Genomic DNA, 57671 nt, shown 5'->3' on the forward strand with positions numbered 1-57671 from the left:
TCAACAACAATAGTCCAATGACCCCAATAATGATCTTTTTTCTGTGTTTTTTCATCTTTCTTTCCCTTTTGCCTACAAGATCGGTGATAACAATCTTGAAAAGTATTGTTTAAATTTACGCCAACGTGATTGACGTTCAAAGTATTCTGGTGTTAATTTTGTACACTTAGCTAAATCAGCTTCAAAGAGCTCCTTGAGTTTAAGTGCCAATTTACGATCATATCCAAAAGCATTAGCCTCAAAGTTCAATTTAAAACTTCTAAAATCAAGGTTAGCTGAACCAACAGAAGTGATCTGGGAATCGACGACAAATGTCTTAGCATGTAAGAAACCATCGTCATACGTGTAAACTTCGACGCCACTATCGACCAAAACTTTAGCGTAATATTCAGTTGCCCGATAAACAAAAGCGTGGTCTGGCATACAAGGGATCATGATCTTGACTTTGACCCCAGATAAGGCCGCTACGACTAACGCTTCTAACACCGAATCGTCTGGTATCAAATACGGAGTTTGGATGTAAATGTAGTCATTTGCTCCGCTGATCAGTTTGAGATAGCCCTTCTTGATCGCTTCAACTTCACTATCCGGACCTGAGGAGATGATCTGAAGACCAACATTGCCTTTTTGTCGTTGCAATGGAAACAAACTCTCTTCATATTTTACTGGTTCTTTGCCCCGAACATTTTTGATCGTTGCATTCCAATCCATCAAAAAGCGCGATTGCATGGCAATAACAGCATTACCGACAACGCGGAGATGCGTATCGCGCCAGTGACCAAATTTCTTGGAACGACTGAGATATTGATCACCGATGTTAAAACCACCGATATAGCCGATCTTACCATCAATGATCGCTAATTTACGGTGCTCACGGTAATTGATCCGGGGACTGTGGATCCAAGCTTTTTTATAAGCAAAGAATGGTTCTGCCTCGCCACCAAGTTTTTCCAATTCATCAAAGAAATGCCGTTCTTGGCCCCGTGACCCCATGCTATCATAGATCACACGGACTTTAACACCACGTTTAGCGGCTGCTTCAAGACTGGCTAAGATCTTATTACCGATCCGATCACTGAAAAAGGAATAATATTCCAAGTGCACGTGATGTTTTGCAGCATCGATATCGGCTAGTAATTTAGCAAACTTATCGTGCCCGTCATCGTAAATATCGACTTGATTATTTTTGGTCAAGATAGCTTGATCAGTCTCCAGTAACAAGCGCACCGTTTGGCGGGCTTCAGGCGTACGCAAGCCTTCTGGCAAGAGCTCTTCTTCTTGCCATTGTTCCTTTTGCAACTCAACGAGCTGATCGATCCCGAGTCGTTCTTGCATCTTGAGATCAAACATCTTTTCTTTGGAGATATTTTTACCAACTAGTAAATAGATCCCAAAACCGATCACTGGCAATAGATTGAGCACCAAGAGCCAAGCCCAAGTTGCCGTAATATCACGTTTTTCTTTAAAAACAGTGATGATTGCTGCAATAACGTTCAATAGTAAGATCACTGTCAGCACACTAACTAATGTGTCCATTATTAAATTCTACCCCTCCATTATATGATCATTAACCTAGTATACACCTTAGTTTTAAGGCTGTCAGGGTCAGTTTACATTTTCCCCGAACCATTTACGGTTCAAACGTTCTAACGTCCCATTCTCCTTTAAAACTTTAAACGCTTCATTGATCTTCTTTTGTAGGGTCTTGTCACCCTTTCGCATTCCAACTACAAAATCTTCAGACGCAAACCCTGCGTTTTCTTTCCGATAACTAGCCGGATCTTTTTTATGCGCAATATAGTAGTTGGCATAAACGCTGTCGATCAATAGTCCTTGGATGCGATCAGCATCTAGATCCATGAAAGCATTGTTGAAGGTGTCGTATTGGATCGCTTCTTTGACATATTGTTTTAAAACTTTTGGTTCATCCAAGTAGGCTTGATAGCCCGAAGATCCACTTTGTAAACCTAAGATCTTGCCTTTCATGGAACTGTCATTTACGATCTGTTGGCTTTTTTTACTTACTAAGTATTGTTCATTCTTTAGGTATGGCTGACTGAAAGCCACATTTTTAGCACGTTCATCCGTCTTGGTATAGCCATTCCAGATCAGATCGATCGTTTGGTTGCGCAATTCAGTTTCTTTCATTGACCAATCGATCGTCTGAAAATCAGGCGTGATCCCGTATAGTTTAAAGACTTCCTTAGCTAGATCGATATCATATCCAACGAGCTTACCATCTTTTTGGCGAAAACCCATCGGTACAAAACTATCATCTAGTCCGATCACGACCCGCTTTTTTTGCTCGATCTGTTGCCAAGTATCGACCGTATCGGCTCTTTTTTTGACATCATTGCAGCCCGAAACGACTAATAAGAGACTTAGACCTAAACCAAGCGCTAGTAATTTTAAATATCGTTTCATCTATCTCAATTCCTTTAATTAGCCAGTGGTTTCACACGTAAAATATCATCAGCGATCTCTTCAGCAAAATCAATATCGTGCGTAACGATGATCTGCGTCATTTTATCTTTTTTCAGATCCAAAATGATCTCTTTGACAGTATCGCGCAGACCTGGATCTAAGGCTGAAGTGGGTTCATCATAGCACAAGATCCGTGGTTTCATCGCTAGAGCGCGGGCAATCGCGACCCGTTGCTTTTGTCCCCCTGATAGTTGCCAAGGATAAAGTTCACCTTTATCACCAAGCGCTAACTTTTGTAAAAGCTCTTGGGCTTCTGCTTGCGCTTCTTTCTTATCTTTTTTTAAGACCATCGTTGGAGCTAGCATCACATTTTGTAACACGGTCAAATGCGGGAAGAGATTGTATTCTTGGAAAACCACCCCGATCACAGCATCATTGGTACTATTGACGTATGGATCAAAGGCGACCCCATCTACCAAGATCTGCCCGCTGTCGATCCGTTCTAAACCACTGATACACCGTAAAAGTGTGGTCTTACCACCACCAGATTGCCCTACGATACACAAGATCTTGCCATCTTCTACAGTCAGATCAACATGATCCAAGATCGTTCTATCGCCAAATTTTTTAGTTACTTCTTTTAGTTCTAACATGTTGATCACTCCTTATTTCCAATAACTATAGTGCTGCTCGATCTTTTTCAAAACATAAGTGAAAAAGGCCGTCATCATCAAATACATCGCGCCCACTAGCAATAGTGGCACTAAAGTCACATCCCGACTTGTCGCAACATTACCTGCGCGCAAGAGATCACCTAGACCGATCACATAAACTAAACTTGAGTCCTTGACTAAGTTGATCACTTCATTACCGATCGAAGGGATCACGATCTTGATCACCTGTGGAGCTACGACTTTGCGGATCGTTTGCCAGTAGCTCAAGCGTAAGACCTTAGCACTTTCATATTGCCCTTTATCGATCGATTGCAAGCCCCCACGAAAGATCTCAGCAAAATATGCTGTGTAGTTCAAAATAAATGCCACCAACGCAGCTTCATACCGTGGTAACACGATCCCTGTTCCTAACAGCGGAAGTCCATAAAAGACAAAGATCAATTGCAATAACAGCGGTGTTCCTCGCATCAGCCAAACATAGATACCTAATATTTTTTGAAGTATCTTAAATCGTGACATCATCCCTAAAGAAACGATCAAACCTAAAGGCAAAGAACCAACTAAGGTCCAAAAAAATACTGATAAGGTCACTCCCATCCCTGAAATCAACGAGGGCATGACTTCCATGATATAATCCATCCCAAATTCCTCCATTTTTTAACTTACTGGTAAAAGAAAAACACCCTCTTGGAAAAAATCCAAGAGGGCGTTTTACGCGGTTCCACCTCATATTTACTCCTTTCTCACAAAAGGAGTCTCAGTGAGTTAACTTAACTCAAGTGTAACGGACTTCTGACCGGATACACCTACTACTTTAGGTTCAGTGTACCAATTCACGGATGTGGTTCAAAAATGCCACCTCTATCCTTTTCAGCTCCCGGATAGTCTCTTTTTCAGGTAAACATCTTCTACTCTTCCGCTCGATATCGTTAAATAATTTTTCATAAAGATTAACATTTATCGGTAAAACTGTCAACAACAAATCTGGCTTATTTGCGTTTGAACCAAGAACTCATCTTCTTGAAAAAGCCACCTTGTTCGTCTTCTTTAAGTGTCATCAACGGGATCGTTTCACCCTCTAAACGCCGTGCGATATTACGATATCCCTTAGATGCTTCACTCTTTTCATCTAAAATAACAGGTTCGCCCTTGTTCGAAAAACCAATTACATTATCATCATCAAAGACGATCCCGATCAATTTGATCGATAAATGCCGCGTGATCTCATCAACATCCATCATTTGACCATCATGCATCATCTTCTTTTTGATCCGATTGATGATAAGCATCGGTGGTTCTTCTAAATTCTGTTGTTCAAGCAACCCGACTACCCGATCAGCATCTCGAACGGCTGAGATCTCAGGTGTCGAGACTACGATTGCTTCATCCGCACCAGCTACTGCATTAGCAAAACCTTGTTCGATCCCAGCTGGGCAATCGAGCAACACATAGTCAAACTCAGATCGTAACTCATCAACGATCTGTTTAGCTTCTTCCGGTTCAAGGGCCGATTTATCCGTATTTTGCGCTGCAGGTAACAGGAATAAATTGTCGCCAAAACGCTTGTCTTTGATCAAGGCTTGGGGTAACTTAGCTCTACCTTGCGCCACATCAATGATATCGTAAATGATACGATTATCTAAGCCCAAAATAACATCTAGGTTTCTTAAACCGATATCTAGATCGACCAGACAGACTTTTTTGCCCATCAAAGCCAAGGCTGTTCCGAGATTAGCAGTCGTAGTTGTCTTACCAACGCCGCCTTTTCCCGATGTAATAACGATCGATTTTCCCATTTAAAACCCTCCTATTTGTGTAAAAATTTTAGGCCTAAGTGTTTTTAATTCAGCAAGCGTCGTATAGCTTAAAGCATGCAGGTCATTGACATAAGCAACGACTTTATCGGCTTGCATATCTGGCTCGATGATGTCTACTAGATCACTGATCCGAACTTGTTGTGCCCGTTTAAAATTCCCAGCGATCACTGAGATCACATTATCACTATAGCCAGCATGTAAGATCCCTTCGACATTTCCTAAAACAAAGATACTCCCGGTCGCTTGCAAAATGCCACCCTTATGGATATTGCCTAAAAACAAGACGTCACCCTTGATCAACTTGACTTGACCGTTACGGATCGTATCACTATTGACATGGACGGTATGTTCTTCCATAAATTCAAGTGCATCTTTAGTATCTACCACATCAGAAACAAACTTATAGATCGAAAAACGAGGATAATTTCCAACTAATTCTTCGATCTTTTGCTTTTGTTTTGCACTCAACAAGCGTCTTTCGGTATTGACCGTAAACGAGATCTGTTTTTCTTCACCGACAGTATCAAGTTGTAGTTTTCGAAATAGGTCTTTTAATTCGGACAGCGCCTGATCAAAATCTGCATTATCACGTATGATCAGTTCATATCCGTCTTTGTAGCCCTTTAACACAGCTGCCTGCATCAGCTTGCACCTTCCTTATTTATCGAGAAGAATACTTCTCAAAGAAATTTTTGACTGGGATAAATAATAGCGAAAATACCGCCAAGTTATACGCCAGTGACGGCCCTAAAGTTTGCACCACAAAATCAGCTGAACCAGTTGTCGTCAGTCCGATCAGGGAGTTGGCCCAATATGCCAAAGCCGTAACGAGCGTAACATCTATCAGATATATTAATAGTACCACAATAAAGTTAGAAGTGAAAAAACGATACACTTCTCGGTTCAAATAAACGATCAAAGGAAAAATGATCATAAAGATCCCTAAGATCCCCGTATAGTACATATCAAAAATCAATCCAGCAATAAATGCCCATAGCATCAAACGGTCAACTTCACCATAGAAAATCGCCATCACTAGCCATAACAAGGTCAAGCGACTCTCGATCGAAATTGAACTTGTAAAAAAATACTGAGCATATAAGCTACTAAGTGTCCCATCCAAAACGATGCAGATGATCAACCCTAGAGGAAAATAATATTTTAGCTTGGAATTTGCCATCATTCTGCCCCCTAGTCTGCGCGTTTAGCCACAGTCACAACACTAAGATCTGTCATATCAGCAGCTGGCTCGATATAAACTTTTGTCGCTAACCCATCATCATCATCCGTTGTTTTGACGACTTTTCCGATCAATAAGCCCTTAGGGGTATTACCACCCATCCCAGAGGTAATGACCTCAGTATTCTTCTTGATCTTCTTCTTAGAAGTGATCTGTCCCATGATCAACTGATTTTTTTGTCGGTCATAGCCCGTGATCAAACCGTTGATCACTTCGCCATCACTTTCCAATTGGACTGCAAAACGGTTAGCCGAATCATTTTGCGTCGTGAGCAATTCAACTTTACTGTTGGTCTTATTGACTTCCACGACCCGTCCGACTAAGCCCTTACGTGATAAAACGGCAGCATTTTTAGTCACACCTGCAAATGATCCCTTTGAGATCACGATCTGATTTTGCCAAGAAGATGGTGTCCGAGATAAAACATGGGCACTGATCTTTGAATAATCAGTCAAGCTTTCATCTAATTTCAACTGTTCTTTTAATTGTTTATTTTCCTTACGTAAGGTTTGGTTTTCAACTTTATCGGCTGCCAAACTATCGATCTGTTGCTTTAATTTCTGATTTTCCTCATACGTGTTGAGTAGATCAGAAACAGAGCCACCTACATGCGCGACTCCAGCAACTGGAAAACTGATGACCCGATCAACTAGACCAAAAGCTTCATTACCAAACTGTTGCACAAATGTTGGCATCGATCGATTATTACGCACTGTGATCGAAAATGCGATCAGTAAAAAACTGATGATCAAAGCGACCAGTGTAATAACAAGTTTTTTATTGAAAAAAAACTTTTGCATAAAAAACCTCCTGAACTCGATAAGATCCGCATTAAAAATTAAGAGGCTGGACGACTAAACCCCAACCTCCTAACTTTAGACTTTAACCGCCTATTTATCTTTTCTTCATTACATCAATGCTCTTAAGTGATTCGCCTGTCCCAACAGCCACACAGTCAAGTGGATCTTGAGCCACGAATACAGGCACTTTTGTTGCTTCAGAGATCACATCTGGTAAGTGGCGTAATAACGCACCACCACCAGTTAAAACGATCCCATGATCGATCACGTCAGCTGCGATCTCAGGAGATGTTTCTTCTAATGTTTCTTTGATAGCTGTGATGATCTCTTGCACTACTTCTTGGATCGCTTCAGCTACATCTTCGGGGCGGATCTCGATCGTCTTAGGTAGACCTGTCACTAGATCACGTCCACGGATCGTTTGACTATCCAATTCCTTAGCAGCTTCAACAGAAGCAGAGGCAACGTTGATCTTTAATTGTTCAGCTGTACGTTCACCGATCAACAAATTGTAATTTTTACGTACATAGTAGATGATCGAATCATCGATCTTGTCACCAGCCATCCGAATCGAACGGCTAGATACGATCCCACCCAAGGAGATCGTTGCAACGTCAGTCGTCCCACCACCGATATCAACGACCATGCTACCAGTTGGATCCATAACTGGTAGACCAGCACCAATCGCAGCTGCAAATGGTTCTTCGATCACGTAAGCATCTTTAGCCCCTGCAACTCGAGTAGCATCGATCACAGCACGCTTTTCAACTTCAGTTACACCACTAGGTACACAGACCATGACATATGGCTTAGCAGTCTTGCTACCAACAGCTTTTTCAATATAATATTTCATCATGGAGACAGTTGTATCATAATCAGCAATGACACCGTCTTTCATTGGACGGATCGCTACGATACTTGCTGGTGTGCGCCCGATCATATCACGCGCTTCTGAACCAACAGATACGACTTCGCCAGTTTTAGTATTTTTAGCTACGACAGAAGGTTCGCGTAATACAATTCCCTTATTTTCAGCATAAACGATCGTATTAGCAGTCCCTAAATCGATTCCGATATTTTTTGTTCCGATTCCGAACACGTTGTTTCATCCCTTCGCAAACTCTAAATGAGTACTTAATTCAAGATATTTTAATTGTAACATTGAATCGCCGTGTTTCCAACATATTTTCATGTTTTACCTTGGCAATGACAAATAAAAAGAAAAAATTTTGATCCTTTTTTGAAAAAATTTTCCTCTTACTCGAGCAGTTGCTCCAGCTAGCCAAAAATTTTATAAATTGTTGAAATTGATTCTCTTCAATTTCAGTATTATATCATAAATCAAAGCTTAATTTTTATTTAATCTAGATAAATTTTCATTTCAACTAATTTTTTTAAAATATCTTAACCTTTATAGGATCGTGACTAAAGCTGCTTGAAAGCCTTTTTTACCTTCAACTTCAACGAATTCAACTCTTTGACCTTCTTCTAAGATCTTATAACCTGATTTTTCGATCGCCGTATAGTGGACAAAAAGATCCTCTTTTGGCGCATTATCAGGGGTGATAAACCCGTAACCTTTATCCTTATTAAAACGACGTACTGTTCCTTTTAACATGTAATTCACCTATCTAATTAATATTTTTTCTTCACGCATACTCAAATATGTATGCTCACCAACAATAATGTGGTCCAATAACGCGATCCCTAAGAGCTCACCACACGCCTGTAAACGTCTAGTCAAGGCGATGTCATTTGGGGAAGGTGTCACCTGACCACTAGGGTGATTATGGACCACGATAAAGCGGGCTGCGCTATACTTCAGCGCTAATTTCAAGATCTCCCTTGGATGGACCGTGGCTTCATTTAGCGTTCCCACAAAGATCTCTTCTTGAGCCAAGATTTGATTTTTGGTATCTAAATAGACACCCCACAGGACTTCTTGCTTACGCAGGGCCAACTTCGCACTCATATACTCGCCGATCACCTTACTAGAACAGATCTGCCCCAATTCTAACGGTGGTTTTAAAGCATAGCGCTTAGCAAATTCGCATAAAAGCAATAAATAATCCTGGAGTTTGGTATCAATGGTCAGCTTAGTCCAATCAGTGACCCCAAAATACTGGAACTGCGCTAGCGAATCAGCTTGCGCAAAGTAGCGGTCGACCACTTGACCAGCTGCTTGCTTATCCAGCAAAAAGCCTAATAATTCACTTAAAACGATCTTATCTGTTAAATTTTTTAAATTCATTTTCAAGCCCCCTTACTTTATAAAATTCGCAAACGGGCCTAGAAATAATTTATTTTTTGATGAGATCTCGCACAGCTACTAGATCGGGCAAGATCGCTACCGTATGTTCTTTTTCATATGCGGTCGGTTGAATGATATCTGGCACCATAACGACTGGGATCTCAGCATTATTGGCTGCTTTGACGCCATTCAATGAATCCTCAATGATCAAAGTTTCATTTTTAGCTGGACAGCCAGCTTTTTGCCAAGCTTTTTCAAAGATCTCTGGGGATGGCTTAGCATGGGTCACATCGTCAGCTGAAACGATATGCGCAAAGCGACCTGAAATATTTGTCTTTTCCAAATAGTATTCGATATCTTTTCTAAAATTACTTGAAGCGATGACATAAGGGATATTTTGTTCATCCAAATAAGCGGTCAATTCTTTAAAACCTGGTTTTAATTCTAATTTTCCAGCTTCTACGATCGGATAAACATTATCCATACTCATCTGGTAAAAACGATCAACTAACTCACGGCTACCATAATCTTTAGCCATTTGAGCCAGCATAGGTTCTGTCCCTGCTCCGATAAATTGCTTGTAATATTCCAAAGTGTAGTTTGGCATTTGGAGTTTTTCAGCCGCTAGCCTGTTAGCTTCAAAGTATACTTTTTCAGAATCAAATACGACACCATCCATATCAAAGATCACTAATTTCAAATCCATCTCATATCCTCACGATCTAAATAAAATAATTTCTTACTTCCGACACAAAATACAACGAACCCGTAAATAATAGCATATCATCACTTGAGATCTCTTGCATGACCTCAGCCAAAGCTTCGGGCCACGCTTCATAGAAACGACCTTGTTCATGACTGAGTGCACGGGGCGCATCAAAACTGACCGTAAATAGTTCGACATTAGGTAACTGCTCTAATTTATTTACCATTGTCTTAGCCTGCTTATCAGCCAAGACCGACATGATAACATAGATCTGTTTATCGGCAAAATTTTGTTTTAATGTTTGGACCAATTGCTGGACCGCATCTGCATTGTGGGCTCCATCCAAGACGATCAGTGGCTCATCATTTATCTTTTCAAAGCGCCCCGCCCAGGTCGTCTGTTTTAAAGCGATTTTGATCTCGCTTAGCGTTGGCGAAAAACCCGCTCTTTTAGCCAAGACCAAAAATGCACTCACAGCTAAACTAGCATTGGCGACCTGATATTGACCTAACAATGAGATCGCTAGCTTATCCTTGAGCCCAAAGCCTTGATATGTAAAGCTTTCACCCCAAACACTAGCTCTTTTTTCAGGTAAGAACGTATAATCTACTCCCGCTTGATACAAAGGAGCATTTCTTTTTTCAGCCTGTGCTTGAATAACAGCCAAACATTCTGGTGCTAATTTTCCAACGACGACCGGCCGATCTTGTTTGATGATCCCTGCTTTTGCCGTGGCGATCTTAGCCAAAGTATCGCCTAAGATCTGAGTATGGTCTAACGCAACTTCAGTGATTACCGCTAACTCAGGGGTCAAAATATTAGTCGAATCATAGAGTCCGCCGATGCCCACTTCAACGACCGCATAATCAGGGGCCATTTTAGCAAAATATAAAAACATCAGCATTGTGACGACTTCAAATTCCTTAGGTCCCTCACCGGCATATTCTTCATCGAGCCGTGAAATGACCGGTAACAACTCGTTTAACAGCTCGACCAACATTTGATCACTGATCGGTTCGCCATTGAGTGCGATCCGTTCGTTAAAGCGCGTGATGTAAGGCGAAGTGAAGGTTCCCACCGTAAATCCTTGACTTTGCAAAAGTTCGCTCAAAAAAGCCACCGTTGACCCTTTGCCATTGGTTCCCGTGACATGGATGAACTTGGTCTTTTCTTGTGGATCACCCAGATAATGAGCAAACCGGCGCATCCGCTCTAAGTCGGGGGACTTTGTAAATTTGCGACGTCCATGAATAAATTCGACCGCCTCAGTATAGCTTTTGATCTGCATCTTTTCGCCTCATTTACCTAAAAATATCTTATTTCCAGTATAACACAAAGCACGTAAAAAAACGCTCACCCCGAAAGGCAAGCGTTGTTTAAAAATTAATCAACTTGAGCTTTTAGATCTTTGATCCGTTCGTTAGTTGCGCTTAATTTTTCACGGTAACCCGCTAATTTTTCTTTTTCTTTAGCAACAACTTCAGCTGGTGCATTAGCAACAAAGCGTTCATTGCCAAGTTTCTTTTCACCACGTGTTACTTCAGATTCTAATTTCTTAGCTTCTTTTTCTAAACGTGCGATCTCTTCGTTTAGATCGATCAAGTCAGCTAATGGCAAGTAAACTTCAGCGCCTGTGATCACAGAAGTCATTGCTAAAGCTGGAGCTGTCACGTCAGAGCCGATCTCAAGATGTTTTGGATGGCAGAAGCGTTCGATATATTCTTGGTTATTTTCAAAGACTGCTTTAGTCGTTTCAGAAGTCGTCTTGATCAAGATATCGATCGCTGAAGACATTGGTGCATTAACTTCAGCCCGGTTGTTACGCACAGCTTTGATCAATTCGATCAAGTTATCCATTTGTTCTTCGGCAGCTTGATCATCGAATTCTGGGTGTTCAACTGGGTAAGCAGCTGTTACCAAAGATTCGCCTTCATGTGGCATTTCTAACCAGATCTGTTCGGTCACAAATGGCATGATCGGATGTAAGAGACGTAATGTTTGATCCAAGACATAGCATAAAATGCTTTGCGTATTTTGCTTAGCCTTAGCATCGTCACCCGTCAAGTTTTCCTTAGCCATTTCGATGTACCAGTCACAGAAATCGTTCCAGATGAAGTTGTAAAGGGCACGACCAGCTTCACCAAATTCATAGTTATCAAAGAGACGCGTTACTTCTTTGACAGTATCATTCAAGCGGCTCAAGATCCACTTGTCAGCTAATTGCCATTCTGCTTTAGCTGGTAAAGTAGCAGTCGTATCTTCATCGAGGTTCATGATCACAAAGCGGCTAGCATTCCAGATCTTATTGATAAAGTTCCAAGCTGCATCCATCTTCGTATAGGAGAAACGAACGTCTTGGCCTGGTGCTGAACCGTTGGATAAGAACCAACGTAAAGCATCAGCACCATACTTGTCGATCACGTCCATTGGATCGATCCCGTTGCCAAGTGATTTACTCATCTTGCGTCCTTGTTCATCCCGGATCAAACCGTGGATCAAAACATCCTTAAATGGACGGCGACCAGTAAATTCGATACTTTGGAAGATCATCCGTGATACCCAGAAGAAGATGATATCATAACCTGTGACTAACGTATTAGTTGGGAAGTAACGCTTGAAATCAGGCGCATCTGTATCTGGCCAGCCCATCGTTGAAAATGGCCATAAAGCACTAGAGAACCAAGTATCTAAAACATCAGGATCTTGTTCCCAATTTTCGATATCAGCTGGAGCTTCTTCACCAACATAAGTTTCACCCGTATGCTTGTTATACCAAGCTGGGATCTGATGGCCCCACCATAATTGGCGTGAAATGACCCAATCATGAACGTTTTCCATCCATTGAGTAAAGGTCTTTTCAAAACGTTCTGGCACAAAGTCGACCCGATCATCCGAATCTTGGTTAGCCAAAGCTGCTTGAGCTAATGGTTTCATCTTAACGAACCATTGTGTTGAGAGACGAGCTTCAACTGGCACACCTGTCCGTTCAGAGTGACCCACACTGTGCGTGATCTTTTCGATGTTTAACATGTAGCCTTGATCTTCAAGGTCTTTAACGATCGCTTTACGAGCATCAAAACGGTCCATGCCGTTGTATTTACCAGCTCGTTCATTCATCGTACCATCATCGTTCATCGTGTTGATCCGTTCTAAGTCATGACGGTTACCGACTTCAAAGTCATTAGGGTCATGTGCTGGGGTAATCTTCACCATCCCAGTCCCAAATTCAGGATCAACATATTGATCGGCGATGATCGGGATATGACGCCCTTGGAGTGGCAAGAGCACTTCTTTACCGACCAAGTCTTTGTAGCGTTCATCTTTTGGATTAACTGCTACAGCCACGTCACCCATCATTGTTTCAGGACGTGTCGTTGCGATCTCAATGTAATCTTTCCCATTGAATGTTGTTCCATCAACAAATGGATATTTCACATGGTAAAAGGCACCTTCGTCATCTTGGTGGATAACTTCGATATCGGATAAAGCAGTCCGAGCCTTTGGATCCCAGTTGATGATGTATTCACCACGGTAGATCAAGCCTTTTTCATATAACTTTACAAAGACACGGCGAACAGCATGCGATAAGCCTTCATCCAAGGTAAAACGTTCACGATCATAATCCAAAGAAAGACCTAATTTAGCCCATTGCGCATGAATGATATCAGCATATTCGCCTTTCCATTCCCAAACCTTATCGATGAACTTTTCGCGTCCTAGATCGTAACGGGAGATCCCTTCTTCAGCTAAACGTGCTTCAACTTTAGCTTGTGTTGCGATCCCGGCATGGTCCATCCCAGGAAGCCATAAGGTATCAAAACCTTGCATCCGTTTTTGTCTGATCAACATATCTTGTAACGTTGTATCCCAAGCATGGCCCAAGTGTAACTTACCAGTTACGTTTGGTGGTGGGATCACGACCGAATATGGTTTAGCTTCTTTGTCGCCATTTGGCTTGAACAACCCAGCATCGACCCATTTTTGATAACGTCCTGGTTCAACTTGACTAGGATCGTATTTGGTTGACATTTCGATGTCACGTGCCATTATTATCTTCCTTTCTTATCTTGACCGGCTCTAAACAAAAAGGCACCGCCATCCGCTTAGGACGACAGTGCCGTGGTACCACCTAAATTGGGTTTTTACCCCTCTTTGATCTGCGTTAACGAATAGATATCCGGTCTTACTTACTTAGTTTCAGTAGGACAGCTCACAAGCTACTATCTGATCGTCTGTTAAAGCGTCGCACCCACCCGCCTCTCTCTGAAAACAGTTAGCGATCAAAACCTCTTGTTCAAAGCTTATAGATGTATTTTAGCCTTGAAACAAGCACGCGTCAAGCGCTTTTTATAGCAATTCAGCGAAATCTGCTTGTTTTTCGTTCATAAATTCATCACCGATCTTGATATCTGTGATCGTGATATTTTCCATTGCCCGAGCTAACAAGCCTTCAACATCAAGGCGTTCTTCGTAATAACGTGCCTTATCGATCTTTGGCTTAGTCTTTGGAGCTGGTGGTGCAAAGATCGTACAGCAATCTTCAAATGGTTGGATGGAAAGATCGAATGTATCGATATCTTGGGCTATCTTGATGATCTCATTTTTATCCATTGAAACTACTGGACGTAAAACAGGCATCGTCGTTACATCATTGATCGCAGCCATACTTTCCAGTGTTTGTGAAGCTACTTGCCCTAAAGCTTCCCCGTTGAAGATCGCTAGACCATTGCGCTTTTTAGCGATCATTTCACTTAAACGCAACATAAAGCGCCGTTGGATCGTCATCAAGTAACCAGATGGCACTTTTTCTTTGATCGTTTCTTGGATCTCAGTAAATGGCACAGCGATAAATTGGATCCGACCAACATATGGAGTCAACTTAGCCGTCAATTCCTTAGCCTTATTCAAAGCTTGTTCACTGGTGTATGGTGGGCTAAAGAAGTGGACCATTTCGATATCCACCCCACGTTTCATCGCTAAATAACCAGCAACTGGTGAGTCGATCCCACCAGAAAGCATCAACATCGCTTTACCTGCTGTCCCGACCGGCAGACCACCGGCACCATCGATCGTTTCAGAAGAAAGATAGATCCCGTTAACTCGAACTTCAACGCGTAAGATCATGTCCGGCTCTTTCATCTTGACTTTGATCCCTGGGACCGTCTTTAAGATGTGGCCCCCCAACATATCATTTAATTCGTTGGTATCATGTTGGAAGTTATGATCAGAGCGACGCGTGTTGATCTTAAACGTCATACCTTCGTGGAACTGTTCAGCCACCATTTGTGTTGCGACCTTTTTAACTTCTTCGACATCACGAGCGACCCGGATCGAAGGTGAGAAGTTTTGGATCCCAAAAACTTGTTTCAAACGTTCCATGACTTTAGTCGAGTCTTCACCGTTTAATTGGATGTGCATCCGATCACGATGAGCTTTGACCACTAATTTTGGAAAATCATGCATTGCTTGTCGAACATTGAAACCTAAGCGATCGATAAAGTTACGTCGGTTTTTACCCTTAGTTGAAAGTTCGCCATAACGAACCATAATTTCTGTATATTGCATCTTGCTCCCTTTCTGTTTTTACGAATTGATCTTTAAAAATTTTTGATAGATATCATCGAAGATCTGATTAAATTTATCTGCTTCAGACAGCGTATTATTTTCATCTAGACTGACACGGACAGCCGATGTGGCGATCTTATCATCGACTTGCATTGCGTGTAAGGTCGATGAAACTTGGCCTTTTTTAGATGAACAAGCACTCGTCGTTGAGATAAAGACGCCTTGATCTTCAAACGCATGGACGATCGTTTCGCCACGTACGCCTGCGATCGCAAAGCATAAGATATGTGGCGCAAACTTATCATCTAGCTGTGAAAAGAGCGTTACTTTATCAAACGCTTGTAAATGCTCAAAGATCTTTTGCCGGATCGCCTGCTCATGGGCGACATTTTTTGTTTCATTTTCCAGCAATAAGCGTAAGGCTTTAGCCATTGCAGCGATCGCCGGAAGATTCTCTGTACTACTGCGTAAATTCTTCTCTTGGCCACCACCAGATAAAAGTGGCGCTAATTTTCGTCCGGATTTCTTATACAAGAAACCAACGCCACGTGGAGCGTGGAATTTATGCCCTGAAAAAGTCACTAGATCGACTCTTTCATCCATGATCAGATCCGTTAAACCTTTACCTACCGCTTGAACTGCATCGACATGAAAATGAACTTTAGGATGATCAGCCAAGACTTGAGCGATCTCTTTTATCGGTTGGATCGTGCCGACTTCGTTGTTGACCGCCATAACTGATACTAAGATCGTATCCTTACGTAAAGCTTGTTTTAGCTCTTCAACCGATACTCTGCCATTTTCATCAACTGGTAGATATGTGACTTCAAAGCCTAACTTTTCAAGTTGCTTCATCGAATTGAGCACCGCTGGATGTTCAACTTGTGTCGTGATCAAATGTTTACCATAGATCCCTTTTTCGAGCGCTGTGCCTTTGATCGCCCAGTTGTCGCCTTCTGTGCCCCCACTAGTAAAAAAGATCTCTTCTTTTTGACATCCAAGGAGTTCTGCGATCTGCGCCCGAGATTGTTCAAGTAGATTATAGGCATTTTCACCCATCTTGTGTAACGAGGAAGGATTGCCCCAGATCGCTTCGCTGACTTTTGTATAGGTCGTTAAAACTTCTGGGTGAACTTTTGTCGTTGCACTGTTATCAAAATATATCATGCTGACCCCTCTTTAATAATTTAACTTACTTATTGTAATTTATAATCACAAAAAGTACAAATTAATTTGCCATTACAAATTATAAGGACTAAAGCTTAGTTGTGCAACTTAGCTTTAGTCCTTAGTAAATATTTAGATGACTTCGCGGCGATTATTTCCCGCCTTATAGTCATTTTCGATCCGTTTATAACATCCCGGTTCAACTGTCTCAAGTGCCTCAGAGATCACATCTAAAGCTCCCATATAGTCATAATTCTTGTTGAAAAGCTCGACTGCATGGGCATAGGCAGATGCAACTTCTGGATATCGTGTCCGATAGCGGTTGGAATATTGTAACATCGCTTCGGTCAAAGTTGAACTATCGATGATCTCTTGGGTCTTTTGTGCCAAAACATCAAGATCTGATTGCGTATTGATCAGATCACGCGCGATCTGTTCCATATCGATCTGGATCTTATTCAAGTCTTGATCCAAACTTTCGATCTCACGTCCGACTTTAAAGAAGTACTCAATGTAATCACTTGGCAAGCCGGGTAAATTCAAGATCTCTATCTCGCGCTTCAAACGGTGGATATCGTTATCAAAGCCTTGGACCGCTGCTTGGGCTTCTTTTTCTTCTTCAAAGAGATCAGCCACACTTTCACCGATCTCTTTTTGCTTGAGTTCGATCTTCTTTAAAGCTTCCAGATCAGCCGTTTGTTGTTCCAAAACTTCGGAATAAACGATCACATCTTTTGGCTTAGCTTGCATATAAACGGTAAAATTCTTGTCGATCTTCTTTAATTGTTCATTCAACGCATGCGCTTCTTCCATTTCATTATGGTTGAGCGTATAATTTTGGCTCAAGCGATCCAGTTCGATCAATAATTCTTTTTCTTGATGCTTGGCATGTTCGATAAAGTCAGCTAGATGTTTTTCTTGCCGTGTCACTTTAAGCTTAGCGTTATACTCATTTTCCATGATCTCATAGGCTTCATCGATCATATCGGCGATCTGTTGGTCAAGGGCTTCAGCTTTAGGTACATCAGCTTGTTTTAAGTTAGCTTCATTTTCTTTGCACTTTTGTTCGATCGCTTCCAAGTGCTTGGCTAGATCCTTTTTAAAGCCATATTTCTCAGCTTGCAATTTGGAATAGCCAGCTTTTAATTCCTGCAACTGTTCTGGGAAAATATTCTTTAAATTGCGATAGATCGGTGGCAATTTCTTTAGCGCGATCTTCAATAAACGTGTTTGTTGCTTGAGCTTTTCTAAAAGTTCACTTGATTTGGCATAGTCGCCTTCTTCAGTCACCTTAGAATACTCGTCAAAATCTTTTTCTAATGTCGCTAATTCTTTTTCTAACTCATCGATACTTGGCCCGTAAGAGAAATTCTTTGCCAATAAAGCCTTTCTGATCTTTTGGTACTCTTCTTTGAGTTCGCCGATCGCTTTTTTGTGGATCTCAGCCGTCTGTTTGATCTCAGCTAACTCAAGCTTTAATTGCTCATATTGTTGTTGGGCTTTAGCTACCTGAGCTTCATTTTGCTTGAGCTCTCCGTTGATCTTCCAAAAGCGGTACTGCTCTAATTCAGCTTGCAACTTGTTCAAATACTCTGAGATCTCAGGTAATTGTTGGTTCACCAAAGCATAATAGGAGTGTTCTACCGCTTCAAATTCACTTAGACTATCTCCTGATAAGGTCATTTTTTTAACTTCCTCGAGTTCCTTCTCAAGCGGTGAGTCGAGGATCTCTTCTATGCTACTTTTAGCTTTTGTGATCCGTTCTTCAAATGAACGTTGAAAGAAAAGTACGCTTGCATAGATTGCGACTGCAACTAATACAATTGTAACTAAAACTACTACCATCTGATGTCCCATCCTTTAAATTGCTAGCTTAAACTTTATCACTTGCCAGAATCGGCAATTACGTATAAAATCTAAAGCTAATTATATCATAGTTACTGATATTGATACACTATAAACGCTACAATCGACACGGAGGAAATAAAATGTCTATTTTAAGTGCACAAATCGATGCTTTATTGGAAAATGAAACGAACCGGACCGCAAATCTCGCCAACGCTTCAGCTTTGTTGAACGATACACTGGAAAATATCAACTGGGTCGGCTTTTATCTCTACGATGAAACGACTGACCAGCTTGATCTAGGACCTTTCCAAGGTAAAGTTGCTTGCATGCATATCAAAAACGGAGCAGGTGTCTGTAGTACTGCCTTTCAAGCAGGTAAAGTTTTACGCGTCGCTAATGTCCATGAATTTGCGGGTCATATCGCCTGTGATTCGGCTTCAAATTCAGAGATCGTCTTACCTTTGATCAAAGACGGGAAAAAAATCGGCGTTTTAGATATCGATTCGCCTGAATTAGATCGTTTCAGCGCTGAAGATGAAGCTTTGTTAAGTGAATTTGTCGAAACGCTATGTAAACATCTCTAAAATGGAGGAAAGTATGGAAAAACATCTAACTGGTTTTACCAATATCCAAAAACTCGACCCTGAGATCTTGGTCGATCTAAAGTACGCTACGCCTGATAACTTTACTGGGCAAGTCATCTATGATTTCACCACGGCAATCGCTCGCACTGGAACAGCTCATAAGTTGGCTAAAGCTAGTGAACTTGTCAAAGCACAAGGTTACCGCCTCAAAGTCTGGGATGCTTACCGCCCCGTCTCAGCCCAAAAGCGACTCTTTGAAGTCTACCCTGACCCCAATTTTGTGGCTGAACCTGATCCAAATTTCAGTCATCAAAAAGGCGTGACCTTTGATCTGACTTTAACCGATCTTGAAGGCAATGATATGCCGATGCAAACTGCCTTTGACGACTTTTCTGCAGCGGCTTTTCGTAACGCTAAACGGACCGCTAAACAAGAAAAATACTACACCATCCTAAACGATGCGATGACGCAAGCTGGCTTCGTGGGTTATGAAAATGAATGGTGGGATTATCGCGATAGTCAAATGGACGAATACGGCCCCTTGACTGCCGATCCAAACGACTATTAAATGATCATATAAAATAACGAAGGGTCCACCACGATATGATGTGGCGGACCCTTGTTGTTTATGGTTGCAATAATTTAGCAAAAACTTCTTGCGTCATATCTGGGACCACTCGTTGTCTGTGCAATTCATAAAGCCCCTGTTCTGCGTTAGCTAGGCCTGGCTTAGTCGTCAAATCCAGCTTGTAGCCACTTTCCTTAGCTACTTTTGGTGAAACTTCATTGTAACGTCCTACAGGATAGACCAATAGATCTGGTTTTTGATGTAGATCTTGTTTCAACCAAGTCCGTGAAGCTTGCATCTCTTCTCTTTGGCCAGCTTCATCGAGGCGATTCAATTCTTGGTGATTTTGAGTATGGCTAACAAAACTCACCCACTTGCTCTTCTTCATTTCCTTGACCTGTTTTAAGGTCAGCATCCCTTGGGTGTCGACTTTACTTGTGATCAAGCCGATCGTTGCATGGATATGATACTTCTTCAAAAGTGGATAAGCCGCGGTATAGTTATTTTCATACCCGTCATCAAAAGTCACCATGACCAGTTTCTTGTGCTTTTTGGGTACCTTATTTTGCGCCAAGATCTTATACGCTTCAGCTGGTGTGACTGTATAGTAGTCCTGCTCATGTAAATATTTCAACTATTGCTCTAACTGCTCAGGCGGTACACACAAACCATTACCCGGCTTATTTTCCACACTGTGATACATCAAGATCGGCAAATTGACCGGCGCACTGGCCTTCTCCCATTTAACGGTATGTTTTTTGCTGGCAAACTCGGTCTGAGTCAACAATGCTCCCCCTAATACGAGTGCTAAGCTCAATAAAATAAGACGTTTAAACATTTTTATCCCCCAATATATTAATAATATCGACTAATATTATACTCTATTTGCATAAAAATAACTGATTTATTTTTACTTGACACTAGTCTTGATAATTGCTACAATAGCGTTTGTGTAAAATAATGCAGCAGTGAGCGGTAAGCTCGTCAACATTTTATTGCCAGTTTGGTTCGCCAAGTACCCCTTCGGCTGCAAGGGTGAAAGTCGCAAAATAAAATGCACGAATACTAAACTCACACATTATTTTACTCCAAACAAAATATTGGAGGAATTTTTAATGTCTCGTTATACAGGTCCTTCCTGGAAAGTTTCCCGTCGTTTAGGGATCTCTCTTTCAGGTACAGGTAAAGAATTAGCTCGTCGTCCATACGCACCAGGCCAACATGGTCAAAACAACCGTCGTAAGTTGTCTGAATACGGTTTGCAATTGCGTGAAAAGCAAAAGCTTCGTATGACATACGGTTTATCTGAACGCCAATTTGCTAACCTTTTCTTAAAGGCTGGTAAGATCCGCGAAGGTAAGCACGGTGACAACTTCATGGTATTGTTGGAACGTCGTTTGGATAACGTTGTTTACCGTTTAGGTTTGGCTACAACTCGTCGCCAAGCTCGTCAATTGGTAAACCACGGTCACATCACAGTTGATGGCAAGCGCGTGGATATCCCTTCATACGAAGTAAAACCAGGCCAAGTTATCTCCTTGCGTGAACGTTCAAAAGACTTGAAAGTTGTTAAAGAAGCTTTGGAAGCAATCGTTGGTCGTGTACCATTTGTTTCCTTTGACGAAAACACAATGGAAGGTTCATTAGTTCGTTTACCAGAACGTGACGAACTCGATGCAAACATCGACGAATCACTCGTTGTTGAATACTACAACAAACTTTAATATCAATTTTGATATTATTTCAGAGCTCAGTTTTGACTGGGCTCTTTTTATTTTACTTAAAAATCTGCTATACTTTATCATAGAAAGGTGGTTAAAAGATGAGTGGATCAGATGAACTGCAAAATCACATGAATAAAGGGATGTATGGTACACCCCAACTCAAACCTGATGAAAAGCGCAAATATCTTGGGACCTTCCGTGAACGGGTCGAACTAACTTTGACCTTTGAACAGATCAAAGATCCCGAATATCTCGCTGATCTCAAGCAGGAATTGACCCTCCATCCCGAACTACACGTCATCATCAATGGTCAAGTAGAAAATCCACTTCTAAGTGAGTTGATGCAGCTCGCCCAAGAAGCAAATGTTACCTTCACATGTAACACTGATCAAACGTTGCATCATGGACCAAAAGATCTAGCGGTCGTTGTCTGTGATAAAAACACTGCACTACATGTTGAAGAAGTTGACGTCGCCAAGCGTTACCCTAAAACAACGAAAGCAGAAGAAAAGCCCGAACATAAAAAATCCCCACTTGAACGTCTGCATAAATTATTTGAATAAACAACAAAAGAGGCTGTGACAAAACATTATGTTGTCACAGCCTCTTTTGACTATTTAAATTGGGCGATCACTTTTTGTGCGATCGGTTGTTTTTCTGTCTGTAATAAGACATATTCATTCAAAGCTAATGCCGGATAAGCATGCGCATTTAAGAAGGTCAATTGCGCTTGTTCCGTGTATGGTTGATAGATGTTTGGAATGATGATGTCTAAAGCCCCATCGTGGAGTTGCAAAGCCTCAGCTAAACGCTTGATCTCAGTCAAATATGAACTATCGACTTCATCTAAGACCTCATAAGCCTGCAAACCAGTATTAAACGTCGCATCATAACGCAAGAGGACTTGGATCCCACGTGGAATGACACTTTCTAGTTTCAATCCTTGTGCTTTTAAGGTCTCACGTTCGACCTCACCTAGCGTGATCGTCTCAAATTCAGCTCGGGCCCGCGCATTTTTACGGTTGATCAATTCCTTTAAAGTTGAACGTCCATCCCCAACGACATTAGCTGGAATGCGCTCAACTAAACTTATGATCTCATCATTGACGACTAAGGCACGGTAGACTGAACCTTGAACAACTTGCTCGATCATAACTTGTGTGGTCTCTTTGGCTTGCTCTTCAAAAGCACGGGTCAATTCCGCTTGGGTTGGCGGTAACCTAAACAACTGTGTCTGCGCTTTGGAATCTCCGACCGCATTTTTGACGATCACAGCTTTCCCCTTCAGCGTTGGATACAGTTGCTTGAGTTCTTGGCGGTTATTGACGATCCAAGCTTGTGACGTATTGACTGCCTGTCCACTGAGATATTGCTTAGCCAACTGCTTTTGTTGCCAGAGTTCAGTCATGATCGCACTTTCTCTTGTCGTCTGGATCCCACGTTTGAGCATTTTGCCATTTACCTCGATGATTCCTTGACTTGGCATCACTTCTTGGTAACTAAGCCCTGAAATGATCGCTTCATCCAAGATCGTTTGCGTATTTTTATCTCGACTTGGTTCTTTTAATAAGGCGGCTTCTTGGTAATTTTGCGCTAAAAAGACACCATAGTCAGCTAACGTTTCGTGTTTGCCCTGTGTTCTTAACAAACGCGCACTTGGAGTCTCAGCCGGCGTTTCTAGACGTTTCTTTAAAACATCAAAGGTCCCTTGCCACTTAGCATAACCAAATTTTTGCGCAAATCGGTCTAATTGTTTCAAGAAAGTATTAGCTTGGACGAAGATCTGGCTCTTGGCAAATGGATTCTCACGCGCCACTTCCTTAGCTAAACTTTCAGCAGCTTGAAGATCACTTGGTGTCGTCGTGCTTTCATTCAATAAGAAATAACCTGCCATCACTTCAAGTAAGCGCAACTGGTGGGCAGTAACACCATTTTCGTGGAATGGATCAAAGTCTAAGAGGTCAAATTCCATATAGTGAACACCTTTAGTTTGCATCTCACTTGGTTCTTGATAAGTCCCACTGAGTTTGATCCCAGTATCAGCTAGCTTAGCTTGAGCAGCTACACTGCGCTTAGGTGATACTTGGCTCTCACTTGCTTTTGTCCCCCAGGCATAAGGAGTCGCGCCAAATAAATAGATCAAAAATGCTTTTTTTAGGCTAAATTCTTCCAATAATTTGTGGTAGACTTGATTTCTAAAAGTCACATACGAGATCTTTGATTTACTGAATTTAGCGGCATAGAGTTCAGTGAATAGCTGTTCGGGCAAAGCTAAGCGGATCTTGCTTCCGACACCCTTAGCTAAACTTGCATGTAGTTTTTCCGAAAATGGCCACAATACGACTTGGCTACCTAACCGTTTGCGTAAAGCTTGGCCTTGCAATTCCATGTCGGTCAAAGCACTCTCTAACGAAAGATTGGCTTTTGTTTTTAGTGTCAACTGTGCCTCTTGGACGGTGACATATTCATTTTTAGTTCCAACTAAGGGCAGTGCTTGCGTATTTAAATTTTTTTGTCTATCTAAGATCTGCCAGCGCCGGATCACTTGAAATGTGAAAGCATGCAACGCTTCTGTCAGATCTGAATCAATAATTTGATCACCAATTTCATCAAATTTCATCTTGTTCATCCTTTACAGTTCTCATTTTTACCATTATAACAAATCCCTTGCCGTCCTGCGATCGCTATTTGCTTGTCAGTTGGTGTCGGTTTGCTATAATACTACTATTAAGCAAACGAAAGGATGAGTGTTTTTGAAACCATTAGCCTATCGGATGCGTCCGAAAAAACTCGAAGATATCGTGGGACAACAACACCTTGTCGCCCCCGGGAAGATCTTAGCTCGGATGGTCTCAGCTAAATTATTGTCTTCGATGATCTTATATGGACCACCAGGGACCGGCAAAACTAGTATTGCTAGCGCGATCGCCGGTTCGACTAAATACGCATTTCGCATGCTAAATGCCGCTACCGACTCGAAAAAAGAACTCGAAATGGTTGCTGAAGAAGCCAAGATCAGTGGGACTGTGATCTTACTACTCGATGAGATCCACCGCTTAACTAAACCAAAACAAGATTTCCTCTTACCCCATTTGGAAAAAGGCAGTATCATCTTGATCGGCGCCACGACCGAAAATCCCTATATCACGATCAACCCGGCGATCCGCAGTCGCACTCAGATCTTTGAAGTCAAACCCTTGACCGAAGCTGATATTGGCCAAGCGATCGACCGGGCCCTCACCGATAAAGAAAATGGGCTGGGCGAGCAAAATGTCGTGCTGACCGGCGAAGCCCGCCTGCATTTGACCCGTGTTACCCATGGTGATCTGCGCAGTGCGTTAAATGGGCTGGAATTGGCGGTAATGTCAACAGAGCCCGATGATTCGGGAGTGCTCACGATCGATCTACCAACAATCGAAGAATGCGTCCAACGGAAAGCCTTGGTGCAAGATAAAGATGGCGATGCCCATTATGACGTGATCTCGGCGTTTCAAAAATCGATCCGTGGTTCAGATACGGATGCCGCTTTGCATTACATGGCACGCCTCCTTGAAGCGGGCGGTCTACCTTCAGTCATCCGACGCTTACTGACGATCGCTTATGAAGATATTGGCCTCGCCAATCCCAACGCCTGTGCCCATGCGGTCCAAGCGATCACAGCTGCCGAAAAGATCGGATTGCCCGAAGCCAGGATCCCCCTAGCCCAAGCCGTGATCGAACTTTGTCTTTCACCTAAATCAAACTCGGCGATCATGGCAATCGATGCCGCTTTAGCCGATGTTAGAGCCGGCAACTACGGGGATGTGCCCGATCATTTACGGGATGCGCATTACCAAGGTGCTAAAAAATTAGGTCGTGGAATTGGATATAAATATCCTCACGATTACCCGCACGGCTGGGTAAAACAACAATATCTCCCTGATAAGCTTAAAACTAAGCACTATTATGCACCTAAAGAAAACAGTCGTTATGAGAAAGCCTTGCAAGAACAGTATGAGCGTTTGAACAAATTTAAAAGCTAAAATTTTTGATAACGCTTCATTTGGTTTCATTGCATTCCTAAAAAAAATGTGCTACTATGATAATGAACTTCTGAGATGTACGCGTTATCCTATAAATGTAAGGTTGACCGAACAACTTTAATTTTTGTTATTCGCAATGTCTAATAGCTGGCAGACCTTTACTGGGAGTCAAAAGTTAGACTAGGGATACATTTTCCTGCTTACACGCGGGTTCAACTACAAGGATGATTAACGGCATTATCGGATATTCTAAAGTTAAAAGCTTTGGATAGCGGTTGGGATTTTATCTTGACCGCTATCTTTATTTAGAGAAAGGAATTTTTGTCACGTGAAAGAAATGCTAACTTTAGGTCTAACGCTCGTTTTAGGCTTGATCTTATTTTACATGGGCTTTTATCTCTTCACCCACCGCACTAAAACGCTCTTTGGTGTCTTTTCTCCAAAGGATGATCCGGCCCTAAAAAAAGCCATGACATTATGGGCATATATCTTAACGATCTTGGGTGTTTTAACGATCATCGCTGCTTTCTTAGGCATCCTCGCCTTTCAGATCACGATGCTCATTTTGGATGCGATCTTGGTCTTTATCATGTCGATCTTAATGCCGACATACTTACGCATGCCGTAGTTGTTCTTGCTTTCATTTTTCAAATAAATAAAGTAAAATAGAATTGATAAAGAAGAAAGGGTGATCCTGATGTTACAAAGATATAAAAACATTCTTGTGCCGGTCGATGGCTCACATGAATCTGAATTGGCGTTCAAGAAAGCTGTTGCGGTCGCTAAGCGTAACGGTGACGATACTAGTTTGTATTTGGTCCATGTAGTTGATACTCGTGCATTCCAAAATATCTCCAGTTTCGATACAGCAATGGTCGAACAAGTGACTGAAACTGCGAAGAAGACAATGGAAGGTTACGCAAATCAAGCTAAAGAACAAGGTCTTAAGAACATTTCTTATTCAGTAGAGTATGGTGCTCCAAAGGCAGTTATTGCTAAGGATCTTCCTGAAGAAAAAAATATCGATCTCATCATGATCGGGGCAACTGGTTTAAATGCCGTTGAACGTCTCTTGATCGGTTCGGTAACTGAATACGTGACCCGCACAGCTGATTGCGATGTTTTAGTAGTCAGAACAGACTTAGAAAACAAACCTGCGCTCAACAAAAAAGACAAGAAATAATAATATTTAAGCTTCGTTATCCCAAACCTGGGACAACGAAGCTTTTTTCTTTATGCCTGGCAGCCAACCAAATGATCATTGACCAACCCTGCTGCTTGCATCAGTGAATAGACTGTCGTTGGTCCTAAAAATCTAAACCCCTGCTTTTTTAATTTTTTAGCTAACTCAAGCGAAGTTTCCGTCTTAGCAGGAACCTGTTCTGGTTTGGTAAAGTAGTTGATACATGGCTCATAGTCAACTATCTGCCACAATAGCTCATCTAAACTCGAGCCTGCTTGTTCTAACTGACAGACGACTTTGGCATTATTGATGATCGCTTCTAGCTTCAAACGATTACGAATGATGCGTTCATCTTGCAGTAAGCGTGTGACATCGGTTTGATCCATCTGACTGACCTTTTGGATATCAAAATCATAAAAGACTTCTCGCAAAGCAGACCGTTTGTTCAAGACAGTTTGCCAACTCAGCCCGGCTTGCATCAACTCTAAACTCATCAATTCAAATAATTTTTGCTCATCATATTCGGGACGACCCCATTCTTTATCATGATAAGCTTGCATTTTGGGGTCACTATCCGCCCAATCACAGCGTGGCATTAGATCATCCCCTTTAGATATAATTTTAGATTGGCTTTCAAATATGTTTTTGAACTGCGATCAGCTAAACTTTTTTCGATCTTACTTGGTACATCTGTGATCACACCATCAGCCCCCAAGACCCAAGCCATCAAAGCTTGTTTAGGCGAGTTGATCGTCCAAAGATAGACTTTTTTTCCGTTAGCATGCGCTGTTTGGATAAAGTTTTTAGTTGCTGTCTTATATTCAAGTGAATAAAAATCTGCCTTATTTTCAGCCAAACTAAAGAGATTGAATGGCAAAATATAACCCGCCTGCATTTTAGGAAGGCGTTGTTTTAATTCATTGATCGCAGCTAGGTCCATCGAATGAACAGCATCTCTTTTAGCTAGCTTTTTCCCATATAATTCACAAAAATACTCACTAAATTTTTTCCCTGTCCCTTGATTGATCTTTAATTCTACTAAGAGTGATTGCTTTAGTTTTTGAGCTTGCTTCAAATAGCTGTCAAAACTGGTCACATAAGCCACATGTCCGTTCTCTTTAAGCTTGACTTGGGTCAGTTGTTCTAAGGAATTATCAGCGATCACTAAGTTCTTATGCGCTAATTTACGGAGATTTTCATCATGGCTCACCACAAACCGACGATCAGCGGTCTCTTGGATATCCAATTCAACATAAGCTGGTTTGGCGGCGTGCGTTGTCTTATCCAAGGCAGGTAACGTATTTTGAACCCCATTTTTACCATCGACTCCACGGTGTGAGATCACGAGAGGTAGTGTGCCCTGATCAACATTTAACGCTTTATGTGCCAAATTTACCTGGATCCCCAATGCTAAAAGCACTAAAACTCCTGCCCCCCACTTTTTCCAATTAGCTGGTAAAGCAACAGCTGGCCTACTTATCAGCTCACTTTTAATGCTCCAAAAGACTAGGCTCAATAATAAGATCTGTTTGAGCGTCCAAAAACTAACCGCATAGATGATGGCTACGCTTTGAGTAGTTACCAAAGTTGTTGCCCATAGCCCTAATAGATCAACGCCCCAAAGACTTGCCCCACCTAATACAATATATTTAGCATAATGCCAAAAATGGTGCTTGGTCTTAGAAAAACTCTGCTTGAGTGTCTCCTTAAGTGAAGCTGAGGTGGTAAAGTACGGGATGATCCCCAAAAATGAACGCAAAGCTAGATAATAGAGCACTAAAAAGATCAGCAGCCCTATCCCCAGTATGATCCGCCGATTGGTAAAGATCCAAGCACTGAGCGGTAGCGAAAGGGCTACTTGATTCAAGCGCTCTAAACTAAAACTTAGTGCACTGAAAGGTAACCATAAAAACAACAAAATAACGATATAAAATAATTTGGCTAAATAGTTCTTCCCGGTTTGTTTCGTCAAAGTTGTCGCTAAAAGTGGCAAGAGTATGAGACTCACAAGACCAAAGATCGGCCAGCGCAACATCAAACTATTCAAAAATACAATAATACAACCTAGGATCACTAAATTTTGATCCAATTTTTTCAAAATTTCTCACCCCACAAAAAAAGGATACGGCAAAACCGCATCCCCTTGTCAAATATAACGATTATTTCTTATCTTCGTCTGTTAAAAGACCTGCACCAAGCTTTTCAGAACCTAATTCTTGGAAGTCATAGTGTAACTTAGCATTGTCATCGAATTCAGCGATCGCTAAACGGATCAATTCATCGATCAAGGCCTTGTAGTTGATACCAGAAACAGCCCAAAGTTGTGGATATAATGAAATGTTGGTGAACCCTGGTAAGGTATTAACTTCACCAAAGTAAGGAACATTGTTTTCATCAACTAAGAAGTCCATCCGAGCCATACCACGGTTGTCTAACACGCGGAAAGCATCTAAGGACATTTGTTGGATCTCTTTTGTTAGATCTTCTGGTAATTCAACTGGAATTTCAAAGACCACGCCTGAAGCATCCACGAATTTGTTGTTGTAATCGTAGAAGTCATCACCTTCAGGAACTACAACTGCACCTAATTTAGATGCCTTAGCTTCACGGTTACCCAATACGGAACATTCAACTTCACGTGGGCTATTGATCGTTTCTTCGATCAAGACCTTGTAATCATAACGAAAAGCATCATCTAAAGCTGCTTCAAAATCTTCTTTGTTAGCAACTTTGTGGATCCCAACGGAAGAACCTTGGCGTGCTGGTTTGATGAATAATGTTTCACCTAATTTGGCAGCACATTCTTCGTATGGATGATCAGCACGTGTTTCTGGTGTGACCACCACATATTTAGTATTGCGGATCCCATGTAAAGTCAAGAGTTGCTTAGTCAAGTCCTTATCAAAGGAAACACCTGAAGAAGCGATCCCGCTACCGATATAAGGTTTGTTCAATAAACGGAACAAGCCTTGGACAGTACCGTCTTCACCCATGTTACCGTGGATAACTGGGTAGAAAAGATCAACATCTTTAACTTCTGAAAGATTTTGTAAGTTAGCTAATGGGTTGGAAAAATCAACATCTTTGATCGCTTCGGCAACCACTTCATCTTCCACAGCACCATTAAAAATCTTCATTGAGTCTTCGTTGCCAAGTAAGAAACCATCCTTAGTGAACATGAAGACTGAAACTTCATATTTGTCCTTATCTAATGCGTCGTAAACTGTGTGTGCGGAACGCTTTGAAACATCGTGTTCAGATGAGTTTCCGCCAAAAAGCAATGCAATGTGCAATTTTTTATCTGCCATAATGGTATATCCATCCTCTTATATATAATATTATTATACGGCTTTTTATTGTCCACAAATCAGCCATAACAGCGGTCTTTTTGTCTCCAATAACTAAGAAAATGATACCACGAAAAGCCTTTTCTTGTCATGTATTTAAGAAAAAAATAACTCAGTACGTAAAATACGCTCACAATTCAAGGACAGCCGTGCCCTGTTTGATAGTTTCGAACATTTCATGAGCCATTTGACCAAATTTTTGCTTTTCATGGGTCAAGTGAAATTCCAAAATGTCCAAAGCACACCAGAATAAAAGGCAATGTTGCAGACTATAATTCGGGATCTCAAGTTCTTTTTGACTGCGATAACCGGCGATAAATTCATTTCGCAGATCAAGTTCTTTAACTTCATTGAAGAAAAACTTGATCAGATCCTCGTAAGCCACTCCCATATGAGCCCGTTCAAAATCGATCAACACTTCATGATCACCATATAGCATCAAGTTACGGATACTAAAATCACCGTGCAAAACGACTTTGGGCAATAGATCATAGTCTGTATCAGCTGGAGCTAAGTCTTCTTCTAAGAGCGAAAAGACCTCATTAACTTCAGTTTCATACGCCGTACCAGCAAATTTAGCCACCTGCTCTTCCAAACGTTGTGACAATACACGTTTATCATCAGGCACAGCAACTTCTCCGATCAATCCAGCATGGAACAGCGCTAATTTTTCGCCAAATTGATAGGCTTTAGCCGGCGTTAGATCTTCTTTTTCAACGTCATTCATCACTCGATCCTTCAAAACGATAACGTAATTATCCTCATAGATCACATTATCAAGGTAAATATCTGGACAATAGACTTGATTTACATGTTGCTCTGCATAAAACTTGTCTTTGTCCTTGAAGATCTTAACGAATAGATCACACGCAAATCGCTCACTGTGACCTGTCAAATGCTTGTTTCCCGCTACATCATGGATCGTTTCCAGATCAGCTTGATAGTATTCATTTAAAAAATCGATCAACATTAATCTCGCATCCCTTTTCTCATTACTACTACCGCCTATTATACTTATTCATTGCTGGTACGTCCATAATCTGCTAAAAGACTATTCCGTAGTTTCAAGGATCGCTTGCGTCAATGATGCAGAGAAATTAACACCCAATTTTTTGCCGCGCTCATCTACCCATTTAGGAATGGATAGTTTTTTCTTAACTAATTTATCTTTTTCAAAATACTGGCTGACATCAACAGCCACTAACGTCACAAATTCTGATTCCTTATGCTTTATCATATTTATCGGAGAAGGCGCATTAAATTTTTCACCATTTTGGATAAATTCAGACAACATTATTCCTAAAACTTCACTTGCCATTTCTAAGCCAAGTGGAAGATCATTTTCAGAAATCCCGGTATAGACCCCTTCTAGATTGGGAAATTCAATATAGTATCCCCCCGTTTTCTTCAGCTCTAAAAATCGCTGGATAGGCCATCATAAGCTTTTTAGACATCGGCTTTCCTCCTTTACTACTATGTACAGAAACACCCAATCTGCACTTCTTTAAATCATGCTTTCTAAGAAATTTCAGCATTTCTTTACCGGTAAGTGGCATCGATATCCCTCTCTAAGCATATTTTAGAACTTAGCAATACATATTGTAAATTACTATATCTAAGCCTATTTTTACATCTTATACCTGATTCACCCTTGCAACTTATCTTTAGTTAGGATATTCTTTGTAGGTATGATTATTTTATGTAAAAAGGAAGGTTTATTTTCATGGACAACACACAGACACACGGAAAATATATCAGTTGGCCGATCTTGACATTGATGGCTTTTGTGACCGTCATCGGCTTTGATGATATTATGTATAACTTTAAAAACCAAGGTATGACAGTTATCACATCTTGGGTCTTGATGCTTTTCTTGTATGTTATTCCCTATTCTCTAATGGTCGGACAACTCGGCTCGGTCTTCAATAAAGAAGGTGGCGGGCTTAGCTCTTGGATCCGCGGAACTAATGGTGAATTTCTTGGTTACTTTACTGCTTGGACTTATTGGGCTGCTTCAGTGCCTTATGTCGTTGACTCAGCTAACTCAGTCGTCGTTGGCTTTGGTTGGGCGTTTACTGGTTCGGACAAATTCCAAGACACCATGTCAAATGCACAATTTACTCTTTGGACTTTTATTATTTTCATTATCTTTATCATCATTCAACGGCGCTTAGCTAACTCAATGGAATTTCTAAGCGTTGTCGGTGGGGGCATGATGTTTGTCATGACGATCCTCTTTGTTGTTTTAGCCTTTGTTGGCTTAGCTAAAAATGGTGGGCATATGGCAACACAACCGATGAATGTACATACGATCATTCCTAATTTTGATCTGAAATATTGGACGACTGTCGGGATGTTGATCTACGCCGTTAACGGGAGCGAATTGATCGCACCATACGTAACACAAATGCGTAAACCACAGCGGGAATTCCCGAAAGCGATGATCGCCTTAGCTATTATGACAGCCTTTCTAACGATCTTTGGTTCTTTTGCCTTGGGGATCTACTTTAACGCTTATCACTTGCCAAATGACCTTAAAATGAATGGTTCCTACTATGCTTTCCAAGCTTTGGGCGAACAATTTGGGCTAGGCGATGTCTTCATGTATGTCTACGCTTGGACTTCGGTCGTTTACATGTGTGCTTTGTTAGCGGTGCTACTGGATGCAATGACACGGATGTTGATCTCAGATACTGGTGATAAATACATGCCTGAATTCTTACGTAAGACGACCAAAGATGGGCTTCCGATCAACGGTTACATTTTGACCTGTACGCTATGTGCCTTCATCATGTTCTTGGGTGTATTCTTACCTGAGATGAACGACGTCTTCAACTGGCTTTTGAACTTAAACGGGATCATCTCACCTGGGGTAACTTGCTGGATCTTCTACGCTTTCATGCGGATCCGCAAAAACTCCAGCAAATATCCATCCCAATATGTCTTCATCAAAAATGATAAATTGGCATATCTTGTTGGACTTTTATTGTTACTCGTTACAGCCTTGGCTACCCTACTTGGGGTCGCTCCACAAGACGTGGAACAATTTAGCCACACATGGTGGTACGAATTAGTCATCAATATCGTCTCGATCGTGGTCTTGATCGGACTTGGCGCCTTGTTACCTTCGATCAGACGACGCGAGCTCAAGTATGGGACTGCTTTTGATCGGTCACAATGGTATCTAATGATCGCACTTGTTGTCTTCTCCGTAGTCTTTGATGTTTGGCTCGGCGGAACAAAGATTGCTTTGCGGTTAGTTTATATCATCATTGAAGTCGTGATCGCACTGGCTTTACTTGTCTTGATCGCACATAAAAAACCTAGTCAAAACTAGTTTCTTTCCCCTATTTAGTCCGTAGACTGAGTGGGGGATTTTTTGGTCTACACTTATAAGATACGCAAATTGAGCCAAAATACTTTTATGTAAATTCCCCTAAAATTCTCTCACAGAAACTTTATTTTGTTCGGTAAAGCTAGCTCTGAATAACACTACTAAAAAAGCTGATGAGTATTCACCAACTTTTTTTCTACGTCATTTTACCCCAAAATGACGTAGATAATTATTTTATGACGTAGATTTCTCGATAAAAAATGGCTTCCAGAGATTCAATCTCTCTGGAAGCTATAAACTATTATTCGGAAGTTCCTGTTTTTAATTTACTTGCGATCTGCTCTATAGTTGCACGCTGTTCGGCTGTCGAAAAGTAGCGTGATTTTAATTCAGCGATCGAAACCGTATGCTCAACTACACGGGCCGTTGCCGTAGATCTTCCACCACTGGTATCCTTGGTCCAGTACTTCATTTTATCACCGTCTTGTTGCAATAAGATCGTACTTGCCGATGTTCCTTGACCAATACCATAACGTCCCGAATCCTGCATATAATATAAATCTAAAAAGCCATTATCTGCTGCAACTTTTGCACCATTTATATCACCATCCCCATAACCAATGGCATACGTCATAACAGCTAATTCGTTAAATGATGGTTCACGCTCTTTTTCATCACTACTTGTAGTTGTATTTTCACCTGCGATCCTTTGGAAAGCTTCTCTAACATCTGCATTCTTAGTTTCTGTCACACGAACTTCACCTTCACGTGATTGATCAACTAAAGCTACAGGTTGACCATTATGAAATGCGAATAGATAGGTGATATGATTTGGCAACGGTGGTTGAGTCCCATCATGATTATAGATCGCTACGACATTATAATCATACGGCCCTTCACCAGTTGGACTATATCCTATCGAAAGTCTGGAGTTATTCATATAAACACCATTTCCGCTGAAAATATCCGGATAAGTTGTTCCAGTTGATGCTTTTAGTGAATTTTGTCCATCATATTTAGTATATGACTGTCCCATTTTTCCCTGCCAACTACTGATAAAGCTTTGTAACTGTGCATCCTTATCTGCATTCCAAGGTGTTGAACTTTGGGATTCACTAGCCTTTTTATCTAGTGTCGTACTACTTGCACTGCTACGTGAACTTTTGGAGCTACTACTATGTTTTACCTGAGATGATGATTCTACCTTTTTAGTCGGTTCACTTTTTTGAGCACAGGCAGTGAGCAACACCCCCACACTACAAAGTGATAAAATAACTGCTAATTTTTTCATAATTACTATTACCTCCTCTGCTTTACTACTATTATACTGTGATAATAATTTACTCATGTATATCTCTATCTCATTTTAATTATACCAAGGAACACATTCCAGTAAGATCACAACAATTAATTTATAGAGAGTATCCATATCAATCGTCATATCATATTCCCAATCCAATTTACCATTCCTATATTTTTTAATTGTCTCATGACTTAGATAATCATTTAAATTTACCATTGTAATATACCCTATTTTCTTTCACAACTTATTCGGGAAAAACAGGCAAAGATTTATTCGGGCATTAAAAAAAGTCACTCGGGTACTCCGAGTGGATTATAATAAAAAGACCTATAAAAGTAGCCACCTAAACTCCTCTTATAGATCTTCTTAAAGATTCTCACTTTTCACACTATCTCAATTGAAATCCATCACAAATTCAATAGATTCTTCCTAATTTGCAACAACTATACCTATAATCCCCTAACAGTTGCTACACTACTGAAAATCCCACACTTTTTATCCTACATTATTAATCACAATATTCCCCAATGAATCATCAAGCTCAACACTAGCTAAATCTCTAGCCAAATATCTCAATCACAAATTTTTAACCAATCTAACAAAATACTCTACTATCTCATTCACAACATTATTTTATCACACAACTATTTACGAATAAATAGTTCTTTTCAAAAAATACAAATATATTATTACAAACTAAAAAACTCCCCCAGGTTAAAGTACCCAGAGGAGAAAAGTTATTCAATTATGAACGTCTACGCCGTGAAACAATAGCTGTATCTAAAGCAGTTAGCGTTGTCATCATTCCTAAAACTACACCTGCTAGGCTATTCTTATCACCCATTTGTGGTAAGACGTTATTTTTCTTAGCCGGTTGTTGTTTTTCATTTCCAACCGTATGCACATTTAGCTTACGTGCTGGATTTTCACTTTGAGCTGCTTGATATGCTTTTTCAAAGTTCATCAATGTCATCTGTTCTTGCTTAGCCTTAGCTAGTTCTGCTTGAGCTTGTTGCTGCGTTTGCTTAGCGGAAGCAAGTGTTGCTTGGGCAGTTGCTAAATCAGCTTGTACTTTATTATAAGCAAGTACGGCTTGATCGTAAGCAGTTTGAGCTTGAACTAAGTTCTTATCAGCGTTAAGCAGTGATTCGTAATGATTATTTGCTTTAGTAGCGTTAGTTTTGGCTGTTTCAAGGGCTTGTTTAGCTTCGGTCAACTTAGTTTGAAGCTCTTGTAGTTTAGCAGATTCAGTATCGAAAATCTTTTGAGCTTCGTCTTTTTGTGCTTGTGCTTGAGCCAAGTTAGTTTGAGCTGTAACTAAATTTTGTTGAGCTGTTACTAAAGCTTCTTGAAGTTCAGCTGGGTCTTGATCAGCTTGTTTTTGTGCTTCTTTTTGCGTACTTGTTGCCTTATTAAACGCATCCTTTGCTACTGCAAGTTGATTTTGAGCGTCTTTTAATTGACGTTCAGCGTTTAGATAATTGATGTTGGCGTCAGCTAAGTGGGAGTTAGCTTTTGTTTGTAACGCAACTAAGTTATCTAATTCGGCTTGTTTTTGCGCTAAAGTAGTTTGTGCTTGTTTGAGCGCTTCTTGTTTAGCAGCCGTATCTTTTAAGCTATCAGCATAAGCTTGTTTGGCTGAATCAAGTTTTGTTTGCGCTGTGGCTAAGTTTTGGTCAGCAGTTTGAAGGGCTGTTTTAGCTGTGGCAAGCGCTTGATCAGCGTTAGTTTGTTGTTTGAGTGCTTGATCATAAGCTGTTTGAGCGGTTTTTACTTGAGCGTTAGCGGTGTCGAGTTTTACTTGAGCTTGAGTCAAGGTATTAGTCAGCGATTGTAAGTGACTGGTTGCTTGATCAAATTCGGAACGTAAAGCAGTAGTATCATTTGTTGTATTTTGGAACAACGGTGTTTGATCAAATTTTGATTTGTCAGTGATCATACTTTGGGGAATAAAGATGAAGCGGGTTGATACATTGATGTCGTTTTTTCGATTAGGAAAATCGGGGTGAGACCAACCAAAGTATTGATCTTTATTTGTATTATTTTTAGCTTGTTTAATGAGATTTGGTGTGATCCCTAAGAGTGATTTACTTTCAAGTCCTACAAGATCATGATCATATAGAGGATTACCATTTCGATCTGTGACAGTTTGTCCGTTTGGTAGTAAAATGCCTAATGAAATATATTCGTTTAAATTATAAGCAAGCATACCTTTTACGTATGACATTTTCCATGGTAAGGATTGTGCTACGAAGTTAAAGAAGAATCCATATCGATCGATCAATAATTCATTTCGCAATTTTGAGTAATCTAATCCATATTTATTTGCAACATCTTTTGTTATATTAGCATTGGTTGTTGCAACTTCATTTTTTCCAAGTTGATTAGCAATATTAATGGCGTCTTGATTGACAATAACGTGTCCAACTTTATCACTAATGCCTAAAGCATCACGCATGGCGTTGATGATATCAGCTGTAAATTGTTCTAATTCTAGTAGTTGTTTATTGGTTAGATTTCCCACAAGTTATTTTGACGAAGCATATAGTGGATGATTATTATGTTGTTCCATTAATTCTTCATCTTCAGATGATGGAATATAGTTTATTGATAAGGGTCCACCGTTGTTTTTAGTTTCAATTTTAGAATTTGATCCAGATCCTGTGATATCAGTATGTGGGAATCCATATTTTTTTGGATTTGTTAGTGCATCTTGAATAGCTTTAGCATCGTTATTGAGCGTTGTTTTATCAGCGTTAGCATATACATCGTTAACATACTTTTGAACAGCTTGTTTCAATTCATTTGTAACGTGAATTTGAACGTTGGTCTTAGTTGCTGTTTGGTTTGCTTGATTCAATTTGTTTTGTAAATCAGTGACAACGTTGGCTTGAGCTTGTTGTTTTGATTTAGCATGGTCAACAGCCTCTTGTAACAAGCTTTGCGTATCTTTAGCCGTAGCAAGATCTTCTTTTGCAGGTACGACAGCTTTATCGGCATTTTCTTTAGCAGTTTGTTTTTCGGTTAGATCTTTTTGAGCGTTTGCTTGAGCTGATTTCGCAGAATCAAAATCGGTTTGAGCTTGATCAAGTTCGGCTTTTGAACCTTTTGTATCAAGCGCTTTTTGTGCTGTGTCAACAGCATCTTTAGCAGTTGAGACTTCTGATTTCTTAGCTTCGACTTGTGAATCAGCTGTTGTTTTATTGGTGTTAGCATCAGCTAAGTTCTTTTGGGCTGTATCAAAATTAGTTTGAGCTTGATCGACACTGGTTTGTGCACTGTCAAAGGCTTCTTTAGCTTGGTTAGCATCTTCAGTCAATTGCGGAAGCTTTTGTTCAGCTTCTTTTTACGCATCAACGTCATGTTGGGCTTGATCGACAGCGTGTTGGGCGTCTAATTCATCTTTTTGTGCTGTTTGTAAATCAGATGTTTTAGAATCTAAGTCTTGTTTAGCGGAGTCGACAACTGCGCTTTGATGTTCAACGTCTTGTTGAGTTTGATCAACAGTAGTTTGAGCTTAGTCTTGAACTTCTTTAATTGAATCAGCATCTGATTTAGCTTGATCGATAGCTTCAGGTGTTGCTTGATCTTTTAGATCTTTGGCTGAATCTAGATCAGATTTGGCACTATCTAAGTCAGATTTTGTTCGCTTGACAGTTTGTTGGGCGGTATCGACACTTGTTTGTGCATCGGCAACTGCTTTGTCGGCTGTTGCAACTTTATTTTCAGCAGTTTTAGTTGGTGATTGTACACTAACTTGAGCTACATTTGCAGTCGCATTGTCATTTACACTATCAGCTTGTGCTGTTACCCCTGTTGCGATAGTGGTTGCTACAGCTGTAGCACCAAACAATAGTTTCTTCTTTTTCATTAAGAGCACTCTCCTTTTATTAGAATATACCGATATTATACTACTGTTATATGCACATATAAACAGTTTTTGCATTTTTTATTGCACTAAATTAATATATTCACATAGTAATAATTTATTTTTGTAAAAGTATTCATTTATGCCGTTATACAATTTTAAAATTTTAATTACTATTAAAAGAGATAAGGAGGTCTCAAAAATAGTAAACATTGGAAATAACGTTAGATACTTTCGTAAAAAATATCACTTTACCCAAGAACAACTAGCCGAAAAAAGCGGACTTTCCGTTAATTTTATTTCACGCTTAGAAAGAACTAGTGATCAAAATGTTAGTATCAAAACACTTATAAAAATTGCAGAAGCATTCGATATATCGCTTTCTGATCTAGTTGCCGTCGCTAACACAACCTCTGAACTTGAATCAAAACGAAATATTGTAGAACTTACCAATAAACTTGGAAAATTAGATGATGAAAAAGCTGATAAATTTAGTCAAGCTTTTATTCAACTCTTGGAACTCTCTGCAAACGATTAGCTTAAATTTTCAAATTAGTGCGCAAAAAGCAGCCATCCGGCTGCTTTTTGTTTTGGGGCGAGAAACTCGCCCCTTTTCTTTGTGTGTAGTACTTTAATTAATTGGAGGTAATCAATATGCACACATTGTCATATTCTCAAGCTGAAATGGAAACATTATTAACGAAGGTTTTAAGCCACACATGTAAACAACAGCTACTCTCACCTTCATCAAACAATATCTCTTAGACACAAGGATCATCCCTAATCCTTACGATATCGCTTAATTACCCTTTCCCTGACCAGTGTTTTCTGGTCGGGGATTTTTTTCATCATCAATGCTTAAACGTAAACTGTTCACTAATGCTTCTAAATTTATTTCTTTGAAAAACTCTGCTACTTCTTCTGCAGTAAATGAAAACTTCTTTTCATCCAAGTCACTCACCTTCTTTGCCACTATAATACTTCATCTATCATTGCATGAACAAATTTAAATTTTTAGCCAAAATAAAAACACATCCCAGCCAACGCCAAGATGTGCTTTCTTTAACCCACTGAGTCTTCCATTTGATATTCGATCAAGCGGTTCAACTCAACAGCATATTCCATTGGTAATTCTTTGGTGAATGGTTCAACAAAGCCCATGATGATCATTTCAGTCGCTTTTTCTTCGGAGATCCCACGGCTCATCAAGTAGTAGAGCTGTTCTTCGGAGATCTTAGATACTTTGGCTTCGTGTTCCATGGAAACATTGCCGTTCAAGATCTCATTGAATGGGATCGTATCACTTGCTGATTTGTCATCCATGATGATCGTATCACATTCGATATGGGCAAATGAACCGTCTGAATGCCGGCCAAAGCGGACTTGTCCACGGTAGTCGACCCGGCCCCCATCTTTACACAGAGACTTCGAAACGATCGAAGATGAAGTATTTTTAGCATTGTGGATCATCCGAGCCCCGGTATCAGAGTCGATATCTTTACCCGCAAAGGCGATCGAGAGCATCGTTCCACGCGCACCACGGCCATCTAAGTAGACACTTGGGTATTTCATAGTAACCTTTGAACCTAAGTTACCATCGACCCATTCCATCGTCGCATTCTCCAAAGCCCGTGCCCGCTTAGTCTCTAAACTGTAGACGTTATCGGACCAGTTTTGGATCGTGGTGTAACGACAGTAAGCATCTTTTAAGACATTTACTTCAACGACCGCTGCGTGCAAGCTATCTTCAGAATAGTTTGGTGCGGTACAGCCTTCCACATAATTGATGCTTGCTCCTTCATCGACAATGATCAAAGTCCGTTCAAACTGCCCCGAGTTACCCGCATTGATTCGGAAATAACTTTGGATCGGTACTGAGACTTTGACACCTTTTGGCACGTAGATAAAGGTCCCACCTGACCAAACAGCCGAATTCAACGCAGCCATCTTATTATCAGTTGGTGGGATCAATTTTCCGAAGTATTTTTTGACTAATTCAGGATATTCTTGGACAGCTGAATCAGTATCCATAAAGACGATCCCCAAGTTATCAAAATCTTTGCGCATATTGTGATAGACTACTTCGGATTCATACTGCGCCGAAGAACCCGCTAAGTATTTACGTTCCGCTTCGGGTACTCCTAGGCGGTCAAATGTCCTTTTGATCTCTTCGGGCACATCATCCCAATCACGGGCAACGCGGTCGGAATCACGTCTAAAGTAATTGATATGTTCAAAATCAAGGGGTGACAAGTCAGGGCCAAAATCAGGCATTGGCAACTTGCGGTATAATTCATAGGCTTTCAATCGAAAATCTAACATCCATTCTGGCTCATTTTTAGCAGCCGAGATCTGACGGACGATATCTTCAGTCAAACCTTCCCCTGTTGTAAAAAGCGGTTCAATATCATCTTTAAAACCGTATTTGTATTCGCCACCCAATTCAGGCATTGTATTTTCACTCATGGGCTTTGTCCTCCTTCTCTAATGCTTGGTAGATCGCTTTCCAGGCTAAAGTTGCACACTTGATCCGTGCGGGAAATTGAGCGACCCCCTCTAAGACGACAGCATCGCCTAATAAGTCTTCATAATCTTTATCTTCATTTTTAGTGATCATCTCGGAAAAAGCCTCGACCATCTCACTGACCTGTTCTGGCGTCTTACCGATCACTTCATCGGTCATCATTGAAGCCGAAGCCTGCGAGATCGTACACCCGGTCCCACTAAAAGCAATGTCAGCAATCTTGCCTTCATCATCGAGCTTGACTTCTAGCTCTAACACATCCCCACAAGTCGGATTACGCAATTCGATCTGTTTGTCGACTGCGGGAAGATTACCATGATGATGGGGACGGTTAGCATGTTCTAAGATCATTTGACGGTATAAATTATCTAAACTGGATAAACTCATCGAAAGAACTCCCTTGTTTTGATCAATGCCTCCACTAATTTATCGGCATCTTCTTTAGTGTTATACAGATAAAAGCTGGCTCGGGCCGAAGCTGCGATCTGTAATTTTTTCATCAACGGTTGGGCACAGTGATGACCAGCCCGGATCGCAACTCCCTCCATATCGAGTGCTGTCGCTGTATCATGTGGATGAAGTCCTGCAAGGTTAAACGAGATGATCCCGGCATGTTTGGCTGGATCAGCTGAACCGTATAATTCAAACCCATCGATCGCTTGCAACTTAGGCAAGACATATTCCATCAACTCGGTCTCATGCTGGGCGATATTGGCTAACCCAACTGCTTGCAGATAGTCGATCGCCTTGCCTAAAGCGATCACTCCTGCGATATTTTGGGTCCCACCTTCAAATTTCCACGGAACTTCTTTAAAGGTCGAATGCTCTAATTCGACAAAATCGATCATCTCGCCTCCAAAATCAAGCGGTGACATCTGGTTCAATAATTCCAGCTTGCCCCACAAGATCCCAGTCCCCGTTGGCCCTAGAATCTTATGGCCGGAAAAAGCTAGAAAATCAATGTCTAATTCTTTAACGTCTACTGGCATATGAGGTACTGATTGCGCCCCATCCACGACCATGATAGCACCATTTTTATGCGCTAATTGAGCGAGTTCTTTGATCGGATTGACAGCACCTAGGACATTTGACACCTGTGCTAACGATACGATCTTGGTCTTTTCATTGATCAATTGCTTAGCGTTCTCTAAGTCAACTTGCCCATCTGTATTTAGATCCAAATAAACTAGCTTTGCCCCTGTTTTTTCGCAGACCTGCTGCCAGGGAACGATATTGGAATGATGTTCTGCATAGGATAAAACGATCTCATCGCCTGGCTGCAAGATCTTTTGGGCGTAACCCCGTGCGATCCAATTGAGACTTTCCGTCGTGCCTTTAGTGTAGACGACTTCACGCTCACTATCGGCATTGATCAGTTCCTTGACCTTTTGGCGCGTAGCTTCATAGGCTTGCGTTGCTCGTTGAGCTAAGGTATGCACACCCCGGTGGACGTTAGCATTATCATGTTCATAGTAGTCCACTAAGCTTTCGATCACAGCTTGGGGCTTTTGGGTCGTAGCCGCATTGTCCAAATAGACTAACGGCTCACCGTTGACTTTTTGATCTAAGATCTTAAAATCAGCACGAAAATCATTTTTCTTCTTGTCCATCGATAAGCTTCCTTTCGATCATGTCGGAGAGCTCTGCTTGGACTTTTCGGCTTGGAATAGCTGTCAAAACTGGGCCTAAGAAACCACGGATCACTAAACGTTCAGCGATCTCTTTTGACAAGCCCCGACTCATCAAGTAATACAATTGGTCTTGATCGACCCGCCCAACACTGGCGGCGTGACCAGCAGTAACGGCATTGTCATCGATCAATAAGATCGGATTGGCATCGCCACGCGCTTTAGTCGAAAGCATCAAGACCCGACTTTCCTGTTGCGCATCGGCTCCCTTGGCACCATGAATGATGTGGCCGATCCCGTTAAAGACTAGCGATGACCGCGATAAGATGACTCCGTGTTGGAGAATGTGGCCGATCGAATGTCTACCATAGTTTGTCACGCGGGTATCGATCCCTTGGACTTGTTTACCCGTTGAGATCGCAACGACTTTAGTTTCGGCGTGAGAACCATCACCGATCAGATCAGAATCAAAGTCACCAACGATATTACCGTCATTCATCATCCCCATCGACCAGTCGATCTTAGCATCTTGCTCCAAATGCCCCCGGCGATTGAGATAGGCGGTCGTATTTTTACCCAAGCGATCGACACTGGCAAATTTTACGTGACTACCCGCCTTGGCAAAGACTTCCACGATCACGCTGGCTGTTGTCTTTTGTTCACCGTAAGTCTGCAAATTCTCCAAATATGAGACTTCACTGTTGACATCAGCGATCAATAAAACATGGTGCACAAAGTCTTGTTCCGTTGTAGCATCTTGAATGAAATACGACGTCAATGGTTCTTCTAGGACGACATTTTTAGGCACGTAGATCAACAATCCACTGGTAACGTTAGCCACATGTTGCATATTCAAGCGATTTTCATCGTCTTTGACCGCTTCCATGAAATACTCTTCGATGAGTTCTGGATGTTCTTGCAGAGCTGTTTGCCAATCACAGACGATCACCCCTTGAGCTTTTAATGCTGGATCGAGTTCTAATTTAGCAGTTGTTTGCCCAAATTCGACCACAACATTATTTTGGATCGTGATCTCAGCTGCCTTAGCTTCAGGCAAGTCATTTTGGAGCACTTGCACCGGCTTAGTCACTTCGATCGGCCAGCGTTTATATTTGATTTTTTCAAAGCGTGGCATCTCAAGTTCTTGAGCTTTTTCTAAAGCTTGGGTCCTTTTTTGGGTAAACCAGCTAGGCTCATTAGTTTGCTTACCAAACTCTACTAGTGCCTGGGCTTGTGTTGTTAATGCACTCATTTTTGCCACCACCTAAGCTTTATCTTCTGCTAGCTTGATATCAAGCCCTAATTCATCACGGAGACCCGCATAGCCTTCTGCTTCCAAGCGCTTAGCTAGATCAGGGCCACCAGTCGTTACGATCCGACCATCCATCATGACATGCACGACATCTGGTACGATATAGTTCAAGAGTCGTTGGTAGTGGGTGATGATCAACGAGCCAAAATCTGGACTGCACATCTCATTTACCCCCTTAGAAACGACTTTTAAGGCATCGATATCCAAACCAGAATCGATCTCATCTAAGATCGCAAATTTAGGCTTGATCATCATCAGTTGCAAGATCTCATTGCGTTTCTTTTCCCCACCGGAGAAACCTTCATTGAGGTAGCGCTCTGCCATGGAAAATGGCATGTCTAAAAAGGCCATCGTTTCTTCGAGGTCTTTTAGATATTTTCGTATCGAGATCGGTTCATCTTTAGGCAAACGCGCATTGATCGCACTGCGGATAAATTCAGCATTCGTGACCCCTGGAATCTCAGCTGGATATTGCATCGCTAAAAAGAGCCCTGCGCGTGCACGTTCATCAACTGCCCAATCCAAAATATTTTCACCATCTAATAAGATCTCACCTTTAGTGATCGTGTAAGCTGGGTTACCCATGATCGCCTCTGATAAAGTCGACTTCCCAGTTCCGTTTGGGCCCATGATTGCATGGATCTCCCCCGTCTGCATCTTAAGATCAAGGCCTTTCAAGATCTCTTTTCCATCGATCGAAACGTGGAGATTTTTTACTTCAAGAGTTGACATTTTTCATTCCTCCGCTAAACTAAATAAGTATACTATCATCATTGTAGTCTAATTGAGAATTACTTTCAATTGGAAAACCTTGTTCAAAATATATTTACGAAAGAAGGCATCTACGTGCAACCAATCATTGGCATTATCGGAAATTTCAACGGCGCCTTGATTCCCGAACACGCGAACTTACCTATCTCCTATATCGGGCAAGGCTATTTAGATGCCGTTAAAAAAGCCGGTGGGATCCCAGTGATCATCCCACCTAAGAGCTCACTTGAGAGCATCAGTACTTTGATCGATCGGATCGACGGTCTCTTATTGCCCGGCGGTAAAGATATCGATCCTTATTTTTACGATGAAGAACCCAGCTTAAAATTAGGTGCGATCGACTCAGCGCTTGACGCTTTTGAGATCGAATTCTTACGTCAAGCCTATGAACGCGATCTTCCAACTTTAGGTATCTGTCGCGGACTCCAACTCGCGAATGTCTTTTTAGGTGGCAGTCTCTACCAAGATCTAAGCGACTACGATAAGCTAGCTGTCAAGCACAACCAATACCAGACAGCACCTTGGCAAGCACTGACACATTCGATCGAAGTCAAAGAAGACAACTTGATCCAAGACTTCTTTGGCACTTCGGCACGCGTAAATTCATTTCATCATCAAGCGCTAAAAGATATCTCTCCGGAGTTGATCCCGGTAGCTTACAGTTCAGACGGGATCGTAGAAGCGGCAGTCGGTAAGAACTTTAATTTCTTAGGTGTTCAGTGGCATCCCGAAACACTTTACCAAGACCACGAGAATTCCTTAAAGCTCTTCATCCATCTTGTCGGTGAAGCTAAAAAATTTGCCGAACAAAGATAAAGCGTGTAAGACAATGCGGTCAGCACCGTATGAATAACAGAGGCCTTATTATGATGCGGATCTTGTATCATAGTAAGGCCTCTATTGTTTACTAAACGCTGCATTTATCGAATACGTTTCAGCTACGCATCAATATCTCTTACGGCTGTCCTTTCTAATTTCAAGACTTCTGTATATGATCCCCCTATCTCTGTTTCTGGATCCTTACTCTTACCATAATTGCTTCTTATTATTTATATGTAAACTGTGGTGAACATTTCGCCTCGAGTTCTTCTTTATTTACTCAATAATACTGCTTTTATTTCTTACGGAAAATAAATATATACTCCAAATAAAAAATTTTCTCCCCCGCTCAATTCATCGGACGGAGCGCCTTTTTTAGTGCAAAAAAATTACCCTCTGACAAATATATGTCAGAAGGTAAAACTGGTTCGCAAGTGATCAGCTTGCATTATAGAGCTAGGATGAATCCATGCTCTCCACACCACTATCATATAAAATTTATTTCAACCTGTCAATATACTAAAGAAGTACGTGAAGTCTGATCAACTTCAATTAGTACAAGAGAGAGGTGAATGCTATGCTCTCCACAATCCTAAGCTTGATCTTGGCTATCCTAGTCAATCTGGTATCAAGCATTATCTATGACTGGTTGAAAGACCACCGATAGATAAGCGTGCCCCAGTTGCTTGTCGGCTGGGGGATTTTTTATAAAAAAGTAGCACCCTGTAAAAATAAATACATCACTAGGCCGTCCTAAAGCGAAAAAAATAACCGTAATTCTACGCTTACCATGCTAGAATTACGGTTATTTGATCAAAGCCAAGTTTCTTGATAAACTTCAGGCTTAAAGCCACAAGTTACGGTCTTTTCATCGACCATCAGCGGACGTTTGATGAGTTTGCCATTTTCCGACATCATCGTTGCCGCTTCTTCTTTTGTCATTGTGGGAACTTTTTCTTTTAAGTTCAACTTGCGATAGTCTTGACCACTAGTATTGAAGAAATAACGCAATGGTCGGTCACTTTTGGCAAAGATCGCTAAGAGCTCCTCTTTAGTCGGAGGATCGGCAACTAGATCTTGCTTGTCAAATTGAACTTGATTTTCCAAGAGCCATTTTTCGGCTTTTTTACAGGTACTACAACGTGCATAACAATAAAATTTTTTCATTTACACTCACCCTATCTAAAATCTGTCCCATTACTAAACATATAACTCTTATTGTGATAACGCATCGACATCACAAATCCGACCCCGATCATGTTCCCGATCAGAGCTGATCCCCCTTGACTGACAAATGGCAATGGAATACCTGTCAAAGGCAAGAGCCCGATGTTCATCCCGATATTTTCAAAGACGTGGAACAAGATCATCATGATGACCCCAGTCGAAATATAAGCATAAAACTCATTTTTCGTATCAAAAGTCACCTGGATCATTTGAAAGATCAACAATAAGTAGATAAAGATCAATAAACAACAACCGATAAAGCCAAAGTTTTCTCCAATGACCGAAAAGATCATATCTGATTGGCGCACCGGCACATAAACATTGGAAACATTGAAGCCTTTACCTAATAGTTGTCCTGAGCCGATCGCTTTCATACTCTGCCAGAGCTGATAACTACTACCACTAGTACTTCCAGAAGGATCGAGCCAGGAATCGATCCGTTTGAACTGGTAAGCCTGAAAACCGATCTTTTCAAGTAAAGTCCTATCGTAAACAACTAAAAAGATCGCTAAACTACCTAAAACAGTCACGGCTCCCGCGACCGGCGCAATGATTTTCCAGGTGATACCTGAAACTAAGATCATCCCCCCTAAGATCGCAAAGAACACGAGCATCGTCCCAAAGTCATTTTGCAACTTCAAGAGGACTGCCACTGGGATCGTCCACGCAAAGAGTTTACCTAACAATAACCAATCCGAACGCGTCGTGTGTTCCGGATATTCACTGTTATGTTGCGAAATGACTCGCCCCATCATCAAAATAAAGGCAGGTTTCATCACTTCGGAAGGCTGAAATGATAACGAGCCGATCGCAAACCAACTCTTGGCCCCGTTTAGGATCGCCATTCGCCGACTATAGAAGAATAGCACTAAGATCAATAAGAAGATCCCTAGTCCATAAGCCAACGGGGCGATCTTCCACAACTGTTCAGCATCAAACTGCATGATAAAGATCACAGCCCCGATCCCTAAGATGTACCACATTGCCTGAGTGATCATCGTTCTAGTCACACTAGCAGTACTTGTATCATGGGTCAAGGCAACATAAAGCGAGATCATCCCGATCACGGCTAACACAAGGACCGAAAAGATAATGCCCCAGTCGATACGAGCATCATCGTCTTCATCACGGTGTAAGAACTGTTGTCGCGCCATTAAAAGTCACTCCTTTTATTTGATTCCTACTAATTATATACAATTTGCCGACTGAAGAAAGGCTCAGTCGGCAAACTTATTTTTTTATTAACTTATCCGCGGTGTAAGTGGTAATCACGCAAGAGATAGTCAACAGCTTCATTTCTTGAGTTGAGCTTTAATTTTTCGCCATTGGATAAAACGGCAATATAGCGCATTCCGTCTTGTTTGACACTACCGATCACTTCATCTTGGATCGTCAATTCTAAGACTAAATTACCATTCACCATCTTTTCATTTTCAATGATCTGAATATTACGTTCTTTTTTCGACAAGGTATATCCCCCTATGTTAATTCACTTTTTCGGATTTTTATTTCTACGTAACCTAAAGTGATCCGGAACTGGATCATAGCCACCTCTAACGAAAGGATTACACCGTAAAATACGAGCACATCCCATCAGCAAGCCCAATAAAGCGCCGTGTTTCTCGATCGCCTGGATCATATAAGTTGAGCAGGTCGGATAATAACGACAACTCGGTGGCAATAAGGGGGAGATCCCCTTTTGGTAAAACTTAACCGGTAAGATAAGTAACTTGCTAAAAATCTTCATTATTTACTCTTTTTTAGTTTTTCGATCTGTTCGAGCAATTGACCTGAACCGACTGCCACATCATCAAGTGGTGTGTCTGCGATCATCACTGGGATCGTCAATTCTTCTGCAAATAAAGTGTCGATCCCGTCAAGCAAGGCACCACCACCAGTGATCACGATCCCACGATCGATTACATCAGAAGCAAGTTCAGGTGGAGTTTCACTCAACACTTCTTTAGCAGCTGCGATCATAGCATCCATCGTGTCACGCATTGCCTCAACCGTTTCATCGGACGTGATGCGGATCGATTTTGGTAACCCGCTAACGACATCGCGGCCACGCACAGTCATTTCCTTGTTGCGGTGACCCTTGATGACACTGCCGATCTCGATCTTGATCTTTTCAGCTGTATGTTCACCGATCATCAGACCGTATTCTTGGCGAACGTAATTAGCAATGTTTGCGTTCAACTTATCACCGGCACTGCGTAAAGAACGACTGATCACGATATCACCTAAGGAAAGGACTGCAATATCACTGGTCCCACCACCGATATCAATGATCATATTGCCATAAGGTTGGAAGATGTCGAGTCCTGCACCGACAGCCGCCACTTTAGGCTCTTCTTCCAAATAAACATCGCCCCCGCCAGACTTTTCAGCGGCTTGACGGATCGCTTTACGTTCAATGTCAGTCGTATTAGTTGGGCAGCAGATCAGAATGGCCGGCTTCGACATCACACCTTTAACATTTAACTTCTTGATGAAATACGATAACATCTGTTCTGTCATGTCAAAGTCTGCAATGACCCCATCTTTTAATGGGCGGATCGCACGAATATTACTTGGTGTTCTGCCGACCATCTTGTAGGCTTCCGAACCCACTGCTAGGACCCGGCCAGTTTGCGTATCGACAGCTACAACGGAAGGCTCATTTAGCACAATGCCCTTACCCTTGACATTGATCAATACATTTGCCGTACCTAGATCGATACCGATATCTTTAGCCATAAAATTTTCTCCTTTTGTTCTTAATTAAACATGTAAGTAGGACTGAGAGTTGATCTCAGTTCAATTCATTTTAAAATACACACAGCCAATTATAGCATATTAATTGCACCTGAAAAACCGTGTTCCCCCAATCAAATTGGTTTAATTTTAAAATTTTTTATTAAAAAAGGCTGCTAAGATAACTTGCAGCCCTGAAAATTATTATTTGATCTTTTTCTTGGAAATAACGTATTCTTCGTTTGTGATATCGTCGATCCGTTTGATCTCTGCACCTAAAGCAGCTAATTTTTGGTGGAAGTGGTAATAACCACGATCCAAATATTGTAAATGTGTGACTTGAGTGATCCCACGTGACAAAAGTCCAGCTAAAACTAAGGCAGCAGCAGCCCGCAGATCAGTTGCGGCTACTTCAGCACCTGAAAAATCAGTTGGCCCGTAAATGATGACCGAATTACCTTCGATCTTAAAGTCAGCATTCATACGACGCATCTCTTCTAGGTGCATGAAACGATTTTCAAAAACAGTTTCGGTCAAGATGCTCGTACCCTTAGCCGCTAACTGCAAGATCGAAAATTGTGGTTGCATATCCGTTGGGAAACCTGGATGTGGTAAAGTCTTGATCGTTGTTGGCTTCAATTGTTCTGGTCCAATGATACGCAAACCATTTTCTTCTTCTAAGACTTGAACGCCCATCTCTTCTAATTTAGAGATCAACGGCTTGTTATGTTCAGCTACGGCATCTTTGATCAAAACATTACCCTTAGTCAAAGCAGCTGCCACCATGAATGTCCCGGCTTCGATCCGGTCTTGGATGATCGCGTGTTCTGTGCCATGTAAAGTCTCGACCCCTGTGATCTTCAAGGTCTCAGTCCCAGCACCTTTGACTTTAGCCCCCATTTTATTCAAAATGTTAGCTAAGTCAACGATCTCTGGTTCACGCGCAACATTTTCGATGATCGTAGTCCCTTTGGCTAAAGTAGCTGCCATCATGATGTTTTGCGTTGCACCAACACTTGGGAAATCAAGGTAAATATTAGCACCCTTGAGTCCATTTGGTGCAAAAGCTTCAATGTAACCATCATGTCGGTTGATCTCAGCCCCTAAAGCTTCAAGCCCTTTCAAATGTAAGTCGATCGGACGTGAACCGATCGCACAGCCACCTGGCATCGCAACTTTAGCACGACCTAAACGCGCCAAAAGTGGTCCTAAAACAACGATCGATGCTCGCATCTTTGAGACATACTTAAATGGTGCTTCATAAGAAAGTTCATTAGTTGCGTCCAATGCAATCGTTTTATTTTCTTCGTCAAAACCAACCTTAACGTTTAAAAAGCGGATCACATTGTTCATCGTATAAACGTCAGATAAGATCGGAACATTTGTTAAAAAGGTGCGGCCTTCACTTGGTAAGATACCCGCAGCTAAAATCGGTAAGACCGCATTTTTTGCTCCTTCGATCTCTACTGTTCCATTCAATCTATGCCCGCCACGCACAATAATCTTTTCCAATTGTTACTCCTCCGAAAATTACTATATTTATTTAAATCAGATATGATAGATGTACCACATTGTCCACAAAGCTCGTAAAAAACGAACTGCAAGCAAAACCAAGAGCTACCGCGACCATGACTAAGACAAGCCGGAAGCTATTTTGCCGTGCCGGTTCAATGTAGCGATCGAGTCTCAAAGACTGGAGCCCCACAAATGCCAAGGCGATAAAGACAAAATGACTGATGATCGTCAAAAGCGCCATTATTCCTATATATTGCATCTTTTTTCCCTCTTCTCTTTTACTCAATCCGAAATAATCATAGCATAATTTTTCAGTTCAGTCACTCATTTACGGCGAATCTCTAAAAAAATATAGCTATATCTACGCAAAAATCAGATAAAATGCTTACCCAGTTGTTAAAAAAAGATCCTTGCCAAAATGACAAGGATCTTTTTGATTATTTCTTCGAAACACTCAAACGGTTGATCGCCCGACGTAAAGAAACTTCAGCACGTTGTAATTCATTATCATCGTGGTTTTCTTTAGCTTTAGCGATCCGTGCCTCCGCACGCTTACGCGCCCGTTCAGCCCGTGAAGTGTCGATCTCTTCTTTTCTTTCAGCTGCTGATGCAACTACAGATAAAACATTGTTTGAAAATTCGATGAATCCACCGCTAACTGCGACTTCATCAAAGGTATCTTCACCTGTCTTGACTCTGATTTTATCAATTGCCAGTGATGCCAACAAAGGTAGGCGGTTCGGCATGATACCGACTTGCCCGACTGTTGTTGTACAGATCACTAAATCAGTTGTATTTTCATAAACTGATCCATCAGGCGTAACCACATTGACAGTTAATACAGGTTTTTCATCCATTGGACGCTACCCCCTTAATTGCCTTGTGTCATCTGTTCAGCTTTTTTCACAACATCTTCGATCGGACCACAGCTCCGGAAAGCATCTTCTGGAAGATCATCGTACTTACCTTCAAGGATCTCTTTAAAGCCTTTAACTGTTTCTTCAACTGGTACATAAGAACCTGGAACACCAGTAAATTGTTCCGCAACGTTAAAGTTTTGGGACAAGAAGAATTGGATCCGGCGGGCACGTGAAACGATAACTTTTTCTTCATCAGATAATTCGTCCATACCTAAGATCGAAATGATATCTTGTAATTCACGGTAACGTTGTAATACGTGTTGGACTTCAGTCGCTACACGGTAATGTTCTTCACCCACGATCTCAGGTGCTAAAGCACTTGAAGTAGATGCCAATGGGTCAACAGCTGGGTAGATACCTTGTTGAGTCAAGGAACGTTCCAAGTTAGTTGTAGCATCCAAGTGAGCAAAGGTCGTTGCTGGCGCAGGGTCAGTATAGTCATCGGCAGGCACGTAAACGGCTTGGATAGATGTAACAGAACCCTTCTTAGTTGAAGTGATACGTTCTTGCAATTGACCCATTTCAGTTGCCAATGTTGGTTGGTAACCAACGGCAGATGGAATACGGCCTAACAAGGCGGAAACTTCAGAACCAGCTTGAGTAAAGCGGAAAATGTTATCGATAAACAATAACACGTCTTGGCCTTCAACATCACGGAAGTATTCCGCGATCGTCAAACCAGTCAAGGCAACCCGCATCCGGGCTCCAGGTGGCTCGTTCATCTGACCAAAGACCATGGCTGTTTTTTCTAAAACGCCTGATTCCTTCATTTCAAAGTAAAGGTCATTACCTTCACGTGTACGTTCACCAACACCAGTAAAGACGGAGATACCGTTATGTTCTTGTGCAATATTGTGGATCAATTCTTGGATCAAAACGGTCTTACCAACACCGGCACCACCGAACAGACCGATCTTACCACCCTTGATATAAGGAGCTAATAAGTCGATAACTTTGATCCCTGTTTCAAGAATTTCTGTACTTGTGTTTAATTGGTCATAAGCTGGCGCATCGCGGTGGATAGGATCTCTGCGATGGTCGGCACTAATTTCTGGACCATTATCAATTGTTTCCCCTAAGACGTTGAAAACACGTCCCAAAGTATCATTACCAACGGGCACGCTGATAGCTGCGCCGTTATCAACAACTTTTGCCCCACGTTGAAGGCCATCAGTGGAATCCATCGCGATCGTACGCATTACGCCGTCACCCAATTCAAGAGCAACTTCGATCACCAATTTTGTTCCATCTTCACGTTCAACTGTTAAAGCATTGTTGATATCAGGTAAGGATTCACTAAGAGGGAATTGGACATCGACAACTGGGCCGATTACCTGAACTACTTTACCGTAACTCATCTAGTTAATTCCTCCTAATCGTTCTAATCTAAGGCAGCTTGCGCACCTGTGATTTCCGTAATTTCAGTTGTGATCGCACTTTGACGTGCACGGTTATATTGAAGTTCTAACGCAGAAATAATATCTTTAGCGTTATCAGAAGCTGACTTCATCGCAGTCGAACTTGATGCATGTTCAGAAGTCTTAGCATCTAAAATAGCTCCATAAACCAAACTTTCCGCATATTGAGGCAAGATAACTTCTAAGATCGCATCACGTGAAGGCTCTGTTTCATATTCAATATGATACTTTTGATCTTCATCAAGTGCAGTCAAGTCATCATCACCCATATTTTCAGCTGTGATAGGTAACATCTTTTCAGCACGGAAAATAGAGGTCAAAGTGTTAACAAAGTGGTTGTAACAAACAAATAATTGATCGTACAGACCATTGCTATACATCGTCACGATAGCTTCAACGATCGGACGTACTTCTCTAAATGTCGGTACGTCTTTGACACCGCGAAATTCATACGCAACGTTGTAACCACGTTTACTGAAAAATTCAGCCCCGGTACCACCAACTGCGATGATCACAACATCATCTTTGGTGTGGCCGTTTTCTTTGATCAGATCAAGCGTTTGTTTGATAACGTTGCTGTTGTAGCTACCAACCAAGCCACGATCTGAAGTCACAACGACGATCCCGGTCTTTTTCACAGGACGTTGTTTTAGCATACCTAAGGTGTTGAGTTTGCCCACTTGGTCTTTTCCACTTTCAACTGCTGAAGCAGAATCAAGTAGATGAGATTGTGCCAAATGGGTAATCACGCTACGAATCTTCGAAGCATAAACTTGATAACTTACAGAGTGCTTTTGGATCTGACTCAACTTAGCAGTCGAGACCATTTGCATCGCACTTGTGATCTGTCCAGTTTTCTTAGTCGAAACGATTCGACGCTTAACTTCTTGTAAAGAAGCTGGCATTAGCTCTCACCACCCTTTCTTATTTTGAATTTGCTTGGAAAGAAGCAGCAAATTCTTTGATTGCTGTATCTAATTTATCTGTGTCTGGTAATTGACCAGTCTTAGCAATGTGATCTAAGAGATCTTTGTGGTTGTTATCAAAGAAATCAAACATTTCATCTTGATAACGCAAGATCTCATCAACAACAACAGAATCTAAGAAACCGTGTGTCAAAGCATATAAGATCAAGACTTGCTTTTCAACTGGAAGTGGCTTGTGAAGTGGTTGCTTCAAGACTTCAACTGTCCGACGACCACGATTCAACTTAGCTTGTGTTGCTTCATCAAGATCAGAACCAAATTGTGCAAATGATTCTAATTCACGATATGAAGCTAAGTCCAAACGTAATGTACCAGCAACTTTCTTCATCGCTTTGATCTGAGCCGAACCACCAACACGGGAAACAGAAGTACCCGCATCGATAGCTGGACGAATACCAGAATAGAAGTTATCGCTATCCAAGAAGATCTGACCATCAGTGATGGAGATAACATTAGTTGGAATATAAGCTGAAACGTCACCAGCCTTAGTTTCGATAAATGGTAAAGCAGTCATTGAACCGCCACCTAATTCATCACTAAGTTTAGCCGCACGTTCCAACAAACGTGAGTGAAGATAGAAAACATCCCCAGGATAAGCTTCACGACCAGGTGGACGTCTCAAGATCAAGGAAAGTTCACGGTAAGCATCAGCTTGTTTTGAAAGATCATCATACACGATCAAAACATGCTTACCGTTGAACATGAATTCTTCACCCATAGCAGCCCCAGCATATGGAGCTAACCAAAGCAATGGCGCTGGTGAAGATGGCCCAGCTGAAACAACGATCGTGTAGTCCATTGCACCATATTTACGCAATGTTTCTACTTGAGTACGAACCGTCGATTCCTTTTGACCAATAGCGACATAAATACAGATCATGTCTTGGTCTTTTTGATTTAAGATCGTATCGACCGCAACTGATGTCTTACCAGTCTTACGGTCACCGATAACTAATTCACGTTGGCCACGACCGATCGGCACAAGTGCATCGATCGCTTTGATACCTGTTTGAAGTGGTTCATTAACAGATTGACGTTCCATAACGCCAGGAGCCTTACGTTCTACCGGACGAGTCTTGTCCGTTTTTATCTCCCCTAAACCGTCGATCGGTTGGCCTAAGGGGTTTACTACACGGCCGATCAAAGCTTCCCCAACAGGGACTTCCATGATCTTACCGGTACGTTTTACCGTATCGCCTTCACGAATGCCTTTATAAGCACCTAAGATAACGATACCGACATCGTTTGATTCTAAGTTTTGTGCCATTCCGTATGTACCATCTTCGAATTGAAGAAGCTCACCAGAAAGGGCATTATCAAGACCATTAGCACGAGCGATCCCGTCACCAACGTAAGTAACTGTACCAACCTCATCAACGGTAAGTTCGTCTTTATAGTTAGCTAATTGTTGCTTGATAAGAGCACTGATTTCCTCAGCCTTAATGCTCATAAAAGTCTCACCTCTTTAAAAATCATTTTAATAACAGACGTTTAATGTTTGCGATTTTCGACTTGATGGAGCCATCAAACACATAGCTACTTGATTTCAAGACGACCCCGCCAATGATCTCGGGATCAACTACTGTTTCAAGTTCTACTTTTTTAGCTCCGACTACCTTAGCAAAGGAAGCTGCGATCTTATCTTTACGAGTTTGATCCAACTCGACCGCAGTTGTCACCGTTGCACGGACTGTCTTTTCGTCTTCATCAGTTAATCTGTTGAATTCATCAATAATATCTTCTAAATTGGCGATCCGTCTGTAATCGTATAACATCGCTAACAAGTTAGATGTCAATTCAGAAGTACCACTTTGTAGATTTTTTAACATTTCAAGCTTAGCATCATGTTTTATTGCTGCACTTGTCATGAAATCAACAAATTGTGGTTCTGCTTGCAAGACTTGTTTGATCTGAGCTAATTCACTAGAAGTTTCTGTCAAAACATCTTGTTCCTTAGCTGTTTCAAACAAAGCTTTTCCATAACGTTTAGCTATTGTTTGCTTATCTAATGCCATCTTGCTTCCCCAACCCTTCGATATAAGAGTCGACCAAGGCTTCTTGGTCCTTAGCACTCAATTCCTTTTGAATGATCTTTGAAGCAATTTCAACAGATAAAGCAGCTACATCGTTTTTAACATTGGAGAGCGCTTCTTGGCGTTCTTGTTCAATGTCTTTTTTAGCATTCTTTTTCAATGTGCTGACTTCTTCTTGTGCCGAATTTACGATGGTAGCTTTTTGCTGTTCACCGTTCTTCTTTGCACGATCAATGATTTTTGAAGCTTCAACATGAGAATCTTTAAGCGCTGATTCACGTTTAGCTGCGAGCTCTTCCGCTTTTTTACGGGCATTTTCTGCCGAATCAATGTCGTTTGCGATCTTATCGGCCCGTTTTTCCATCATTTCGGTCACAGGTCCCCAAGCAAAATGCTTAACGAGTGCGATCAAAATCAAGAAAGTACAGAGATAAAATAAGAAGTCGCCCCATTGTACACCACCTTCAGCAGTAGCCAATAGTAATGCTGAGTTCATTCATTGACACCTCCTAATCTTTCAATAATGTGACAAAGTTATACTGATAGATCAGAGATTATTTAGCCATCAACATGAATGAGATAACGATAGCGATGATCGGCACAGCTTCGATCAAACCGACCCCGATAAACATTGTTGTCCGTAATTGGCCTGAAAGTTCAGGTTGACGAGACATACCTTCTAAAGTTTTTGCGATAACCAAACCGTTACCAACACCTGTACCGATAGCAGCAAAACCTGCGGCAAGACCCGCACCAAGTAAAGCTAAAGCTGTTGTCATAATAAAAATCCTCCTTAAAATTAATCCTATAAGTTAATTATTCTTTTTCGACCTTTTGAGAAATATATACCATTGTCAATGTTACGAAAACGTAAGCTTGGATCGATCCAATAAAGATTGAAAATCCCTGCCAAATCATTTCGAGTGGAATCGCTGGTAAATACGTCCACGGTGTATGTGATTTAGCCAACTGTTCATAGATAACAGTCAACAACACTTCACCAGAATAGATGTTACCGTAAAGACGTAATGCCAGGGTCAAGAAATTCGTAAATTGTTCCAAAACATTAATTGGGAATAAGGCCGGCATTGGACTAAAGTACGAATTCTTGACATATCCCTTAAAGCCAAACTTCGCAACCCCCATGAGATGTGACAAGAGCAAGACTAGAAATGCTAATGTCAAAGTCGTCGCGGGCGAAGCAGTTGGACTTTTAATGTAGTTTACACCATTAATTGGAAGCTGAATAGCCAATCCTATTTGGTTAGAAACAAAGATAAACAAGAAGAGAGTAAAAATAAGGAGTCCATATTTTTTCCCCTGTTCATCAGGCATGGAGCTTTTGACGATCCCATTT

The 57671-nt window shown here is 41.3% G+C and carries 62 protein-coding genes and 2 other annotated features (2 of these 64 cut by a window edge); of the genes, 10 read left to right on the plus strand and 52 right to left on the minus strand.

The genetic code is table 11. The features are described from left to right. The 18 genes from ABT996_RS01730 to ezrA form a co-directional block, all read right to left on the minus strand. Positions 1–55, minus strand: partial view of an alpha/beta hydrolase gene (locus ABT996_RS01730; protein ID WP_035448940.1) — the start only. 875 nt of this gene lie to the left of the window's left edge; only the first 55 of its 930 coding nucleotides appear in the window; the start codon lies at positions 53–55; the stop codon falls past the left edge of the window. Between the two features lie 17 nt (positions 56–72). Then, entirely contained in the window at positions 73–1536 is a 1464-nt protein-coding gene (cls, locus tag ABT996_RS01735; protein WP_010688727.1) for a cardiolipin synthase, read from the minus strand. A 69-nt stretch (positions 1537–1605) separates the two neighbouring features. Next, entirely contained in the window at positions 1606–2424 is an 819-nt protein-coding gene (locus ABT996_RS01740) for an amino acid ABC transporter substrate-binding protein (protein WP_010688726.1), read from the minus strand. Between the two features lie 14 nt (positions 2425–2438). Then, positions 2439–3077, minus strand: coding sequence for an amino acid ABC transporter ATP-binding protein (locus tag ABT996_RS01745; RefSeq protein ID WP_010688725.1), 639 nt, complete (start codon positions 3075–3077; stop codon positions 2439–2441). A gap of 12 nt (positions 3078–3089) precedes the next feature. Beyond that, on the minus strand, positions 3090–3737 hold the full coding sequence (locus tag ABT996_RS01750; protein ID WP_035448939.1) for an amino acid ABC transporter permease: 648 nt from the start codon (positions 3735–3737) through the stop codon (positions 3090–3092). 60 nt (positions 3738–3797) lie between these two features. Next, positions 3798–4031: a binding site (T-box leader), on the minus strand. A 56-nt stretch (positions 4032–4087) separates the two neighbouring features. Next, positions 4088–4894 carry a septum site-determining protein MinD gene (minD, locus tag ABT996_RS01755; protein ID WP_010688720.1) on the minus strand — a complete coding sequence of 269 codons (807 nt, stop codon included), beginning with the start codon at positions 4892–4894 and terminating at the stop codon, positions 4088–4090. After that, positions 4895–5557, minus strand: coding sequence for a septum site-determining protein MinC (locus tag ABT996_RS01760; protein WP_010688718.1), 663 nt, complete (start codon positions 5555–5557; stop codon positions 4895–4897). A gap of 19 nt (positions 5558–5576) precedes the next feature. Beyond that, on the minus strand, positions 5577–6095 hold the full coding sequence (gene mreD / locus ABT996_RS01765; protein ID WP_035448937.1) for a rod shape-determining protein MreD: 519 nt from the start codon (positions 6093–6095) through the stop codon (positions 5577–5579). 11 nt (positions 6096–6106) lie between these two features. Next, positions 6107–6955, minus strand: a complete 849-nt coding sequence (gene mreC, locus ABT996_RS01770; protein ID WP_035448935.1) for a rod shape-determining protein MreC — start codon at positions 6953–6955, stop codon at positions 6107–6109. Between the two features lie 94 nt (positions 6956–7049). Further along, the gene (locus ABT996_RS01775) at positions 7050–8054 is read right to left on the minus strand and encodes a rod shape-determining protein (protein ID WP_004049006.1); all 1005 of its coding nucleotides are present in this window, start codon (positions 8052–8054) and stop codon (positions 7050–7052) included. 312 nt (positions 8055–8366) lie between these two features. Beyond that, on the minus strand, positions 8367–8573 hold the full coding sequence (locus ABT996_RS01780) for a cold-shock protein (RefSeq protein WP_035448933.1): 207 nt from the start codon (positions 8571–8573) through the stop codon (positions 8367–8369). Positions 8574–8582: 9 nt separating this feature from the next. After that, a complete protein-coding gene (locus ABT996_RS01785; protein ID WP_035448931.1) occupies positions 8583–9206 on the minus strand; it encodes a JAB domain-containing protein in 624 nt (207 codons plus the stop codon). Positions 9207–9255: 49 nt separating this feature from the next. Then, on the minus strand, positions 9256–9912 hold the full coding sequence (locus tag ABT996_RS01790) for an HAD family hydrolase (RefSeq protein ID WP_035448929.1): 657 nt from the start codon (positions 9910–9912) through the stop codon (positions 9256–9258). Between the two features lie 16 nt (positions 9913–9928). Then, positions 9929–11200 carry a bifunctional folylpolyglutamate synthase/dihydrofolate synthase gene (locus tag ABT996_RS01795; protein ID WP_010688712.1) on the minus strand — a complete coding sequence of 424 codons (1272 nt, stop codon included), beginning with the start codon at positions 11198–11200 and terminating at the stop codon, positions 9929–9931. 95 nt (positions 11201–11295) lie between these two features. Continuing rightward, entirely contained in the window at positions 11296–13959 is a 2664-nt protein-coding gene (locus ABT996_RS01800; protein ID WP_035448927.1) for a valine--tRNA ligase, read from the minus strand. A gap of 54 nt (positions 13960–14013) precedes the next feature. Continuing rightward, positions 14014–14219, minus strand: a binding site (T-box leader). 40 nt (positions 14220–14259) lie between these two features. Beyond that, positions 14260–15477 (minus strand): tRNA uracil 4-sulfurtransferase ThiI, encoded by a 1218-nt coding sequence (gene thiI / locus ABT996_RS01805; protein WP_035448925.1) that lies wholly within the window; start codon positions 15475–15477, stop codon positions 14260–14262. A gap of 18 nt (positions 15478–15495) precedes the next feature. Next, entirely contained in the window at positions 15496–16644 is a 1149-nt protein-coding gene (locus ABT996_RS01810) for a cysteine desulfurase family protein (RefSeq protein WP_035448923.1), read from the minus strand. Between the two features lie 132 nt (positions 16645–16776). Beyond that, positions 16777–18489, minus strand: coding sequence for a septation ring formation regulator EzrA (gene ezrA, locus ABT996_RS01815; RefSeq protein WP_035448921.1), 1713 nt, complete (start codon positions 18487–18489; stop codon positions 16777–16779). 143 nt (positions 18490–18632) lie between these two features. Between ezrA and msrC the strand changes: the two genes are divergently transcribed. Both msrC and ABT996_RS01825 read left to right on the plus strand, forming a co-directional pair. Beyond that, entirely contained in the window at positions 18633–19076 is a 444-nt protein-coding gene (msrC, locus tag ABT996_RS01820; RefSeq protein WP_035448919.1) for a free L-methionine (R)-S-oxide reductase MsrC, read from the plus strand. Between the two features lie 13 nt (positions 19077–19089). Continuing rightward, entirely contained in the window at positions 19090–19644 is a 555-nt protein-coding gene (locus ABT996_RS01825) for a M15 family metallopeptidase (RefSeq protein ID WP_035448917.1), read from the plus strand. 58 nt (positions 19645–19702) lie between these two features. On the opposite strand, the gene ABT996_RS01830 is transcribed toward ABT996_RS01825, so the two are convergent. Together ABT996_RS01830 and ABT996_RS01835 are read right to left on the minus strand one after the other, a co-directional pair. Further along, positions 19703–20278: a polysaccharide deacetylase family protein gene (locus ABT996_RS01830; protein ID WP_081797093.1), complete on the minus strand. Its 576-nt coding sequence runs from the start codon at positions 20276–20278 to the stop codon at positions 19703–19705. Then, the gene (locus ABT996_RS01835; protein ID WP_010688702.1) at positions 20279–20482 is read right to left on the minus strand and encodes a hypothetical protein; all 204 of its coding nucleotides are present in this window, start codon (positions 20480–20482) and stop codon (positions 20279–20281) included. A gap of 277 nt (positions 20483–20759) precedes the next feature. Here ABT996_RS01835 and rpsD point away from each other — a divergent pair, with 277 nt between their 5' ends. Together rpsD and ABT996_RS01845 are read left to right on the plus strand one after the other, a co-directional pair. Beyond that, entirely contained in the window at positions 20760–21368 is a 609-nt protein-coding gene (gene rpsD, locus ABT996_RS01840; protein ID WP_004049031.1) for a 30S ribosomal protein S4, read from the plus strand. Between the two features lie 98 nt (positions 21369–21466). Continuing rightward, positions 21467–21931 (plus strand): YueI family protein, encoded by a 465-nt coding sequence (locus ABT996_RS01845; RefSeq protein WP_035448915.1) that lies wholly within the window; start codon positions 21467–21469, stop codon positions 21929–21931. A gap of 50 nt (positions 21932–21981) precedes the next feature. Here ABT996_RS01845 and ABT996_RS01850 read toward each other — a convergent pair whose 3' ends face one another. Further along, positions 21982–23988: a bifunctional glutamate--cysteine ligase/glutathione synthetase gene (locus ABT996_RS01850; RefSeq protein WP_052006381.1), complete on the minus strand. Its 2007-nt coding sequence runs from the start codon at positions 23986–23988 to the stop codon at positions 21982–21984. Between the two features lie 133 nt (positions 23989–24121). Here ABT996_RS01850 and ABT996_RS01855 point away from each other — a divergent pair, with 133 nt between their 5' ends. The 3 genes from ABT996_RS01855 to ABT996_RS01865 all read left to right on the plus strand — a co-directional run bounded on the left by ABT996_RS01855 (position 24122) and on the right by ABT996_RS01865 (position 26573). Then, the gene (locus tag ABT996_RS01855; protein ID WP_035448911.1) at positions 24122–25390 is read left to right on the plus strand and encodes a replication-associated recombination protein A; all 1269 of its coding nucleotides are present in this window, start codon (positions 24122–24124) and stop codon (positions 25388–25390) included. Positions 25391–25727: 337 nt separating this feature from the next. Next, complete coding sequence (locus ABT996_RS01860; RefSeq protein ID WP_225361411.1) at positions 25728–26018, plus strand: hypothetical protein; 291 nt, start codon at positions 25728–25730, stop codon at positions 26016–26018. 69 nt (positions 26019–26087) lie between these two features. Beyond that, positions 26088–26573: a universal stress protein gene (locus tag ABT996_RS01865; protein ID WP_010688693.1), complete on the plus strand. Its 486-nt coding sequence runs from the start codon at positions 26088–26090 to the stop codon at positions 26571–26573. Between the two features lie 50 nt (positions 26574–26623). Here ABT996_RS01865 and ABT996_RS01870 read toward each other — a convergent pair whose 3' ends face one another. The 6 genes from ABT996_RS01870 to ABT996_RS01895 all read right to left on the minus strand — a co-directional run bounded on the left by ABT996_RS01870 (position 26624) and on the right by ABT996_RS01895 (position 31476). Then, complete coding sequence (locus ABT996_RS01870; protein WP_029507300.1) at positions 26624–27169, minus strand: DNA-3-methyladenine glycosylase I; 546 nt, start codon at positions 27167–27169, stop codon at positions 26624–26626. Next, positions 27169–28671: a glycerophosphodiester phosphodiesterase gene (locus ABT996_RS01875; RefSeq protein WP_035448909.1), complete on the minus strand. Its 1503-nt coding sequence runs from the start codon at positions 28669–28671 to the stop codon at positions 27169–27171. The genes ABT996_RS01870 and ABT996_RS01875 overlap by 1 nt, the downstream gene beginning before the upstream one ends. A 61-nt stretch (positions 28672–28732) precedes the next feature. Beyond that, complete coding sequence (locus ABT996_RS01880; protein WP_010688690.1) at positions 28733–29881, minus strand: D-alanine--D-alanine ligase family protein; 1149 nt, start codon at positions 29879–29881, stop codon at positions 28733–28735. A gap of 169 nt (positions 29882–30050) precedes the next feature. After that, positions 30051–30890, minus strand: a complete 840-nt coding sequence (locus tag ABT996_RS01885) for a phosphotransferase (protein WP_035448907.1) — start codon at positions 30888–30890, stop codon at positions 30051–30053. 81 nt (positions 30891–30971) lie between these two features. Beyond that, positions 30972–31238 carry a type II toxin-antitoxin system HicB family antitoxin gene (locus tag ABT996_RS01890; protein WP_225361407.1) on the minus strand — a complete coding sequence of 89 codons (267 nt, stop codon included), beginning with the start codon at positions 31236–31238 and terminating at the stop codon, positions 30972–30974. Positions 31239–31302: 64 nt separating this feature from the next. Then, positions 31303–31476 carry a hypothetical protein gene (locus tag ABT996_RS01895; protein ID WP_225361408.1) on the minus strand — a complete coding sequence of 58 codons (174 nt, stop codon included), beginning with the start codon at positions 31474–31476 and terminating at the stop codon, positions 31303–31305. A 167-nt stretch (positions 31477–31643) separates the two neighbouring features. On the opposite strand from ABT996_RS01895, the gene ABT996_RS01900 reads away from it, so the two are divergent. Beyond that, on the plus strand, positions 31644–33257 hold the full coding sequence (locus tag ABT996_RS01900; RefSeq protein WP_010688685.1) for an APC family permease: 1614 nt from the start codon (positions 31644–31646) through the stop codon (positions 33255–33257). Between the two features lie 298 nt (positions 33258–33555). Here ABT996_RS01900 and ABT996_RS01905 read toward each other — a convergent pair whose 3' ends face one another. The 4 genes from ABT996_RS01905 to ABT996_RS01920 form a co-directional block, all read right to left on the minus strand. Further along, positions 33556–34545, minus strand: coding sequence for an Lreu_0056 family protein (locus tag ABT996_RS01905; RefSeq protein WP_010688681.1), 990 nt, complete (start codon positions 34543–34545; stop codon positions 33556–33558). Between the two features lie 757 nt (positions 34546–35302). After that, positions 35303–37081 carry a hypothetical protein gene (locus ABT996_RS01910; protein ID WP_035448906.1) on the minus strand — a complete coding sequence of 593 codons (1779 nt, stop codon included), beginning with the start codon at positions 37079–37081 and terminating at the stop codon, positions 35303–35305. Positions 37082–37084: 3 nt separating this feature from the next. After that, on the minus strand, positions 37085–37876 hold the full coding sequence (locus ABT996_RS01915) for an HlyD family secretion protein (protein ID WP_035448904.1): 792 nt from the start codon (positions 37874–37876) through the stop codon (positions 37085–37087). A 198-nt stretch (positions 37877–38074) separates the two neighbouring features. Next, positions 38075–38428, minus strand: a complete 354-nt coding sequence (locus tag ABT996_RS01920; RefSeq protein WP_035448902.1) for a hypothetical protein — start codon at positions 38426–38428, stop codon at positions 38075–38077. Between the two features lie 139 nt (positions 38429–38567). Between ABT996_RS01920 and ABT996_RS01925 the strand changes: the two genes are divergently transcribed. Next, positions 38568–38963, plus strand: a complete 396-nt coding sequence (locus ABT996_RS01925) for a helix-turn-helix domain-containing protein (protein WP_052006380.1) — start codon at positions 38568–38570, stop codon at positions 38961–38963. A gap of 261 nt (positions 38964–39224) precedes the next feature. On the opposite strand, the gene ABT996_RS01930 is transcribed toward ABT996_RS01925, so the two are convergent. The 6 genes from ABT996_RS01930 to sufC all read right to left on the minus strand — a co-directional run bounded on the left by ABT996_RS01930 (position 39225) and on the right by sufC (position 44621). After that, positions 39225–39377, minus strand: coding sequence for a hypothetical protein (locus ABT996_RS01930; RefSeq protein WP_010688673.1), 153 nt, complete (start codon positions 39375–39377; stop codon positions 39225–39227). A 110-nt stretch (positions 39378–39487) separates the two neighbouring features. Next, the gene (gene sufB, locus ABT996_RS01935; protein ID WP_035448900.1) at positions 39488–40891 is read right to left on the minus strand and encodes a Fe-S cluster assembly protein SufB; all 1404 of its coding nucleotides are present in this window, start codon (positions 40889–40891) and stop codon (positions 39488–39490) included. Further along, a complete protein-coding gene (sufU, locus tag ABT996_RS01940; protein ID WP_010688671.1) occupies positions 40884–41336 on the minus strand; it encodes a Fe-S cluster assembly sulfur transfer protein SufU in 453 nt (150 codons plus the stop codon). The genes sufB and sufU overlap by 8 nt, the downstream gene beginning before the upstream one ends. Further along, positions 41333–42559, minus strand: a complete 1227-nt coding sequence (locus ABT996_RS01945; protein WP_035448898.1) for a cysteine desulfurase — start codon at positions 42557–42559, stop codon at positions 41333–41335. The genes sufU and ABT996_RS01945 overlap by 4 nt, the downstream gene beginning before the upstream one ends. Beyond that, positions 42540–43829 carry a Fe-S cluster assembly protein SufD gene (sufD, locus tag ABT996_RS01950; protein ID WP_035448896.1) on the minus strand — a complete coding sequence of 430 codons (1290 nt, stop codon included), beginning with the start codon at positions 43827–43829 and terminating at the stop codon, positions 42540–42542. Before sufD ends, ABT996_RS01945 begins: the two co-directional genes overlap by 20 nt. Before the next feature lie 12 nt (positions 43830–43841). Further along, positions 43842–44621 carry a Fe-S cluster assembly ATPase SufC gene (sufC, locus tag ABT996_RS01955; protein ID WP_035448894.1) on the minus strand — a complete coding sequence of 260 codons (780 nt, stop codon included), beginning with the start codon at positions 44619–44621 and terminating at the stop codon, positions 43842–43844. A gap of 114 nt (positions 44622–44735) precedes the next feature. Between sufC and ABT996_RS01960 the strand changes: the two genes are divergently transcribed. After that, a complete protein-coding gene (locus tag ABT996_RS01960) occupies positions 44736–45476 on the plus strand; it encodes a gamma-glutamyl-gamma-aminobutyrate hydrolase family protein (RefSeq protein WP_010688667.1) in 741 nt (246 codons plus the stop codon). An 816-nt stretch (positions 45477–46292) separates the two neighbouring features. Here ABT996_RS01960 and ABT996_RS01965 read toward each other — a convergent pair. The 15 genes from ABT996_RS01965 to atpB form a co-directional block, all read right to left on the minus strand. Continuing rightward, positions 46293–46646, minus strand: coding sequence for an arsenate reductase family protein (locus ABT996_RS01965; RefSeq protein ID WP_010688666.1), 354 nt, complete (start codon positions 46644–46646; stop codon positions 46293–46295). An 11-nt stretch (positions 46647–46657) separates the two neighbouring features. Continuing rightward, entirely contained in the window at positions 46658–47860 is a 1203-nt protein-coding gene (locus ABT996_RS01970; protein ID WP_010688665.1) for an FtsW/RodA/SpoVE family cell cycle protein, read from the minus strand. A gap of 92 nt (positions 47861–47952) precedes the next feature. Further along, positions 47953–48174, minus strand: coding sequence for a DUF2969 domain-containing protein (locus ABT996_RS01975; protein ID WP_010688664.1), 222 nt, complete (start codon positions 48172–48174; stop codon positions 47953–47955). 21 nt (positions 48175–48195) lie between these two features. Further along, the gene (gene yidD, locus ABT996_RS01980; protein ID WP_010688663.1) at positions 48196–48453 is read right to left on the minus strand and encodes a membrane protein insertion efficiency factor YidD; all 258 of its coding nucleotides are present in this window, start codon (positions 48451–48453) and stop codon (positions 48196–48198) included. Continuing rightward, the gene (locus ABT996_RS01985) at positions 48453–49445 is read right to left on the minus strand and encodes a rod shape-determining protein (RefSeq protein WP_035448892.1); all 993 of its coding nucleotides are present in this window, start codon (positions 49443–49445) and stop codon (positions 48453–48455) included. The genes yidD and ABT996_RS01985 overlap by 1 nt, the downstream gene beginning before the upstream one ends. Before the next feature lie 201 nt (positions 49446–49646). Further along, positions 49647–50954, minus strand: coding sequence for a UDP-N-acetylglucosamine 1-carboxyvinyltransferase (gene murA / locus ABT996_RS01990; protein ID WP_035448890.1), 1308 nt, complete (start codon positions 50952–50954; stop codon positions 49647–49649). Positions 50955–50985: 31 nt separating this feature from the next. Continuing rightward, positions 50986–51216 carry a DUF1146 family protein gene (locus ABT996_RS01995; RefSeq protein WP_010688660.1) on the minus strand — a complete coding sequence of 77 codons (231 nt, stop codon included), beginning with the start codon at positions 51214–51216 and terminating at the stop codon, positions 50986–50988. A 178-nt stretch (positions 51217–51394) separates the two neighbouring features. After that, positions 51395–51814, minus strand: a complete 420-nt coding sequence (locus ABT996_RS02000) for a F0F1 ATP synthase subunit epsilon (protein ID WP_010688659.1) — start codon at positions 51812–51814, stop codon at positions 51395–51397. 14 nt (positions 51815–51828) lie between these two features. Further along, the gene (atpD, locus tag ABT996_RS02005) at positions 51829–53235 is read right to left on the minus strand and encodes a F0F1 ATP synthase subunit beta (RefSeq protein WP_035448888.1); all 1407 of its coding nucleotides are present in this window, start codon (positions 53233–53235) and stop codon (positions 51829–51831) included. A 23-nt stretch (positions 53236–53258) separates the two neighbouring features. Continuing rightward, positions 53259–54200, minus strand: coding sequence for a F0F1 ATP synthase subunit gamma (locus ABT996_RS02010; RefSeq protein WP_035448887.1), 942 nt, complete (start codon positions 54198–54200; stop codon positions 53259–53261). A gap of 19 nt (positions 54201–54219) precedes the next feature. Further along, a complete protein-coding gene (gene atpA, locus ABT996_RS02015) occupies positions 54220–55731 on the minus strand; it encodes a F0F1 ATP synthase subunit alpha (protein WP_010688656.1) in 1512 nt (503 codons plus the stop codon). A gap of 22 nt (positions 55732–55753) precedes the next feature. Beyond that, complete coding sequence (gene atpH / locus ABT996_RS02020; RefSeq protein ID WP_010688655.1) at positions 55754–56296, minus strand: ATP synthase F1 subunit delta; 543 nt, start codon at positions 56294–56296, stop codon at positions 55754–55756. Further along, entirely contained in the window at positions 56283–56810 is a 528-nt protein-coding gene (atpF, locus tag ABT996_RS02025; protein WP_010688654.1) for a F0F1 ATP synthase subunit B, read from the minus strand. Before atpF ends, atpH begins: the two co-directional genes overlap by 14 nt. Before the next feature lie 58 nt (positions 56811–56868). After that, a complete protein-coding gene (atpE, locus tag ABT996_RS02030) occupies positions 56869–57093 on the minus strand; it encodes a F0F1 ATP synthase subunit C (protein ID WP_004049169.1) in 225 nt (74 codons plus the stop codon). 37 nt (positions 57094–57130) lie between these two features. Beyond that, positions 57131–57671 carry the 3' portion of a F0F1 ATP synthase subunit A gene (gene atpB / locus ABT996_RS02035; RefSeq protein ID WP_010688653.1) on the minus strand. Its footprint extends 176 nt past the window's final position, so 541 of the gene's 717 nt are visible here — the last part of the coding sequence; the start codon falls outside the window, past its right edge — the gene reads right to left on this strand; its stop codon occupies positions 57131–57133.

The sequence above is a fragment of the Ligilactobacillus sp. RTP31139st1_D10_RTP31139_211217 genome, assembly GCF_040226755.1.
GTDB classification, from domain to species: domain Bacteria; phylum Bacillota; class Bacilli; order Lactobacillales; family Lactobacillaceae; genus Ligilactobacillus; species Ligilactobacillus animalis.

Coding starts and splice junctions, on each gene's coding strand:
- cls (WP_010688727.1), bottom strand. CDS start 1,536: ATGGACACATTAGTTAGTGTGCTGACAGTGATCTTACTATTGAACGTT.
- ABT996_RS01740 (WP_010688726.1), bottom strand. CDS start 2,424: ATGAAACGATATTTAAAATTACTAGCGCTTGGTTTAGGTCTAAGTCTC.
- ABT996_RS01745 (WP_010688725.1), bottom strand. CDS start 3,077: ATGTTAGAACTAAAAGAAGTAACTAAAAAATTTGGCGATAGAACGATC.
- ABT996_RS01750 (WP_035448939.1), bottom strand. CDS start 3,737: ATGGATTATATCATGGAAGTCATGCCCTCGTTGATTTCAGGGATGGGA.
- minD (WP_010688720.1), bottom strand. CDS start 4,894: ATGGGAAAATCGATCGTTATTACATCGGGAAAAGGCGGCGTTGGTAAG.
- ABT996_RS01760 (WP_010688718.1), bottom strand. CDS start 5,557: ATGCAGGCAGCTGTGTTAAAGGGCTACAAAGACGGATATGAACTGATC.
- mreD (WP_035448937.1), bottom strand. CDS start 6,095: ATGGCAAATTCCAAGCTAAAATATTATTTTCCTCTAGGGTTGATCATC.
- mreC (WP_035448935.1), bottom strand. CDS start 6,955: ATGCAAAAGTTTTTTTTCAATAAAAAACTTGTTATTACACTGGTCGCT.
- ABT996_RS01780 (WP_035448933.1), bottom strand. CDS start 8,573: ATGTTAAAAGGAACAGTACGTCGTTTTAATAAGGATAAAGGTTACGGG.
- ABT996_RS01785 (WP_035448931.1), bottom strand. CDS start 9,206: ATGAATTTAAAAAATTTAACAGATAAGATCGTTTTAAGTGAATTATTA.
- ABT996_RS01790 (WP_035448929.1), bottom strand. CDS start 9,912: ATGGATTTGAAATTAGTGATCTTTGATATGGATGGTGTCGTATTTGAT.
- ABT996_RS01795 (WP_010688712.1), bottom strand. CDS start 11,200: ATGCAGATCAAAAGCTATACTGAGGCGGTCGAATTTATTCATGGACGT.
- ABT996_RS01800 (WP_035448927.1), bottom strand. CDS start 13,959: ATGGCACGTGACATCGAAATGTCAACCAAATACGATCCTAGTCAAGTT.
- thiI (WP_035448925.1), bottom strand. CDS start 15,477: ATGCAATATACAGAAATTATGGTTCGTTATGGCGAACTTTCAACTAAG.
- ABT996_RS01810 (WP_035448923.1), bottom strand. CDS start 16,644: ATGATATATTTTGATAACAGTGCAACGACAAAAGTTCACCCAGAAGTT.
- ezrA (WP_035448921.1), bottom strand. CDS start 18,489: ATGGTAGTAGTTTTAGTTACAATTGTATTAGTTGCAGTCGCAATCTAT.
- msrC (WP_035448919.1), top strand. CDS start 18,633: ATGTCTATTTTAAGTGCACAAATCGATGCTTTATTGGAAAATGAAACG.
- ABT996_RS01825 (WP_035448917.1), top strand. CDS start 19,090: ATGGAAAAACATCTAACTGGTTTTACCAATATCCAAAAACTCGACCCT.
- ABT996_RS01835 (WP_010688702.1), bottom strand. CDS start 20,482: ATGTTTAAACGTCTTATTTTATTGAGCTTAGCACTCGTATTAGGGGGA.
- rpsD (WP_004049031.1), top strand. CDS start 20,760: ATGTCTCGTTATACAGGTCCTTCCTGGAAAGTTTCCCGTCGTTTAGGG.
- ABT996_RS01845 (WP_035448915.1), top strand. CDS start 21,467: ATGAGTGGATCAGATGAACTGCAAAATCACATGAATAAAGGGATGTAT.
- ABT996_RS01850 (WP_052006381.1), bottom strand. CDS start 23,988: ATGAAATTTGATGAAATTGGTGATCAAATTATTGATTCAGATCTGACA.
- ABT996_RS01860 (WP_225361411.1), top strand. CDS start 25,728: ATGCTAACTTTAGGTCTAACGCTCGTTTTAGGCTTGATCTTATTTTAC.
- ABT996_RS01865 (WP_010688693.1), top strand. CDS start 26,088: ATGTTACAAAGATATAAAAACATTCTTGTGCCGGTCGATGGCTCACAT.
- ABT996_RS01870 (WP_029507300.1), bottom strand. CDS start 27,169: ATGCCACGCTGTGATTGGGCGGATAGTGACCCCAAAATGCAAGCTTAT.
- ABT996_RS01880 (WP_010688690.1), bottom strand. CDS start 29,881: ATGGCAGATAAAAAATTGCACATTGCATTGCTTTTTGGCGGAAACTCA.
- ABT996_RS01885 (WP_035448907.1), bottom strand. CDS start 30,890: ATGTTGATCGATTTTTTAAATGAATACTATCAAGCTGATCTGGAAACG.
- ABT996_RS01890 (WP_225361407.1), bottom strand. CDS start 31,238: ATGGCAAGTGAAGTTTTAGGAATAATGTTGTCTGAATTTATCCAAAAT.
- ABT996_RS01895 (WP_225361408.1), bottom strand. CDS start 31,476: ATGCCACTTACCGGTAAAGAAATGCTGAAATTTCTTAGAAAGCATGAT.
- ABT996_RS01900 (WP_010688685.1), top strand. CDS start 31,644: ATGGACAACACACAGACACACGGAAAATATATCAGTTGGCCGATCTTG.
- ABT996_RS01905 (WP_010688681.1), bottom strand. CDS start 34,545: ATGAAAAAATTAGCAGTTATTTTATCACTTTGTAGTGTGGGGGTGTTG.
- ABT996_RS01920 (WP_035448902.1), bottom strand. CDS start 38,428: ATGAAAAAGAAGAAACTATTGTTTGGTGCTACAGCTGTAGCAACCACT.
- ABT996_RS01925 (WP_052006380.1), top strand. CDS start 38,568: ATGCCGTTATACAATTTTAAAATTTTAATTACTATTAAAAGAGATAAG.
- sufB (WP_035448900.1), bottom strand. CDS start 40,891: ATGAGTGAAAATACAATGCCTGAATTGGGTGGCGAATACAAATACGGT.
- sufU (WP_010688671.1), bottom strand. CDS start 41,336: ATGAGTTTATCCAGTTTAGATAATTTATACCGTCAAATGATCTTAGAA.
- ABT996_RS01945 (WP_035448898.1), bottom strand. CDS start 42,559: ATGGACAAGAAGAAAAATGATTTTCGTGCTGATTTTAAGATCTTAGAT.
- sufD (WP_035448896.1), bottom strand. CDS start 43,829: ATGAGTGCATTAACAACACAAGCCCAGGCACTAGTAGAGTTTGGTAAG.
- sufC (WP_035448894.1), bottom strand. CDS start 44,621: ATGTCAACTCTTGAAGTAAAAAATCTCCACGTTTCGATCGATGGAAAA.
- ABT996_RS01965 (WP_010688666.1), bottom strand. CDS start 46,646: ATGAAAAAATTTTATTGTTATGCACGTTGTAGTACCTGTAAAAAAGCC.
- ABT996_RS01970 (WP_010688665.1), bottom strand. CDS start 47,860: ATGGCGCGACAACAGTTCTTACACCGTGATGAAGACGATGATGCTCGT.
- yidD (WP_010688663.1), bottom strand. CDS start 48,453: ATGAAGATTTTTAGCAAGTTACTTATCTTACCGGTTAAGTTTTACCAA.
- ABT996_RS01985 (WP_035448892.1), bottom strand. CDS start 49,445: ATGGCTAAAGATATCGGTATCGATCTAGGTACGGCAAATGTATTGATC.
- ABT996_RS01995 (WP_010688660.1), bottom strand. CDS start 51,216: ATGCAATATATAGGAATAATGGCGCTTTTGACGATCATCAGTCATTTT.
- ABT996_RS02000 (WP_010688659.1), bottom strand. CDS start 51,814: ATGGATGAAAAACCTGTATTAACTGTCAATGTGGTTACGCCTGATGGA.
- atpD (WP_035448888.1), bottom strand. CDS start 53,235: ATGAGTTACGGTAAAGTAGTTCAGGTAATCGGCCCAGTTGTCGATGTC.
- ABT996_RS02010 (WP_035448887.1), bottom strand. CDS start 54,200: ATGCCAGCTTCTTTACAAGAAGTTAAGCGTCGAATCGTTTCGACTAAG.
- atpA (WP_010688656.1), bottom strand. CDS start 55,731: ATGAGCATTAAGGCTGAGGAAATCAGTGCTCTTATCAAGCAACAATTA.
- atpH (WP_010688655.1), bottom strand. CDS start 56,296: ATGGCATTAGATAAGCAAACAATAGCTAAACGTTATGGAAAAGCTTTG.
- atpF (WP_010688654.1), bottom strand. CDS start 56,810: ATGAACTCAGCATTACTATTGGCTACTGCTGAAGGTGGTGTACAATGG.
- atpE (WP_004049169.1), bottom strand. CDS start 57,093: ATGACAACAGCTTTAGCTTTACTTGGTGCGGGTCTTGCCGCAGGTTTT.